Here is a 43,068-nt window from a genome sequence, read left to right as displayed (position 1 = left end):
GCCGCCGCCGAGCTGCCGCCCGCCGCCCGCGCCATCGCCGACAATGCCGCCGCCATCGTGGCCGCCATCCGTGCCCGCGCGCCCGGCCTGCGCATCACGCTGGACCCGGTGGAGTTCCGTGGCCTGCATTATCACGTGGGCGTCGCCTTCACGCTCTATGGCCCCGGCAATACCGGGGAACTGGCGCGCGGCGGCCGCTACATGAGCGGGGAGGAGCCTGCCACCGGCATGACGCTCTACCCCGATGTGGTCGGCCGGGCCGTGGCGCCGCCCGCGGAGCCGCCCCGCGTCTTCATCCCGCGCGGCGCCGATGCCGCCGCGGCCGCCGCCCTGCGCGCGCAAGGTTTCATCACCCTGGCTGCCCTGTCCGACAGCGACACACCGCAGAGCCTGCGGTGCAGCCACATCCTGCGCGGCACCGTTGCCGCGCCGATCGAGGAGAACGCATAGCCATGGCCAATGTCGCCATCATCGGCGCCCAGTGGGGCGACGAGGGCAAGGGCAAGGTCGTCGACTGGCTGGCCAGCCGGGCCGATATCGTCGTGCGCTTCCAGGGCGGTCACAATGCCGGCCACACGCTGGTGGTGGGCAACCAGACCTACAAGCTGAGCCTGCTGCCCTCCGGCATCGTGCGCGGCAAGCTGGGCATCATCGGCAATGGCGTGGTGCTGGACCCCGATGCGCTGCTCTCCGAGATCGAGAAGGTGCGGGCGCAGGGCCTGGATGTCGGCCCGCACAACCTGCGGATCGCCGAGAACACGCCGCTGATCCTGCCGCTGCACCCCGCCATCGACAAGGCGCGCGAGGCCGCCCGTGGCGAGAGCAAGATCGGCACCACCGGCCGTGGCATCGGCCCGGCCTATGAGGACAAGGTGGCCCGCCGCGCCATCCGCCTCTGCGACCTGGCGGAGCCCGAGACGCTCTCCGCCAAGCTCGACGAGCTGCTGCTGCACCACAACACGCTGCTGAAGGGCCTCGGCGCCGAGACCTTCGAGAAGCAGGACCTGCTGGACCGCCTGCTGGCCCTGGCCCCCAAGCTGCTGCCCTTCTCGGAAGCGGTGTGGGAGCGGCTGGACGAGGCCCGCCACAGCAACAAGCGCGTGATGTTCGAGGGCGCGCAGGCCGTGATGCTGGACGTGGACCACGGCACCTATCCCTTCGTGACCTCCTCCAACACTGTGGCCGGCAATGCCGCCGCCGGTGCCGGCATCGGCCCGCACCAGATCGGCACCGTGCTGGGCATCGCCAAGGCCTATACGACGCGCGTCGGCTCCGGCCCTTTCCCGACCGAGCTGTTCGACGACGTCGGCAAGCGCCTGGGCGAGCGTGGCCGCGAGTTCGGCACCGTCACCGGCCGTCCGCGCCGCTGCGGCTGGTTCGATGCCTGCCTGGTGCGCCAGGCGGTGAAGGTCGGCGGCGTGCAGGGCCTGGCCCTGACCAAGCTCGACGTGCTGGACGGGTTGACCGAGCTGAAGATCTGCACCGGCTACCGCATCGACGGCGAGGTGGTGAAGCGCCTGCCGGCCGCCGCCGGCGCCCAGGCCAAGGCCGAGCCGATCTACGAGGTGCTGGAAGGCTGGTCCCAATCCACCCAGGGCGCGCGGTCCTGGGCCGAACTGCCGGCCAATGCCATCAAGTACGTGAAGCGCATCGAGGAACTGGTGGAAGCGCCGGTGACGCTGCTCTCCACCAGCCCGGAGCGCGACGACACCATCCTGGTCAGCGATCCCTTCGCGGACTGAGGCGCCAAAAAGAGAAGGGGCGCGGCCTTCGCAGGCCGAGCCCCTTTTTTTGTGTCCGCCGTTCCGGTGGATCAGTCCACCGTCAGCCGACGCTCCATGATCTGGGTCTTCATGCTCTTCTGGAGCTTCTCGAAGGCACGGACCTCGATCTGCCGCACGCGCTCGCGGCTGATGTTGTACTGCTGGGACAGCTCCTCCAGCGTGGTGGGCTCGTCCTTCAGCCGGCGCTCGATCAGGATGTGGCGCTCACGCTCATTCAGCGTCTTCAGCGCCTCGCCGAGCAGTTCACGGCGGTTGGACATGTCCTCCCGTTCCGCGATCTCGGTTTCCTGGCTCTCGCTCTCATCCACCAGCCAGTCCTGCCACTCGCCCTCGCTGTCGGCGCGCACCGGCGCGTTCAGCGAGTTGTCCGGCGAGGCCAGGCGACGGTTCATGGACACCACGTCCTGTTCCGGCACCTGCAGCACATGGGCGATCTTTTCCACCTGCTCAGGCTTCAGGTCGCCCTCTTCCAGGGCGGCCATCTGGCCCTTCAGCCGGCGCAGATTGAAGAACAGCTTCTTCTGCGCGGCGGTGGTGCCCATCTTCACCAACGACCAGGAATGCAGGATGTACTCTTGGATCGCGGCGCGGATCCACCACATGGCATAGGTAGCCAGGCGGAAGCCACGGTCGGGATCGAAGCGGCGCACCGCCTGCATCATGCCGACATTGCCTTCGCTGATCAGCTCGCCCACCGGCAGGCCGTAGCCGCGGTAGCCCATGGCGATCTTGGCGACGAGGCGCAGGTGGGAGGTAACAAGACGATGGGCGGCCTGCTGGTCACCGGCCTCCTTCCACGCCTTGGCCAGCCGGAATTCTTCCTCCGGCGTGAGCATGGGAAACTTGCGGATCTCCTGCAGGTAGCGGGAGAGGTTGCCCTCAGGGGCGATCGGAATCATCGAAGACGTAGTGGAAGCCATGGTTGCATCTGCCTCCTGCACCTGCCGGGAGCCCCTGTGACGGCGAGCCCCGGAGCAGGTCATCTGTCCGGGTCGCACCCCGCTGGGCCCTGACGCACCGCACTTGCCCCGCAGTCACGACGGGACGGGTCCGGCGGCCGCGCCATTGGTGTGGCACCCGGCGTTGGCGACTGGGAGAACGATATCAAGGGGCGGAGGGTTTCGCAAGAAAATCCCGACTGTAATAGTCGGGTTACCCGCCGTTACCATCCAGCAATGCGAGCAAGTGCTTGAAATCCTGCGGCAGCGGGGTGGTGAAGCGCAGGTTTTCTCCGGTAACAGGGTGCCGGAAGCCGAGTGACTCCGCATGCAATGCCTGGCGGGGGAAGGCCAGCAATGCATCGCGCGCAGGGGTGGGCAGGGCCTTGGCGCTGCCAGGCACGCGCTTGAGATAGACGGGGTCCCCCACGATGGGATGGCCCAGATGCGCCAGATGCACGCGGATCTGGTGCGTCCGCCCCGTGGCGAGGCGGCAGCGCAGCAGGGCGCAGGCGGTGCCCCAGGCCCGCTCGGTGCTGTAGCGGGTAAGGGCGTCCTTGCCGTTGCGGGTGACCACGGCCATGCGCTTGCGGTCGGTCGGGTGGCGGCCGATCGGCGCATCCACCTCGCCATTCGGTGCGCCGGGCACGCCCCAGGCCAGGGCGAGGTAGGACCGCTCCAGCGCCTCCCGGCTCGCGAAGGTGGCGGAGAGCACCTGATGCGCCCGCTCGGTCTTGGCCACGACCATGACGCCGGACGTGTCCTTGTCCAGCCGGTGCACGATGCCTGGCCGCTTCTCCCCTCCGATGCCCGCCAGCTCATCTCCGGCATGGGCCAGCAGGGCGTTCACCAGCGTGCCGTCCTGGTTGCCGGGGGCAGGGTGGACCACCAGCCCCGGCGGCTTGTCCAGCACGATCAGGTGCCGGTCCTCGAAGAGGATGGTCAGCGGAATGTCCTGCGCCTGCGGGGTTGCCGGCGCGGCGGGCGGCACCTCCACCCTGTAGGTGGCGCCGGCGCGTACCGGTTCGGAAGGGTCGGCCACCGGGGCGCCGTCCCGCAGCACCTGCCCGGCCTCGATCAGCGCCTTGACGCGGGAGCGGGAGAGCGTGCCTATCCCCGCCGCCAGGAAGCGGTCCACCCGCTGCCCCGCGGCCTCGGCGCTGGCGGGCAGGGTGAAGGCTTCCGCCGGCAAGGCAGTTTCCGTGGAGGTGTCAGTGCGCGCGCTCAAGATTCTGGTGTCCGTCATGGGCGTGCTCATCGTGGTAGCCACGGTGGCGCTGGTGTTCCTGGCCATCCAGCGCATGGGGCAGGCCGCAAAAGGGGTGAATGATCGTGTTGTGCCCGGTGCTAGCACGGAACTGGCCCTGCGGCAGCCCGCCGGCAGCCGCATCGCCGGCATCGCCACGCTGGAAGGCCGCTTGGCGGTCTGGGTGGAGCGGCCGGATGGCGGCCGTGTGCTGCTGCTGGACCCGCAGAGCCTGCGCCAGACGGGCGAGGTGCGGCTGGGAGAGTGATGCCGGGTCCTTCTGGCGGGGCGGGTGAAAATTTTCTTCCGTGACAGTCAGAAGGCACCTTGATCGGCGCCGCCAGGGCGGTTAGAAGCCCGCCACGCCCAACGAAGTCCCCTTCGTCTAGAGGCCTAGGACACCGCCCTCTCACGGCGGTAACAGGGGTTCGAATCCCCTAGGGGACGCCATCTCGCCGCTTCGCGGTTCGAGAATAGCGGCAGAAATCCACCACCATTGTCGATGAGTTCCCCTCACTGGGGAACCGGTCTGTTGCCTGCCCCGCATGGGGAGGCTGACACCTTCCCGCTGCCTGCTTATCTTCGAAGCCCGGGCTGTGCTTTGGGCTCATCGCATCGGGTGCTGGCGACCACTTGATCGTTTTGTCGGAAAAGCTTACGACAACTTACGATCACGTGATCGTGAAATCGGCTAAGAAAGGGCCGACCAGGAAGGTACCCGGATGAGCGCCCTGCAATATGCCCCGCCGCTATCGGATCTCGATCTGGCGTGGGAGATCACCAGCCGCGTTCTTCAGGAGGGCGCCGAGGATACGCGGATGCCGGCCCTCTGCCTGATGGCCTGCATCGTCGCCAAGTATCCTCTGGGCGTGCTGCAGGACCTCGCTGAGGACATGCTCTCCACCTTCATCGCCGAAGCCAAGGCAACGGCCGATGAGATCGACCTGATCCGCTACTTCCGCGCCTCCGAGAGCTGATCTCACAACTGTGCGGGATCGCCCGGCCATGCCGGCGCGTCCCTCCCCATCTCCTGCCTGAGCGTGACCTCGGCGTGTTCCCTAGGGAAAGGCGCCGGGCCAGCGGAGAGGAGATATGCGATGCCCGAGAGTGACTGCCCCGCTCCAGGTGCGCGCCCATGAGCGATGCGCGTCTTCTGCACCGCGCAAGCGGCCAGCCGCGCCGCCTGTTATCGCCGCTGCGCCTGCCTGCTGTCCTGACCCGCTGGCTCGACACCCGCGCCCGCGACCTGATGCAGCCGCCGGATGGCCCCGGCTTCGACTTCCGCCAGCCGCCCGGCGAGCCCGCGCTGATCCCGGCGGATTCACTCTCCTGGCGTGTCTTCAAGAACCCGGTCTCGCTCTTCATCGGCGGCGTGACGGCGGTGATCCTGGAACTGGCGGAGCCCGGGGTGCGGAGCGGAGTGTGGGAACATTCCTCCTTCCGGAGCGCGCCGGTGCGGCGGCTACAGCGCACGGGCCTTGCCGCCATGGTCACCGTCTACGGCGCCCGCAGCCAGGCGGAGGCGATGATCGCGGGCGTGGTGCGGGCGCATGACCGTGTCACCGGCCAGACCCCTGCCGGCCAATCCTATCGCGCCAATGATCCGGCCTTGCTGAACTGGGTGCAGGTCACTGCCACCTTCGGCTTCGCGGAAGCCTATCACCGCTACCTCCGGCCATTGGCAGGGGAGGAGATGGACCGGCTCTATGCCGAGGCGCTGCCCGCCGCGCGGCTCTACGGCGCCACCGATGCCCCGGGTTCGGAAGCCGAGCGGCAGGCGCTCTTTGCCGCGATGGCGGAACGGCTGGAGCCTTCGCCCATCGTCTTCGAATTCCTGGACCTGATGCGCCATGCCCCGGCGCTGCCGGCGGCGCTGCGGCCCTTCCAGGCGCTGCTGGTGCGCGCGGCGGTGGAGGCCACGCCGGACTGGGTCCGCGGCCGCCTTGGTCTTGGCCCGGAACTGGGCCTGCGCCCATGGGAGCGCCCGCTGGTGCGGCGGGCCTGCGCGGCGGCGGACCGGCTGCTGCTGCCCTCCGCCGCCCCGGTGCAGGCCTGCCTGCGGCTGGGCCTGCCGGCCGATTACCTCTTCCGCTAGGCGACGCTGTCCAGCGCCGCCGGGGTGCGCAGGTCCTGCTCGAAGCGGTCGCGCCAGCGTTCCAGGCTGTTGCGGCGCATCACCGCCATCATGGCCCCATGGCGCTCCCGCCGCTCCTGCAAGGGCATGGCGAGCGCCCGGGCCAGGGCGGCGGCCATGGCGCGCTCGTCATGCGGGTTCACCAGCAGGGCGGCATCCAACTCCCGCGCCGCGCCCGCGAAGCGGGAGAGCACCAGCACGCCGGGGTCTTCGGGGTCCTGGGCGGCGATGAACTCCTTGGCCACCAGGTTCATGCCATCCCGCAGCGGCGTCACCAGCCCGACGGCGGCGGCGGCATAGAGCGGCATCAGGTCCCGCCGCGCGAAGGAGCGGTTGAGGTAGCGAAGCGGCGTCCAGTCCAGCTCGGCGAAGCGGCCGTTGATGCGCCCGGCCTCGCCCTCCAGCTGCCGCCGGATCTCCTGATAGGCATGCACATCGGAACGGGAGGGCACCGCGATCTGCGCGAATTCTACCTGCCGGTGCCAGCCGGCATTCTCGGCCAGGAAGCGCTCATAGGCGGCGAAGCGCTGCGGCAGGCCCTTGGAATAATCCAGCCGGTCCACGCTCATCACCAGCGCGCGGCCGTTCAGGGAGGCCCGCAGCGCCTGCATCTGCGGGCTGTCGGCGGCGGCCTCGGCTTCCGCGCGCAGCATGTCCACATGCACGCCGATGGGATAGACGCCGGTGCGGATGATGCGGCCGGCCACGGCCAGCACGCCATCGGCGCGCGCCTCGCCGCCCATTTCCCGCAGCACGTAATCCGCGAAGGCCAGGCGGTCCGATTCGGTCTGGAAGCCGATCAGGTCGTACTGGCACATGGCGGCCAGCAACTCGGCATGCGCGGGCACATTCATCATGACCGCGGGGGCGGGGAAGGGCGTGTGCAGGAACAGCCCGATCCGGTTGCGCGCGCCGCGTTCCCGCAGGGCCTCGGCGAGGCAGAGCAGGTGGTAGTCATGCACCCAGACCACGTCCTCGGGTGTCATGAAGGCGCCGATGGCCTCGGCGAAGCGGCCATTGACGCGGCGGTAGCCCTCGAAATCCACCCAATCGAAGCGGGCCAGTTCCGCCTGGTAGTGGAAGACCGGCCACAGCGTGCCATTGGCGAAGCCGCGGTAATAGGTGTCGTAGTCCCGCTGGTTCAGGTCGGTGGTGTAGAGGCTGATGGGGCCGGAGCGCTGCTCGACCACCGGCAGGGGCGGGGTGACCATGTCGGGCACAACCTGCCCGCTCCAGCCGAACCAGCGGCCGCCCTTCTGGCGCAGCGCGTCCATGACACCCGCGGCCAGGCCGCCGGCGGTGGGCTCGCCCTCCGTGATCGGGGCGACGCGGTTGGAGACGACGATGAGGCGGGACATGGGATGCGCCCTGTCGAAGTGATGACGGGGTGATTGGCAGGTGCAATTTGGGCGGAATTGCGCCGGGCTACGGCAATTTTAAAGGCGTGGGCGCCCGGATCAGGTCAGAACCGAGCCTATATTCCGCCATATTCGGTTTCTATGTTGCAATTGGGTACGGGAGCTCTTGAGGGCTGGCCAGAGGGCCGCGCCCATTTCCAGTATCGTCGTAGTTCATGCGACCCGTGACTTCGGCGGGCCGTGGGAAGGAATGTTTCATGCGTATCGCGCAAATCGCTCCGCTGTTCGAGGCCGTTCCGCCGAAGCTTTACGGCGGCACCGAGCGGGTGGTGCATTCGCTGACCGAGGAACTGGTCGCGATGGGCCATGAGGTGACCCTTTTCGCCAGCGGCGACTCGGTCACCAGCGCGAAGCTGGCCGCCATGCGGCCGGAGGCCCTGCGCCTGGACCCGACGGTGAAGGACTGGGTGGCGCATTACATGCGCATGGTGGAAACGGTTGGCCGCCGCGCCGGCGAGTTCGACGTCATCCATTCCCACATCGACTATTTTCCGCTGGGCCTGCTGGACCGCCAGAACACGCCCTTCCTGACCACGCTGCACGGCCGCCTGGACCTGCCCGAGTTCGGCGAGATCTATGGCACCTATGCCCATACGCCTTTTGTCTCGATCTCCGACCACCAGCGGCTGCCGATCCCGCAGCTGAACTGGGCGCGCACCATCCTGCACGGCATGCCGGCTGAGCGCCTGAAGCCGCTGGACGTGAAGCGCGACTATCTTGCCTTCCTGGGCCGCGTCTCGCCGGAAAAGGGGCTGGACCGCGCCATCCGCATCGCCGCCGCCGCCGGCATGAAGCTGAAGGTCGCCGCCAAGGTCGACAATGCGGACAAGGCCTATTTCGACAGCGAGATCAAGCCACTGCTCTCCATCGGCGATGTCGAATTCATTGGCGAGATCAACGACGACCAGAAGCCGGAATTCCTCTCCGGCGCCCACGCGCTGCTCTTCCCGATCCGCTGGCCCGAGCCGTTCGGCCTGGTGATGATCGAGAGCATGGCCTGCGGCACGCCGGTCATCGCCTTCCGCCACGGTTCGGTGCCCGAGGTGATGGAGGACGGCCTGACCGGCTTCATCGTCGAGACCGAGGAAGAGGCGCTGGCCGCCCTGAAGCGCCTGCCGGAACTGGACCGCGCCCGCGTGCGCCAGCGCTTCGACGAGCGCTTCACCGCCCGCCGCATGGCGCAGGACTATGTGGACCTGTACCAGGAGCTGATCGAGGCCAAGAAGTCGCCGCGCCTGCGGGCTGTCGCCGGCGGCAACTGAGGCCAAAGCCTTCCACGATGCGATGGCGGCGGGTGCGGAAAGCGCCTGCCGCCATCGGCGTTTTCAGCCCTTGTCGCGCGCCTGCCAATCCGCCAGCGGAATGCGCGGCACGTTGATGATGTCGGTGGTGCGGGCATAGCCGCCGCCGCCATGCATGCGGCCGATCAGCCCGAGCCTCGGCGTGTCCACGTAGCATTTCGCCGCGTCCAGCACGCAGTCGTCCTGCACATGCGCGGCCAGGATGGTGCCCAGCACCAGGGTATTGCCGCCGAGCGGCACCAGTTGATGCGTCTCGCATTCAAAGGCCACGGGGCTTTCGGCGACGCGGGGCGGCTTGACCAGGCTGCTCGGCACCGGGGTGAGCTTGGCTTCCGCCATCTCATCCACCTCGGGCGGCAGGTCGATGGCGGTGATGTTCATGGCATGCACCGCCGATTCCGGCACCAGGCAGACCACGAACTGCCCGGTGGCCCTGATATTGGCCAGGGTGTCCTTATCCGTATGCGGCCCGCCGATGGAGACGCCCAGCACCGGCGGATTGCTGGAAAAGGCGTTGAAGAAGGAGAAGGGCGCCATGTTGATGCCGCCCTGCGCGTCCTGCGTCACCACCCAGGCGATGGGGCGCGGCACCACTGTCGCCGTCAGCAGCTTGTAGCGGTTGTTGGGCGAGGTGGTGGCGAAGTCGAACATCATGGCGGGCTATCTTTCAGCGGGGAGCGAGGGCCATGGTGGGCAGGGCGGCGGGGCCTGTCCAGCCGCCCGCCGCCACGCCGTCTATGCGCTGACCGGCACGGCCGCCACCGGCTCCCGCCGGATGGCCAGGGAGATGCCGGCCGCCACGAGTCCCGTCACGCCCGCCAGCACGAACATGGTCAGGTAGTCGCCCTGGGTGTCGCGCAGCAGCCCGCCCAGGAAGGCGGCGCTGGCGGCGCCGATCTGGTGGCCAGCGGCGATCCAGCCGAAGACGATGGGGGCATCGCGTTCCCCGAAGGCATCGGTGGCCAGCCGCAGCGTCGGCGGCACGGTGGCGATCCAGTCCAGCCCGTAGAAGACCGCGAAGATGGAAAGGCTGTAGAGCGAGAAATCGGAGTAAGGCAGGTAGATGAGGGACAGGCCGCGCAGCCCGTAATACAGGAACAGCAGCTTGCGCGGGTCGTAGCGGTCGGTCAGCCAGCCGGAGAGGGTGGTGCCGACGAGGTCGAAGATGCCCATCAGCGCCAGCAGCCCGGCCGCCCGCACCTCCGGGATGCCCATGTCGCCGCAGAGCGCGATGAGATGCGTGCCCACCAGCCCGTTGGTGGTGAAGCCGCAGACCCAGAAGGTGGCGAAGAGGTACCAGAAGGCGCGGGTGCGCGCGGCGCGCTTTAGGCTGCCGAAGGTGATCGAGAGCAGCCCGGTGGGCGGCGGCGGCGGCACGAAGCCCGGAGGGGCGCCATAGGGCACCAGCCCCACCGAGGCCGGCTTCTCCGGCACCAGCCACCAGACCAGCGGGATCACGGCGGCCACCACGGCCGACACGGTCAGCACCACCGGGCGCCAGCCACCGGCCTCGGCCAGGGAGGCCAGGATGGGCAGGAAGATCAGGCTGCCCGTGGCGGTGCTGGCGGTCAGCACGCCCATGATCAGGCCGCGATGTGTGGAGAACCAGCGGTTGGTGATGGTGGCGCCCAGCACAATGGCTACCGCGCCGCTGCCGATGCCGGAAAACACGCCCCAGCTCAGGATCAGGTGCCAGGGCTGGGTCATGAAGCTGCTGGCGGCGGTGGAGGCCGCCATCAGCGCCAGGGCGCAGAGCAGCGTGCGGCGCAGCCCGAAGGTGGTCATCAGCGCCGCCGCGAAAGGCCCCACCATGCCGTAGAGGAAGATGCCGATGCCGGCGGAGAGCGCGGTGGTGGCGCGGCCCCAGCCGAAGGCTTCCTCCAGCGGCAGGATCAGCACGCCCGGCGTGGCGCGCAGGCCGGCGGCCGCGAGCAGTGCCAGGAAGATCACGCCCACGACCACGAAGGCGTATTTCTGGCCAAAAGGCCTACGCTGGACTATATGCATGTTACTAACCGGTACGTTGCTGAATCGCAGAGTACGTACCGATCGGTAACATCGTCAAGGCCGATCCGCACACATGAGCACGACCGCCAAGCCCAGCGCCGCCGCCCGCATCCGCCAGACCGCGGCCGAGCTTTTCTACCGGGCCGGCATCAGGGCGGTGGGGGTGGACGAGATCGTCCATCGCGCCGGCGTCACCAAGCCCAGCCTGTACCGCGCCTTTTCCTCCAAGGACGAATTGGCGGCAACCTACCTGCGCGATTACTGCGATGCCTTCTGGGGGCGCTTCGATGCGGCGCGGGCGGCCCATCCTGGCGACCCGCGGGCCCAGATCCTGGCCTTCCTGCGCGGGGTCGGGGAACGCGCGATGCGGGATGGCTATCGTGGCTGCGGCCTGACCAATGCCGCCGTCGAGTACCCCGAGGCCGGTCATCCCGCCCGCCTGGTCAGCGAAGCCCATAAGCGGCAGCTCCGCGCCACGCTCCGCGAGATGGCGGCCGCCATGGGCGCCACCGACCCGGCGGCGCTGGGCGACGGCCTGCTGCTGTTGATGGAGGGTGTCTTTGTTTCCGGTCAGATCTTCGGCGATGGCGGGCCGGCCGGTGCCGCCGCCGCCAATGCCGAAAAGCTGATCGACGCCTGGGTGCCGGTTAGCGGGCGGCCAGGGTGAAGCTGGTATCGAAGGCTTCTGCCACCGAGATGGCGCGGGAGAGCACCCCGAACTGCACGGCCTGATCGCTGGCCTGCTGCAGTTCCGCCACCAGGGCCGCATCCACCGGGACAGCCTTGGTGGCCTGGTTCTCGTAAGCGCGGCGCAGCAGCGGCTCCGGAATGCGGGTGAGAGCCGAGGTGCTGCGGGCGAAGGCGGGGACATTCCCCCGCGCCCAGTCCCAGCCGCGCTGCTGCCGCACCAGGAATTCCTGCAACAGCGGCCGCTTGTCCTTCAGCGTGTCCACATGCACCGAGGTCAGGCTGACGGTAGGCGTTAGCCCTGTGCCGTCGCGCAGCACGCGGGCGCCGAAGCTTTCCACCTCAATGGCCACATAAGGTTCCCAGATCGCCCAGGCATCGACTGAGCCGGAGCGGAAGGCCAGCGCCGCATCCATCGGCCCAAGCGCCGCCTGTGTCACCTCGGCGGGGTCGATGCCGGCATCCTTCAGCGCCGCGCGGACGAGGTACTGGCCCCAGCCGCCGCGGTTGGCGGCCACCTTGCGGCCGCGCAGGTCCGCCAGGCTGCGGATCGGGCTGTCGCCGGGCACCAGGATGGCCTGGCTGCGCGCCTCGGCCCGCGTGGCGCCGACGGCGCGGATCGGCGCCCCATTGGCATAGACGCCGAGGAAGGCGAGGTCGCCCTGGCTGCCCACATCCAGAGCGCCGGCATTCAGGGCCTCCAGCAAGGGTGCGGCGGCGGGGAACTCGCTCCACTCGATGCGGAAGGGCAGGTCGCGCGCCTGCCCGGAAGCCTCCAGCAGGGAGCGGATGCCGCCTTTCTGGTTGCCCACGCGCAGCACGGGCAGGGATTGCGCGCGCAGGATGGCGGGGGCGGCGAGAATTCCGGCGGCGGCCAGTAGCGTGGCGCGGCGCCGGATCACGATATCGGTCATGGCAAGGCCTCTTGTCGGCAGAACGGAAGGAGAGGTCGGTTCAGTGCCGCCGACATCGTCTGCGTCCCGTTTTCCAGGGCCGGATGAAAATGCGGATCGGATCGGACATGGGCCGCTTCCTGTCACCAAGCCGGTGACAGGATTAACGATTCCGATACGCCGGTAAATAGTTTAATCGGTAATTTATAGTGAAATAAGATAATCCACTATGTTGTGGCCGGATAAGGCGGTGCCTCGCCGCGCAACAGCACGGCATCGACATTGTCCAGGGCACGGAAGCCCATGGCATCGCGCGTCTCCACCGTGGCACTGCCCAGATGGGGTAACAGCACGACATTGGGGGCGCTGTGGTAGCCTTCGAAGATCCGTGGCTCGCCGTCGAAGACATCGAGCCCGGCCGCGCGCAGATGCCCGCTTTCCAGCGCCGCGCAGAGCGCCGAGTCATCCACCGTGGAGCCGCGCCCGGTATTCACCACGATGGCGCCGGGGCGCAGCAGGGCGATGCGCCGCGCGTCCAGCCAATGCCGCGTGGCCGCGCCGCCGGGGATATGCATGGACAGCACGTCGATGGCGCCGAGGAAGCTCTCGTCGCTGTCGTGATAGGTGGCACCCTGCGCCTCAGCCTCCGGCAATGGGCGGCGGTTGCGGTAATGGATCTCCATGCCGAAGCCACGCGCCATGCGCGCCAGGGCCTGTCCGATGCGGCCCATGCCGAGGATGCCCAGCACCTTGCCTTCCAGCGTCACGCCCATGAGCTGCGTCGGCGCCCAGCCGGTCCATTGGCGGGCCCGCACCATCCGCTCGGCCTCGCCACCGCGGCGGGCGGCGGAAAGGATCAGCAGCATGGCGATTTCGGCGGTGGCGACGCTCAGCACGTCCGGCGTATTCGCCACCGGGATGCCGCGCGCCGCCGCCGCCCCTAGGTCGATATGGTCCGTGCCGGCGCTGAAGGTGGCGATGATCCGCACGCTCTCCGGCAATGCCGCGATGGTCTCGGCATTCAGCGCATCCCCGGCGGCGCAGAGGATGCCGGCGGGCTCGGCCTGCCGTGCGGCGGCAACGATCTCAGGCCCCGTCATCGGCGTATCGGCGGCATTGGGGATGGTGGCGTAGTCGCGGGCGGCGCGGGCTTCCACCGCCGGGGGAAAATGGCGGGTCAGCAGCAGCAGCGGCTTGGACATCGGTGTTCGGCCTCCCTGGCATGGCGCGGTTCGGTGGCCAGCTTGCGGGCGGGCGCCGCCGCCGCCAAGGGGGGTGGGCTTGCCTTCACCCCGCGTTGCGTTCACCGTCCGCGCGGAATCGCACGGCTGTGCTTGCGGGAGAAAAGCAGATGGATCTTGGTCTCAAGGGGCGTCGCGCCCTGGTGATGGGTGGCTCGAAGGGCCTGGGCCGCTCGGTGGCCGATGCGCTGGCCGCCGAGGGCGTGGCCATTGCCGTCTCGGGCCGCGAACAGGCGAGCCTGGACAAGGTGGCGGCCGAGCTGAAGGCGCTGGGTGCTTCCAAGGCTGTCGGCATCCCCGCCGATGTCGCCTATGGCGAGCAGATGGACGCGCTGGTGGACAAGGCCGCGGCCGAGCTGGGCGGCATCGACATTGTGGTGCTCAACCACGGTGGCCCGCCGCAGTGCACGGCCGCCGACATCAAGCAGGAAGACCTGACCACCTGGTTCCAGCGCATCGTGCTCTCCCCCATCCGAGTTGCGACGCGGGTGCTGCCGGCCATGCGGGCGCAGAAGTGGGGCCGCGTCATCGCCATCGGTTCCTCCGGCATGGTGCAGCCGCTGCCGAACCTGGCGCTGTCCAACACCCTGCGCGCCGCCATCGTGGGCTGGAACAAGACCCTGGCCGCCGAAGTGGCGGGCGAGGGCGTGACCTGCAATATCCTGGCCCCCGGCGCCATCCGCACCAACCGCAGCATCGAGCTGGCGGCCGGCGCGGCGCAGAAGGCCGGCAAGACGGCCGAGGACATCATCGAGGCCCGCAGCAAGACCATCCCGGCCGGCCGCTATGGCGAGCCCGCCGAGTTCGGCCCCATGGGCGCCTTCCTGGCCTCCGACCGCGCCGCCTATACGACCGGCCGCATCCACCTGATCGATGGCGGGGTTGTTGGCTGTGTCTGAGACTCTCCGCAGCAACCTGACGCCGGACATGGATCTGGCGTCGCGGTTGTTCGATGAGCTGCGTGCCAACAGCACCGACGGCCTGGGCGTCACCCGTGACGCCTATGGCGCCGGGGAGCGGATGGCGCATGACCTGGCGCGGCGGGAAGCCGAGGCGCTGGGGCTGGACGTGCAGGCCGACCCGGTCGGCAACCTCTACATGACGCTGCCCGGCACCGACCGGGCGGCGAAGAAGGTGCTGCTGGGCAGCCACCTGGATTCGGTGAAGGAAGGCGGCAATTTCGACGGCGCCGCCGGCGTGCTGGCGGGGCTGGCCGCCGTGGCCGGGCTGAAGCGCGCCGGCTTCCGCCCCAGCCGCGACATCACCGTCATGGCGACGCGGGCGGAAGAGGCGGGGGCCTGGTTCCCCACCTCCTATCCCGGCAGCCGTGGCGCGCTGGGCATGCTGAAGGCCGCCGAGCTGGAGGTGAAGCGGCAGGACACCGGCCGCAGCCTCGCCGACCACATGCGGGAAGAGGGCTTCGACCCCGATTTCGCCGTGCGTGGCGAGAAGGTGGTGACGCCGGACAACACCGCCGCCTTCCTCGAAGTGCATATCGAACAGGGCCCGGTGCTGGACGCCGAGGAAATCCCTGTGGCGGTTGTCACCGGCATCCCCGGTTCCCGCCGCCTGCGGCAGGGGCGGGTGCTGGGCGAATACAACCATTCTGGTGGCACCCCGCGCCGCTACCGCCGTGACGCCGCCATCGCCCTGGCGGAACTGGCGCTGGGCCTGGACGAGGAATGGGCGCTGCTGGAAGCGCATGGCCACAAGCTGGTCTGCACCTTCTGCACCATGGCCACCACCGAGGAAGCCGGCTTCACCAAGATCGCGGGCGAGGCCACCTTCATGCTGGACGTGCGCAGCGTGAACCCGGCCAGCGTCGATGCCATCTTCGCGCGGCTCGCCGTGCTGGTGCCGGAGATCGAGGCGCGGCGCGGCGTGACGTTCGACCTGGGTCCGGAGACGGGCTCCACCGCCTCTCCCATGGATGCCGGGGTGCGGGCCGGGCTGGCGCGCGCGGCGGAAGCCATCGGCGTGCGGCACACGGAGATGGCTTCCGGCGGCGGGCATGACGCGGCGGCCTTCGCGGCGGCGGGTATCCCGGCCGGCATGCTCTTCGTGCGCAACCAGAATGGCAGCCACAACCCGCATGAGGCGATGCGGATGGAGGATTTCTCCGCCGCCTGCGCCGTGGTCACCCGCTGGCTGGCGGATGTGGCCGGTTGAAGCCTGAAGTCTACATCGACGCCGATGCCTGCCCGGTGCGGGACGAGGTGTTCCGCGTCGCGGAGCGCCTCGGCCTCATCGTGCATGTGGTCAGCAACGGGGCGCGCGGCATCCGCCTGCCGGAGGTGGACTGGGTGAAGCGCGTCATCGTGTCCGAAGGCGCCGATATCGCGGATGACTGGATCGCCGAGCATATCGCCGAGCATGATGTCTGCGTCACCGCCGATATCCCGCTCGCTTCCCGCTGCCTGGCCAAGGGCGCGCGGGCGCTGAAGCATAACGGCACGGTCTGGACCACCGACAATATCGGCGGCGCCCTGGCCGGGCGGGCGGTGGCGGAGCACCTGCGCTCCACCGGCGCCACCACGCGCGGCCCGGCGCCGATGCAGGGTTCCGACAAGTCCCGTTTCCTCTCGGCCCTGGAAACGGAATTGCAGGCGGCGATCCGCGCCAAGGAATCGCCGCCGGTGTCGCTCTGGCGGCCGATCGAGTGGTGAAGGCCGCTCCCTAGCCCAGCAGCTCGATATACCGGGCGGCGGAGCGGGCCACGATCTCCGGCCCATCCGCCAGGACCTCCTGCCCCTTGAAGGCGCCGTAGATGCGGCTGTAGCGCCAGGGTGCCAGCCGCGCCGCCACGCGGCGGATCTCGGTGGCGGGCAGGGGCATCATGTTGGGGTAGCTCCACATGAAGGAAACGCGGCGCGCGCCTGGCGCCACCTGCACAATGTCGCCCGGCAGCAGCGCGCCCGCGCCATCCTCGGTGCCAGCCCAGTGCAGCACGGTGCCGCCGGCGAAATGCCCGCCGGCGCGGATCAGCGTAACGCCGGGCAGGATTTCCAGCGTCTCGCCGTCCCAGAAGTGGATGGCGGGATCGGGACGCATCACCCATTCACGGTCGGCGGCATGCAGGTGGACCGTGGCGCCGAAGGCAGCGGCCCAGTCCTGCATCGTGGTGTAGTAATGCGGGTGGGAGATGGCGATGGCCCTCACCCCGCCCAGGCCACGCACCAGTTCCTTTGTCGCGTCATCCAGCAACGCGATGCAGTCCCACAGGATATTCCCGGCGGGCGTGCGCAGCAGGAAGGCGCGCTGGTTGATGGCGAAGGCGGGCATGGTCTGCACGCTCAGCAGGCCGGGCTCGTGCTGGCGCCAGGCATTCACATGCCCCTCGGCCAATGCCTCACGCGAGATCCAGGCCTGGCCGCTGGCGGGAACATATTGCCGCTCATCCTCGCAGATGGGGCAATGGGCGGGGGGGTGCGGCGCATCCGGGTAGGAGGTGCCGCAGGCCTTGCAAAGAAAGATCGTCATCCGCTCCTCCTTTCCCCGCCGGTTTGGCTGGTCAGCCGGGGATCAGTTCGATCCGCTGCATCTCCATCGCATCTACCGCGTCGCGCGAATACAGCAGCGGCACATAGGCGCCGCGCGACCAGCTCGGCGCCAGGTCCGCATAGTGCGGGGAGCGCGGGTCGCCCGACTGGCCCGGCGCATTGATGGCGATGCTCTTGTCCCACTCGCCGACATCCATCACCAGCCGCACGGAGGCGCCGTACATGGCGCGGAAGTCGCTGGGGCGGTAGCCCGTATGCATCGGCGTCGAGGCGCTGCCACCCACCGGCAACGGCCCGACATCCAGATGCGCGGGCGCATCCGGCAGGCCGGAAAGCGCATGCTGGAAATAACCGTGGTGCAGCTTGCCCCATTCCCAGCCGGAGGGGGAGGCGCCCATCCGCTTCTCGCAATCACGGAAGGCATCGGTCAGGCAGCTTGCCAGCAGCGCATCGCGCCCCGCCGCCGGGTCGGTGCCGAAGCGGTTGTCGGGCTGCTCCAGCACGCGCAGCAGCACTTCATTGTCCTGCGGCAGCAGCAGCGGGCGCAGCGAGGCATCGGGCACCAGCGCCTCCAGCATCCGCGGCTTCAGGAACTTCGCCAGGAAGACCTCGAAGAGCGCGGCGGCGGCGCTGTTGGCGCGCAACTGGTGGTCCCATTCCTCCAGCAGTGTCAGCGCCGCCCAGAGTTCCGGCGCCGCACCGCTGCGCGGCAGGCGCAGCAGCAGCGCGCAAAGCCGCCGCGCGGGGATGGACAGAACATCCGTCTGCAGCGCCGCCGAATCCTCCACGCGGTGCAGCGGCTGCTCGTTGATGCCGATCCGCCCCAGCACCTCGCGGATGCGGCGGGCGCGGGAAGCCTCGGTCCACTCGAAGCCGAACATCTTCTGCTCGTGCGGCCAATCCGCCGGCAGGTTCTGCTCATTGGCGGAGGCGACGAAGCCTTCCGGCGGATTGACGATGGTGGGGTATTCCGCCGGGTCCAGCAGGCCGGACCATTCGTAGCGGCCATCGCCCGGCATGGGCAGCAGGCCATCCCAGTTGGGGCGCTGCGGCGCGTAGCCGGCGGGCATCCAGGCGATGGTGCCGGAGGTATCGGCGTAGACCTGGTTGACCGAGGGCGTGCCCCAGCCGCGCATCGCCTCCTGGTAATCCTCCAGCGTCGTGGCGCGCATGCCGGTGAGGCTGCGCAGGTAAGGCGCGGAGCCCGGCAGCGACCAGACGGTGCGGACGGCGACGGCGCGGCCCGGCGCCTCGGCGATGATGGGGCCGTGGCGGGTGAAGCGCAGCGGCAGGCTCTGCGTCTCATGCCCCTTCACGGTGAATTCGGCCATTTCCTCGATCATCGGCTCATAGCCGTCGCCGTAGCGATAGCTGCTGCCATCGCCGATGGTCTCGTAGACCATGACATCTTCCTGGTCGGCACCATGGATGGTCAGGGCAAAGGCCGCCGTGCCGTTATGGCCGATGGAGATGCCCGGCACCGCCGGCTCGCCGGCGCCGATGGCGTTGAAGCCCGGCGCTTCCAGATGGACGATGTAGCGCAGGCCCGGCGCTGCATGGGCGCGGTGCGGGTCGCTGGCCAGGATGGGGCGGCCACTTTCGGTGCGGCTGCCATGCACGGCCCAGTTGTTGGAGCCTTCCATCTCGGCCTTGCGCATCACTTCGCCGCTATCCGCCACCTGGGCCCAGCGGCGCCAGTCCTCCAGCGGCGCAGCGAGGCGCTCCGGGCTGAAGGTCACCGCCGCGGTGGCGAGCTTGAAGATATCGAGGCAGGCGGTTTCCAGGCTGCCGAGGTCCAGGTCTTCCGGCCGGGTCGGCTCGCGCATCGGCTCGATATCCTTGCGCAGCAGGTCGGTGGCGAGGTCGGCGCGCGCCAGCACGGCGGCGCGGATGACTTCGGAGAGCGCGTTGCGCGTCAGGGTATGGGTGCGGATGCGCACCACGTCGTCGGCGGCCCAATGCGCGGGCTTCGTGCCCATCTGCGTGAACTCGGGCGGCAGGCGCCCGGGCTCCCGCTCGCAAAGATCGACATAGGCATTGATGCCGGCGGCGAAGGCGCCGCAGATGACGCGCGCATCCGGCGCATAGGCGGCGAATTCGGCGTCCATATCGCCGCGATACAGGAAGAGCCGCGCGGCGCGGTCCTGCGCCAGGTAGCCGGGGCCGAAGTCGGCCGCCAGCAGCCCCAGGCCGCGCTTGCGCCAGAGGTCGATCTGCCACAGCCGGTCCCGCGCCGCGTTGAAGCCCTGGATGAACCAGAGGTCGGCCTCGGATTCCGCGCGCAGGTGCGGCACGCCCCAGCGGTCCACCACGATGCTGGCGGGGGCCTTCAGCCCTTCCAGCGTGATCGTTTCCCGCGTGGCGGTGGGGGGCGTGGCGTCGGTCATGGGGCAGGCTTCCCGCTCTCTGTAGCGGCGGCAGGCTAGGGGGCAGGGGAGAGATGCGCAATCCGCGCAAGGCGGCCTGATCGTAGCGGGATGGCTGGATCAACCGGCATACCCGATGCATGATCCGCGCCTCCTGTGTGACCTGAGGACTGCCTGCCATGGCGCTGCGCTGCGACATCATCATCCGCGATGCCACGATCTTCGATGGAACCGGCGCGCCCCGGCGCCTCGGCGATGTCGGCGTCACCGGCGACCGTATCGTGGCGGTCGGCGACCTCGGCGGCGCCAGCGCGGACCGCGAGATCATCGCCACCGGCAAGGCCCTCGCGCCCGGCTTCATCGACGCGCATACGCATGACGACCGCGCGGTGCTCTGCGGCCCGGCCTGCACGCTCTGCAAGATCAGCCAGGGCGTGACGACCGTGGTGGTGGGCAATTGCGGCATCAGCCTCGCGCCCATGCGCCATACCACCAAGCGGCCGCCGGCGCCGCTGGACCTGCTGGGCGATGAGCAGTGGTGGACCTTCGACAGCTTCGGCGACTATGCCGATGCGCTGAAGAAGCAGGGCAGCGAGGTGAACACCTATGCCCTGGTCGGACACCAGACGCTGCGGGTGGAGGCGATGGAGGGCGACGTGCACCGCCCGGCCAAGGATAGCGAGATCCACCGCATGCACGCGCGGCTGAAGCAGTCCCTGGCCGAGGGCGCCTCGGGCTTCTCCACCGGCCTTTATTATCCGCTGAACAAGGCGGCGACGACCGAGGAGGTGATCGCGGTCGGTGAGGCGCTGAAGACCACCAACGGCCTCTACACCAGCCACATGCGCGACGAGGCCGACCATGTCCTGGCCTCGATCGAGGAGACGCTGCGCATCGGCACGCGGCTGGGCCTGCCGGTCCATATCAGCCATCACAAGTGCTCGATGCCGGAGAATTACGGCCGCAGCGTGCAGACCCTGGCGCTGATCGAGGCCGCCGCTTCCATGCAGGAAGTGGCCTTCGACATGTATCCCTATCCCGCCGGCTCCACCGTGCTGATGCCGGAGAAGGTGCGGGCGGATACCCGCGTGCTGATCAGCTGGTCCGTGCCTTACCCGGAAATGGCGGGGCGCGACCTGTCCGAGATCGCGCGCGGCTGGAACACCGACATGCGCGGCGCGGCCGAGCGGCTGCTGCCCGCCGGCGCCGTGACCTTCCAGATGGACGAGGAGGATGTGCGCCGCATCATGCGCCATCCGCTTTCCATGATCGGCTCTGACGGCCTGCCGCATGACGCCAAGCCGCATCCGCGCCTCTGGGGCACCTTTCCGCGCGTGCTGGGCTTCTATTCTCGCCAGCTTGGCCTCTTCGACATGGAGACGGCGGTGCACAAGATGACCGGCCGCTGCGCCCAGGTCTTCGGCATGGTGGACCGTGGCGTGATCCGCGAGGGCGCCTATGCCGATCTCGTGCTGTTCGACCCCAACACCGTCATCGACAACGCCACCTTCGAGAACCCGGTGCAGATGAGCCTGGGCATTGAGCAGGTCTGGGCCAATGGCGTGGTTTCCTTCGCCGAGGGCAAGGCGACGGGCGCCAAGCCCGGCCGGCTGGTGACGCGCGGCCGCTGAGCAGGACTTCATCTGCGCTTCATCCCCTGTCAGGCTGAAGCATGGCAGGATGGGCGGCATGGACAGCACCGCCCGCCATATCCTGGAACTCTCCCGCCGTAGCCTGTTGCGCGGCGGGCTTGGCATGGCGGCCCTGGCCGCCTTGCAGCCGCCCTCCGCCCGCCACGCCCTGGCCGCGCCGGCCCTGCCGCGCGACCCCTTCACCCTGGGCGTGGCCTCCGGCGATCCCTGGCCCGATGGCATGGTGCTCTGGACCCGGCTGGCGCCGGAGCCGCTGGCGGGCGGAGGCATGCCACGCGTCGCCATCCCGGTGCGCTGGGAGGTGGCGGAAGACCCCGGCTTCACCACCCTCGCCGCGACGGGCGAGGAACTGGCGCGGCCCGAGCTGGCCCATGCCGTGCACGCCGAGGTTGGTGGGCTGCGACCCGGCCGCCCGTATTTCTACCGCTTCCGCCTGGGGGAATGGCTTTCGCCCACCGGGCGCACCCGCACCGCGCCGGCTGTGGATGCCGCCCCGGCGCGGCTGCGCTTCGTCAATGCGGGCTGCCAGAACTACCAGCACGGGCTCTACACCGCTTGGCGCCATGTGGCGGAGGAAGAGGACCTCGACTTCGTCTTCCACTACGGCGACTACATCTATGAATCCGGCCGCAGCGCCAGCGCCATCCGCCCGCATAACGGGCCAGAGCCACTGTCGCTGGACGAGTACCGCGCCCGCTACGCGCTGTATAAGCTCGACCCGGATCTCGCGGCGGCGCATGCGGCACATCCCTTCCTGCCCTCCTTCGACGACCACGAGGTGCAGAACAACTGGGCCGGTCCCTTCAGCCAGGACGATGGCGGCAACCCCAACCGCCCCGCCGTGCCGCCGGAGGTCTTCGCCCTGCGCAAGCAGGCCGCGTTCCAGGCGTGGTACGAGCACATGCCGCTGCGCCGCGCCCAATTGCCGCGCGGGCCGGAGATCAAGGCCTACCGTGCCCTGCGCTATGGCCGGCTGCTGGATATCGCGGTGCTGGACACCCGCTCCTTCCGCACCGACCAGTCTTGTGGCGATGGGGTGAAGCCCATCTGCGCCGCGCAGCAGGACCCCGCTGCACAGATGATTGGCCCGGCGCAGCAGTCCTGGCTGGCCAATGGCCTGGGCCGCAGCGAGGCCCGCTGGCAATTGCTGGCGCAGCAGGTGCCGATGCTGCGGCTGGATTCCGGCCGGGATGCCGAGCCGCGCCTGGCGATGGACAAGTGGGACGGCTACCCCGCCGCCCGGCGCCGCGTGCTGGAAGCGCTGCAAGGCGTGCCAAATCTGGTGGTGGTCTCGGGCGACATGCACATGGCCCTGGCCGGCACCCTGCACCTCGATCACGACCGGGAGGACAGCCTGGCCACGGGCACCGAGTTCACCGCCACCTCCATTTCCTCCGGCGGCGATGGGTCCGAGGCACGGCCTTCCAGCGCGCGGGTGCTGGCGCGTAATCCGCATCTCGCCTTCATCAACAACCGGCGCGGCTACACCCTGCATGAGGTGTCGCCGGAGAGCTTCACCGCCACCTTCCGGGCCGTGGCGCAGGTCTCCACCTCTGGCGCGGCGCGAGAGGACCGGGGGCGCTTCGTGGTGGAAGATGGGCGCCCGGGGCCGCAACCGGCCTGAAGGAAGGGGTTCCGGCCGGCTTGGCCCTGAGCTAGAGAAGGCGGAGGAAACGGCAGAGACACTGTCCCATTGCCTGACGGAACCCCCTGCGTGACCAAGGCCACCCCCGCTTCAGGCGGCGATGGCTTCGTGCCGTCCTTCCGTGCCGGGTTGGCGGCGGCGCTGCTGACGGTGGCGATGTGGACCACCTGGATCATCGGTAGCCGCTTCGCCATGGCCGGCGCGCAGCCGCTAAGCCCGGCGCTGCTGGCGCTGGTACGCTTCGGCACCGCCGCGCTGCTGCTGGCGCCCTGGTGGTGGCGCATCCGGCTGGTCCCGCGCCGGGCGCCGAAGCTGGCGCTGCTGGGGCTGCTTTTCGCCGGGCTGCCCTACCAGTTCCTGGTGCTCTACGGGTTGCACTTCGCCCCGGCGGCGGAGGCCGGGCCGCTGCTGACCGGCACCCTGCCGATGTTCATCGCCCTGCTTTCCGCCCTGGTGTTCCGGGAAAGGATCGGCGGCATCCGGGCGGCGGGCGTGGTGCTGATCACGGCCGGGGTGCTGGCCATCACCGGCTCCGGCCTGCTGGACCTCGCCGGTGGCGGCTGGCGTGGGCATCTGCTGATCCTCTGCGCCGCGCTCTCCTGGTCGGTCTATACGGTCTTCTTCCGCCGCAGCGGCCTGACGGGCACCGAGGCGGCGGCCTTTGTCGGCTTCTGGTCTGTGGTGCTGCTGCTGCCCCTCGCCGCCGGGGAGATCCGGGCGGCTTATCAGGCCACGCCCACGCCCGTGCTGCTGCGGCAGGTGCTGGTGCAGGGGGTCATGGCCGGGGTGGTGGCGCTGATCACCTTCACCACGGCGGTGCGGCACCTGGGCGCTGCCCGCACCTCCGCCATCACGGCCCTGACGCCTGCCGCTGTGGTGGCGGTGGCGGTGCTGCTGCTGGGGGAGGTGCCGGGCTGGCCGGAACTGCTGGGCTGCGCCCTGATCATCGCCGGGGTGGTGGCCGCCAGCGGCGCCCTGGCTCCGCGCCGCCAGCCGGGTTGAGGCACAGGCGGCGCCGGGCCGCAAGGCTGCCCCGCGCCATAATTGCGCATGTGCGGTAGCCCTTCGGCCCGCCATCGGTCTATCGTGACAACCACTATGGTTTGAACGAGGAAACCTGAGGTCATGACGGTGCGCGGGTGGCAGCCCGGGAGCTGGCGCGAAATGCCGATCCGGCAGGTGCCAGATTATCCGGACACGGTGAAGCTGAAGGCGATGGAGGCGAAGCTCGCCGGCTTTCCGCCTTTGGTGTTTGCCGGTGAAGCCCGGCGCCTGAAGAAGGCCATGGCCGCGGCGGGGCAGGGCAATGCCTTCATCCTGCAGGGCGGCGACTGCGCAGAGAGCTTCTCTGACTTCAAGGCCAATGTGATCCGCGACACCTTCCGGGTGCTGCTGCAGATGGCCGTGGTGCTGACCTTCGGCGGCGGGCTGCCGGTGGTGAAGCTGGGCCGCATGGCCGGCCAGTTCGCCAAGCCCCGCTCCTCGGATACCGAGACGCAGGATGGCGTGACGCTGCCCTCCTATCGCGGCGACATCATCAACGGCCCGGAATTCTCCGCCGAGGCACGGCTGCCCGAGCCGTCGCGGATGGAATTCGCCTATATGCAGTCGGCCGGCACGCTGAACCTGCTGCGCGCCTTCGCCACCGGCGGCTATGCCGACCTGCATCAGGTGCATCGCTGGAACCTGGGCTTCGTCGCCCGCTCCCCGCTGGCGGAGCGTTACCAGGACCTGGCCGCCCGCATCGACGAGACGCTGCGCTTCATGGCCGCCTGCGGCATGAGCGAGGCGCCGCAGGTGCGCGAGACCGAGTTCTACACCAGCCACGAGGCGCTGCTGCTCCCCTATGAGGAAGCGCTGACCCGCGTGGATTCCACCACCGGCGACTGGTACGCCTGCTCCGCCCACTTCCTCTGGATCGGCGACCGCACGCGGCAGCCGGATGGCGCGCATGTGGAGTTCCTGCGCGGCGTGAAGAACCCGCTGGGCCTGAAGGTCGGCCCGACCACGGATGCTTCCGAGCTGGTGCGGCTGACCGAGGTCCTGAACCCGACCAACGAGCCGGGCCGCCTGACGCTGATCACCCGCATGGGGGCCCAGAAGGTGGCGGAAAAGCTGCCGCCGCTGCTGCGCGCGGTGCGCGATGCCGGGCGCGAGGTGGTCTGGATCTGCGACCCCATGCACGGCAACACGCATACCGCCGGCAGCTACAAGACCCGCTCCTTCGATAGCATCCTGGCCGAGGTGCGCGGCTTCTTTGACGCGCATGGCGAGGCCGGCACCTGGCCCGGCGGCGTGCATGTCGAGATGACGGGCAATGACGTCACCGAATGCCTCGGCGGCGCGCATGGGCTGAAGGAGGCGGACCTGGCCGCCAACTACGCCACCCAGTGCGACCCGCGCCTGAACGCCGAGCAGGCGCTGGAGCTGGCCTTCCTGGTGGCGGAGGAGCTGAAGGCCCGCCGCCCGGAGGGTAGCCAGTTCCCCTTGATCGCCGCCCAGTGATGGGAGCGATGCCCCCGCTGCCGGTGGAAGCGGATATCGCCAGTCACACGGACGTCTATTTCAACCGGACCAAGCAGATCGTGGCGCGCTTCGGCGATTGCCGCGTCACCTATGCGGTGTTTCTGCGCCGTCCGGTTGTCTCGGCGCCCCGGCTGGTGATGGAATGGCTTGCCACCATCGCCGCCGAGCGTGGCACGCAGATCGATGTCGAGCTGATGCACAAGGAAGGCGAGTGGGTAGGGGCGGGCGACCCGATCCTCTACATCACCGGCGCCTTCACCCAGCTCGCGGATCTGGAGACGCTTTATCTCCAGAAGCTGGGCCCGGCCTGCGTCGCGGCGCATAACGCCTATCAGATGTGCCTGGAACTGCCAGGCGCCGCCTTCCTGGCCATGGAGGCCCGGCACTGCGCCGGCGCCGAGATGCAGGAAATGATGGGCTATGCCGCCGCCGTCGGTTCCGCCGCCGCCAAGCGGGAAGGAGCCAAGGGCTTCATCGGCAATGCCACCGATGTCACCTCGCACTGGTTCGGCAATGCGCGGGGCTTCGGCACCATGCCGCATGCGCTGATCGGCTACGCCGGCAGCACGCTGCGCGCCGCCGAGATGTTCCACGAGACCTACCCGGAGGACAACCTCACCGTCCTCGTGGATTATTTCGGGCGGGAGGTCACGGACGGCCTGGAAGTCGCCCGCCACTTCAAGGATCTCGCGGCGGCGGGGCGGCTTTCGGTGCGGCTGGACACCCATGGCGGCCGCTTCCTGGAAGGGCTCGACCCGGCGGAATCCTATGCGGTGCTGGAGCGGCATGCCCCTGGCGCCATCCGCCGCTACCGCTCGGAGACGGAGCTGCGCCACCTGGTCGGCACCGGTGTCTCCGCCGCTGCCGTCTGGCGGATGCGGGAGGCGCTGGACGAGGCGGGCTTTCCCAAGGTCGGCATCGTCGCCTCCTCCGGCTTCGGGGTGTCGAAGTGCCGGGTGATGAACGAGGCGCGGGCGCCGATCGACGTGGTCGGCACCGGCAGCTTCATCCCCAATACCTGGAGCGAGACCTATGCCACCGCCGATATCGTCGACTACGACGGGCAGGCGCGGGTGAAGCTCGGCCGCGAGTTCCTGCTGCGCAAGAACGGCGCCCGCAAGCGCGGCAATTGAGCTCCCGGCGGGGAGGATGGCTTGACGCCACCCGCCCCCGCCGGGAGGCTGCCGGCCATGCGTATCCATATTCAGAATCCCGAGGGCGAGGCCCTCTTCGCCATCACGCCGGCCCAGTGGCAGGCGGCCCTGGCTCGCCACCCCGATTTCGCCGGCACCGAGGTCAGCTTCGCCGATGACGAGGCCGGCCGGCTGGCCGCGCTGCCCCAGGCCGATGTGCTGGTCACCTGGACCAAGCTGCTGGCGCGCGACTTCAAGCCCGGCACGCTGCCCGCCGCCGCGCCGAAGCTGAAGGTGGTTTTCTGCACCTCCGCCGGCGTGGACCGCCTGATGCCCTTCGATTGGCTGCCGCAGGACGTGGCGCTGCTGAACAACAGCGGCACCCATGCCGCCAAGGCTGGCGAATTCGGCCTGATGGCGCTGCTGATGCTGGCCAACCACATCCCCACCTTCGCGCAGGACCAGGTGAAGCAGGTCTGGGCGCCGCGCTTCGGTCCGGTGCTGGCAGGGCGGACGGTTTGTGTTGTGGGCCTGGGCTCGCTGGGCGGCGCCATCGCGGAGCGTGCGTCGCAGTTCGGCATGACCGTCATCGGCGTGCGCGGCAAGCCGGCGCCGCACCCGGCCTGCGCCCGCGTGGTCGGCCAGGATGCGCTGGACGAGGTGCTGCCGGAAGCCGAGTTCCTGGTGCTGGCCTGCCCGCTGACGCCGGAAACGCGCGGGCTGATGGATGCGCGCCGCTTCGCCCTGCTGCCGCGCGGCGCCAAGGTCTTCAACATCGCCCGCGGGCCGGTGTGGGAAGAGGATGCGCTTTGCGACGCGCTGGAATCCGGCCATCTGGCCAGCGCCATCACCGATGTGGCGTCGCAGGAGCCGCTGCCGGCGGGCCACCGGCTCTGGACCGCGCCCAACCTGCTGATCACGCCGCATATGTCGGCGGATGACCCGATGACCTACAACGACAACAGCCTGGACGTGCTGTTCCGCAACCTGCGCGCCATGCGGGACGGCCAGCCGATGCCGCAGCGGATAGACACGCGGCGGGGGTACTGAACCCCCGCCGGGCCACGCCGCCTTACTTGCCGGCGGCGTTGGCCTTGGCGATGGGGGGCACGAACTGCTGCTCGGTGTCCCAGGGGAAGAGGATCCAGGTGTCCTGGCTCACCTCGGTCACGAAGGTATCGACCAGCGGCTTGCCGGCCGGCTTGGCATAGACCGTGGCGTAATGCGCCTTCGGCAGCAGCTTGCGCACCACCTTCAGGGTGGTGCCGGTGTCCACCAGGTCGTCCAGCACCAGCCAGCCCTCGCCGTCGCCGGCGGCGGTGGGGGGCTTGGCCACCACGGGCTCGCCCTTCACTTCCTCATCATAGGTGATGATGGAGGTGCTCTCGATCATCCGGCAATCCAGCTCGCGCGCCACGATGGCGGCCGGGATCAGCCCGCCACGCGTGATGGCGACGATGCCCTTCAGCGGGCCCTTTTCCACCAGCCGCCAGGCCAGAGCCTTGCCGTCCCGGTGAAGTTGGTCCCAGGAGACGGTGTAGTAACGAGGCTGGACCATATTCAGAACATCCTGCCGCCGTTGGGTACGGCGATATCGGGGCGAATAAGAACCACCCCGCCATCGGCATCCGGCAGGCCCAGGGTCAGGACCTGGCTCTCGAAGCCGGCGATCTTGCGGGGTGGGAGGTTGACGACGCAGAGCACCTGCCGGCCGATGAGCTTGTGCGGCACGTAATGCACCGTGATCTGCGCGGAGGAGCGCCTGATGCCGATCTCCGGCCCCAGGTCGATATCCAGCGCCAGGGCGGGCTTGCGCGCGCCCTCCAGCGGCTGGGCATCGACCACGGTGCCGACGCGGATGTCGAGGCGGTCGAAATCCTGGATCGTCGCGGTGCTGCTCATGCTGTTCCGGATAGCGCGTCCCCGCCCGGGGAGGAAGAGGTATGGGCAAAGGGATGACGAAGGTGGCCAGGGTGGATGGACGTGGCGGCCCTCCCGTGTCAGCGTCCTGCCCCGAACGGTCCCGCCTTACCCCCGAGAGAGTCTCTAGATGCGCGATTTCCACTCCCCCGGCCGCAGCCCCGTCCTCGCCACCCGCGGCATGGCCGCGACGTCCATGCCTGCGGCGACACTGACGGCCATCGATATTCTGCGCGCCGGCGGCAATGCGCTGGATGCCGCCATCGCTGCCGCCGCCGTGCTGGCGGTGGTGGAGCCGCAATCGACGGGCATCGGGGGCGACTGCTTCTGCCTCTACGCGCCGGCGGGCCAGGGCAAGGTGGTGGCCATGAACGGCTCCGGCCGCGCGCCTGCCGGTGCGACGCCGGAGCGGCTGCGCGCCGATGGGCTCTCGGCCATGGATGCGACCTCGGCCCATTCCGTCACGGTGCCGGGTGCCATCTCTGCCTGGGCCAAGCTGAATGCCGCCTATGGCCGCACGCCGATGGACCGCATCCTGGCCCCGGCCATCCGGCTGGCCGAGGAAGGCCATCCGGTGCATTCGCGCGTGGCCTCGGACTGGGAGGCGGCGGCGCCCAAGCTGCGCAAGCGCGAGGCAACGGCACGGCACTTCCTGAAGAACGGCCAGCCGCTGCAGATCGGCGACATGTTCCGCCAGCCGGCCCTGGCCCGCACGCTGCGCGCCATCGCCAATGAAGGCGCCCGCGCCTTCTATGAGGGCGAGATCGCGGCCGACATGGTGGCGACGCTGCGCGAGGCCGGCGGCAGCCATACGGAGGAGGATTTCGCCAAGGGGCTGGACGCGGCCGAATTCGTCGAGCCGATCCAGGCGCGCTGGAAGGGCCTGGACATCTTCCAGTGCCCGCCCAACGGCTCCGGTGTGCTGGTGCTTTCGATGCTCGGCGTGCTGGGCGGGATGGAGACGCCCTCGGGCAGCCCGCTCTCGGCCACTCGGCTGCACCGGCACGTGGAAGTGGCGCGGCTGGCCTACCGGGACCGCGATGCCTTCCTGGCCGACCCCTCCCAGGCCGATGTGCCGGTGGCGAAGCTGACCTCGGACGAATACACCGCCCAGCTGCGCGCCATTATCGACGATACCCGCGCCATGCGGGAACTGCCGCCGGCCGGGCTGGCCGAGCTGCTGCCGGTGCACCGCGACACCGTCTATCTCTGCGTGGTGGATGAGGAGGGCAATGTCTGCTCCTTCATCAACTCGCTCTTCGAGAGCTTCGGCTCCGGCATCCTGGCCGAGCGGAGCGGCGTGATGCTGCACAACCGCGGCTTCGGCTTCCGGCTGCAGGAAGGCCACCCGAACTGCATCGCGCCCAACAAGCGCCCGATGCACACCATCATCCCCGGCATGGTGATGAAGAACGGCCAGCCGCTGATGCCCTACGGCGTCATGGGCGGCCACTTCCAGCCGATGGGCCAGACGCTGTTCCTGTCCAACCACTTCGAATACGGGCTGGACGTGCAGGCGGCGCTCGATCTGCCGCGCCTCTTCCCCTATGCCGGCAAGCTGCAGGTGGAGCGCGGCATCCCCGCTTCCGTCATCGACCAGTTCAGCCGCATGGGCCATGTGCCGGAGCTGATCGACAAGCCGCACGGCGGCGGCCAGGCCATCCTGATCGACCGCGAGCGCGGTGTGCTGGTGGGTGGTTCCGACCCCCGGAAGGACGGCTGCGCGCTGGGCTACTGAGCCCGGCGCCGAATCCCCCGAGACCATTGAGGACTTGCCTTGCATGACTGAGCCCTGCGACCTCTCCGCCGTGCAGGCGCGGCAGATGATCGGCACCAAGAAGCTTTCGCCGGTCGAGCTGCTCGAATCCTGCATCAAGCGCGTGGGTGAGGTGAACCACGCCGTCAACGCCATGGTGGCGATGGACGAGGAGGGCGCCCGCGCCAGTGCGAAGGAGGCCGAGGCCGCCGTGATGCGTGGCGACCTGCTGGGCGCGCTGCACGGCCTGCCGCTGGGCATCAAGGACCTGGATTCCACGGCGGGGCTGGCTACCACCTTCGGCAGCCCGATGTTCAAGGACAATGTGCCCGACAAGGACGACCACCATGTGGCCGACCTGCGGGATGCCGGCGGCGTCATCCTGGGCAAGACCAACACGCCGGAATTCGGCGCGGGGGCCAATACCCGCAACGCCGTCTATGGCGCCACGGGCAATCCCTTCGACCCGACGCGCTCGGCGGCGGGTTCCTCCGGCGGTTCGGGCGTGGCGCTGGCGGTGGGCATGGTGCCGCTGGCCACCGGCTCGGATACCGGTGGCTCCTTGCGCAACCCGGCGGCCTTCAACGGCATCGTCGGCTTCCGCCCCAGCCCGGGGCTGGTGCCCAACAGCCGGCGCGCGCTGGGCTGGTCCGGCCTTTCCGTGCTCGGCCCCATGGCGCGCAACACCGCCGACCTGGCGCTGATGCTCTCCGCCATGGCGGGGGACGAGGGCGTGGACCCGCTGGCCTATACGCTGCCGGATGTCGATGTGCGGCGCGGCATGACCTGGGATGCGGCGGTGGACCTTGCCGGCCTCCGCGTCGCCGTCACGCCGGATTTCGGCTTCGCGCCGACCGACCGGCATATCCGCGAGGTCTTCGCTTCCCGCGCCGCCGCGCTCGCGCCGTTGTTTGCCTCGGCGGAGGAGCGGACGCCAGATTGCTCGGGCGCCGACGAAGCCTTCGCCATCCTGCGCGCCGTGTCCTTCCTGGCCGGCTTCAACGATCGGGTGAAGAAGGACCCCAACTGCGTCGGCCCGAATGTCCGGGCCAATGTAGAGGAAGGCTGGGGCTATTCCGCCGCCGATGTGGCGCGCGCCAGCGTGTTGCAGACGCAGATGTACCGCCGCTGGCAGGAGTTCTTCGACAGCGGCGTGGACGTGATCCTGGCGCCTGCCATGACCATCTCGCCCCGCCCCTGGAGCGAGCTGTATCCGGCCGAGATCGACGGCGTGCCGACCAAGAGCTACTTCCACTGGCTGGCCACGGCCTATGCGGCAACGCTGGTGGGCCACCCGGCCATCAGCCTGCCGCTGGGCCTGGACAAGGCCGGCATGCCCTTCGGCCTGCAGATCGTCGGCCCGCGCGGCGGCGATGCGCTGGTGATCGCCGTGGCGGCGGCCATCGAGGCGGCGGTGGAAGGCGATGCCACCCTGGCCCGGCCGGTGCCGGACCTGGCGAAGCTGCGCGCGGCCCCGCCGATCTCTGGCATGCCGGGCTTCCTCAGCTTCGACTGAGTGCGGGCTGCGCGCCGAGCCCATCGGCGCGCAGTGGCTGCCAGACCGAGACTTCTCGCGGCGCTGCCAGGATCTCCGGCAGCGCCGCGTGCCATTCGGCGCGGTAGGGACGGTGGATCTCCACCTCCACCACCTGCTGGTGATCCGCCCAGGTTTCATAGAGCATGAAGCGGCAGGGGTCCTGCGGGTCCTGGTGCAGCACGGCATTCCGGAAGCCGGCCTCCGCCCGCATGGCATCCAGCACGCCGTTCAACAGCGTGTTGAAGCGGTCCAGTTGCTCGGGCCGCACGGTGAAGCGGATTTCATAGACGACGCTCATGGCCTTTGGGCCTCCATGCTCAGGGCTTGCCGGGTGGCGTCATCGGCCGGGTAGAAGCATTCCAGCGCCAGTTCCGCCAGGGTGATGTCGACCGGCGTGCCGAAGACGGTGGTGGTGGAGAGGAAGCTCAGCGCCCGCGACTGCTCCGGCAGCCGGATACGCAACGGCACCGCGATGCCGCCTGCCGCCACCGCTGGCGTGCCTGCCGGGCAAGGATAGGCGGCGAGTTCGGCCTGCAGCGCCGCCAGCACCGGGTCGCCGGAACGCTCCACCTGCATCCGCAGCCGTTCCAGCAGATGCGCGCGCCATTCCGGCAGGTTCTCGATGCGCGAGGCCAGCCCCTCCGGGTGCAGGCTCAGGCGCAGCACGTTGACGGGCGGTTCCAGCAGCCGGGCGGCGGCGCCCTGCATCATGGGTGCCAGGGCGGCATTGGCGGCCAGGAGGTGCCAGTGCCGGTCCACCGCCAGCGCAGGGAAAGGCTCGTGCCCCTTCAGGATGGCCTCCACCGCCCCGCGCGCCGCCGCCATGTCCGGCGCCTGCAAGGGGCGCTCGGGGTAATGCGGCGCGAAGCCGCCCGCCATCAGCAGCAGGTTGCGCTGGCGCAGTGGCATGTCGAGATGCTCGGCCAGCCGCAGCAGCATCTCCCGGCTGGCCGAGGCGCGGCCGGTTTCCACATAGCTCAGGTGCCGGGTGGAGACTTCGGCATCCAGGGCCAGGTCCATCTGGCTGCGCTTGCGGCGCTGGCGCCATTCCCGCAGCAGATGGCCGGCTGGTGGAAGGGTGGGGGCGGTCGTGGTGGACATGCCGGCAGTCTAGCCATCAGGCGCGGCGCGGCCATGACCTCCGAGGTTATCGCGCCGATGCGGCGGAAGTTCTCAGATGCGGCTGCCGGGCGCCTGGCCCGGCCAGCAAGGAGAGACGCCATGCACGACCCCAAGGCCATTGCCGCAGCCTATCTCAACGCCTGGAACGAAGCCGACCCGGCACGGCGGCAGGCATTGCTGGCACAGGGATGGAGCGAGGATGCGCGCTATGCCGACCCGCTGATGCAGGCGGAGGGACGCGCGCATATCGCGCAGATGATCGAGACGGCGCGGGGCAGCTTCCCCGGCCATGGCTTCACGCTGGAAGGCTCGCCAGATGGGCACGGGCCCTTCCTGCGCTTCTCCTGGGCGCTGGCGCCACGGGATGGCGCGCCGGTGGCGCGGGGCTTCGATGTGCTGCGGCTGGATGGTGAAGGCCGCATCCAGGAGGTGATCGGCTTCCTGGATGCGATCTGAGGGCGGGTGGGGGAGGTGGCGCTTAGCGCCCCTTCTCCTTCCGCCAGGCCTCGAAGGTGGCAAGGTTGCTTTCGTCGGTCGGCGGATAGAGGCCCAGGATGCTCTGGCCACCGCCCACCTTCTCCTGCACGAAATCCTCGAAGGCGGTCATGTCCACCGCCTCCGCCGCGATCTCATCGGCCAGATGCGCGGGGATGACGATGACGCCATCGGCATCGCCCACGATCACGTCGCCCGGGAACACCGGCGCATCGCCGCAGCCGATCGGCACATTGATGTCGATCGCCTGGTGCAGCGTCAGGTTGGTGGGGGCGGAAGGGCGGGTGTGGAAGGCCGCGATGTCCATGGCGGCGATGTCCGCGGAGTCACGGAAGCCGCCATCGGTCACCACGCCTGCCACGCCGCGCACCATCAGCCGCGTCACCAGGATGCCACCGGCGGAAGCCGCGCGCGGGTCCTTGCGGCTGTCCATCACCATCACCGCGCCGGGCGGGCATTCCTCCACCGCCTTGCGCTGCGGGTGGCCGCGGTCGCGGAAGACGGAAAGCTGGTTCAGGTCCTCGCGCGCCGGCATGTAGCGCAGCGTGAAGGCCTCGCCCACCATGGTCTCCGGCTTGGCCTTGCCGCCGACGGGCTGCACACCCTGGATCATCTGGTTGCGGAAGCCGCGCTTGTAGAGCGCGGTGGCGAGCGTCGCGGTGCTGACGGTCTTCAGCTTGGCGCGCGTATCGGGGTTCAAGGCCATGTTCGGTGCCTCAGTAGATTACGGGTTCATCGACCGGGCGGCCGAAATCGGTCTTCAGGAAGTCGAAGTCGCAGCCCTCGTTGGCCTGCTGGATATGCTTGGTGAACATCCAGCCATAGCCACGGCCGAAGCGTTCCTCCGGCGCCTTCCATTCGGCGCGGCGCTTGGCCAGCTCCTCCTCGGACACCAGCATGTTGATGCTGCGGGCATCCACGTCCATCTCGACGATGTCGCCGGTGCGCAGCAGCGCCAGCGGGCCGCCGATCCAGCTTTCCGGCGAGATGTGCAGCACGCAGGCGCCATAGGAGGTGCCGGACATGCGCGCATCGGACATGCGCATCATGTCGCGGTAGCCTTCCTTCAGCAGCTTCTTCGGCATGGGCAGCATGCCCCATTCCGGCATGCCCGGGCCGCCCTGCGGGCCGGCGTTGCGCAGCACCATCACGGTGTCCGGCGTGAAGGGGTAGTTCTCGTCGTCCACCGCCTTCTTCATGCTCGGGTAGTCATCAAAGACCACGGCGGGGCCTGAATGCTTCAGGAAGCGCTGGTCCATGGCGGCCGGCTTGATGACGCAGCCGTCCGGCGCCAGGTTGCCCTTCAGCACGGCGAGGGAGCCTTCGCCGTAGATGGGGTTGTCCGTGGTGCGGATGACGTCGTCGTTATGGACCTTGGCGCCAGCGATGTTCTCGCCCAGCGTCTTTCCAGTGCAGGTCAGGCAGGAAAGATCAAGATGTTCCGTGATCCGGTTCATCAGCGCCTTGATGCCGCCGGCGTAGTAGAAATCCTCCATCAGATAGGCATTGCCGGAAGGCCGGACATTGCCGATGACGGGGACCTTACGGCTGTAGCGCTCGAAATCCTCCAGCCCGATATCCTGGCCCGCGCGGCGCGCCATGGCGATCAGGTGGATGATGGCATTGGTGGAACAGCCCATCGCCATGGCGACCGCGATGGCATTCTCGAAGGCCGGGCGCGTCTGGATCTTTTGCGGCGTCAGGTCTTCCCAGACCATGTCCACGATGCGGCGGCCGCTCTCGCTCGCCAGGCGGATATGCCCGGCATCGGCCGCCAGCATGGAGGAACCGCCCGGCAGCACCATGCCCACCGCTTCCGCGATGGCCGTCATGGTCGAGGCCGTGCCCATGGTCATGCAGGTGCCGTAGGAGCGCGCGATGCCGCCCTCGACCGCTAGCCAGTCCTGGTCCGTGATCTTGCCGGCGCGCAGCTCATCCCAGTATTTCCAGGAATCCGAGCCGGAACCGAGGAACTTGCCCTGCCAGTTGCCGCGCAGCATGGGGCCGGCGGGCAGGAAGATGGCCGGGATATTCATGCTGGTGGCGCCCAGCAGCAGGCCCGGCGTGGTCTTGTCGCAGCCGCCCATCAGCACCGCGCCATCCACGGGGTGGGAGCGCAGCAGCTCCTCCGTCTCCATGGCCAGCATGTTGCGGTACATCATGGTGGTCGGCTTGACGAAACTCTCGGAAACCGAGATCGCCGGCAGTTCCACCGGGAAGCCGCCGGCCATCAGGATGCCGCGCTTCACATCCTCCACCCGCTGTTTGAAATGCGAGTGGCAGGGGTTGAGGTCGGACCAGGTGTTGATGATCGCGATGACGGGCTTGCCGGTCCATTCCTCCGGGCTGTAGCCCATCTGCATGGCGCGGGAGCGGTGGCCGAAGGAGCGGAGATCCGCGGGGCCGAACCAGCGGCGGCTGCGCAGCTCCTCGACGGTCTTCACTTTCGGCAGGGGCGATTCAGTCATGACGGCAGGGCTTCCGTTCAGACGGGGGTGAGGGCAGGGCGGCCGGCGCAGATGGCGGCCACGTTGTCGAGCGCCAGCATCGCCATGGCATCGCGCGTCTCCTGCGTGGCGCTGGCGATATGCGGCGTCAGGAAGACATTCGGCAATTCGGCGAAGCGCGTGTCGTAGTCAGGCTCCTTGCGGAAGACATCGAGCCCGGCGGCGAAGAGATGGCCGCTCTTCAGCGCCTCGATCAGCGCATCCTCATCCACCAGCGCGCCGCGCGCGGTGTTCACGAAGACGGCGCCCTTGGGCAGCAGCGCGAAGGCCTCCCGCGTCATCAGCGTGCCGCCGCCGGCGGGCAGGTGCAGCGAGAGGATCTGGCAATGCGGCAGCATCGCGTCCATCGACTCGAAATACTCGGCGCCCTTCTCCAGCTCGGCCGGCAGGCGGCTGCGGTTGTGGTAGAGGACGCGCATGCCGAAGCCGCGGGCACGGTCCGCCATGGCGCGGCCGATGCGGCCCATGCCGACGATGCCCAGCGTCTTGCCACTCGGCTTCATGCTCAGCCATTCGCCAAAGCCCATCTTCACGCCCCAGCCCTGGCGCATCAGCACGTCGTATTCATGGGCACGGCGGCAGGCGGCCAGCAGCAGCATGAAGGCGAGGTCGGCGGTGCAATCCGTCAGCACATCCGGCGTATTGGTCACGATGATGCCGCGCGCCTTCACGGCCGCGGCGTCCATGTGGTCGTAACCGACGCTGGTATTGGCGATGATCTTCACATGATCCGGCAGCCGCGCGGCCGCGGCGGCATCCAGCTTCACGGAAGCGCCGATCACCATGGCCACCGCCTTGTGGCGCGCGGCGGCCTCGATGGCCTCATCCGTGCTCAGGTCGTGGTCGGCCACCAGGGTATCGAAGTCGCGGCGGGCCCGCTCCTCAGCGGCGGGCGTGACCTTGCGGGCGAGGAGGACGCGCGGGAGCGGGCTCACCGGGCAGGCACCAGAAGTTCGATGGAAAAGCGCGATGCGGCCATGGCCATACTCCCCTGAACAAGTGGCTCTCGCCTGCGGCGCGGCCGGTTCATGGAGTCCTAGACCCGCTCCAGTCGTCAGACAAGTATCCGATATTTCGGATTTCGGGGATTTGCGTTAGAAGTCACCCATGTCCGCCTCTCGCCCTTCCGCCGAGACCCTGCTGGCGCCGATCGGTCCCCGGCTGTCGGCGGGCGAAATCGCCTTTGGCAATCTGCGGCAGGCCATCGTCTCCCTGGCTTTGCCGCCGGGCATGCCGCTGTCCCGCGCGCAACTGGCGGCGCAGCTCGGTGTCAGCCAGACCCCGGTGCGGGAGGCACTGACTCGCCTGCAGGACGAAGGGCTGGTGACGGTGGTGCCCAGCGCCTCCACCCATGTGGCGCACATCGACCTGGACAATGCGCGGCAGGCGCATTTCCTGCGCATGGCGGTGGAGCTGGAGGTCGGGCAGCGCCTGGCCGCCGGGCCGCCGGCAGAACTCGGCGCGCGGCTGGAAGCGCATCTGGCGGAACAGGAAAGCCTGCTGGGGCAGGAAGGCTTCGCCCAGGCGGACGACGCCTTCCACGCCCTGCTCTATGAGGCAGCGGAGATCCCGGGCCTCTGGGCCCTGGTACGCAGCCGCAGCGGCCACCTGGACCGGCTGCGGCGCCTGAACCTGCCCAGCCCCGGCAAGATGGAAACCGTGCTGGCTGAGCACCGCAACATCGCCCGTGCCATCCTGGCGGGCGACGGGCGGGCGGTGGAGGCGGCGTTGCGGCAGCATTTCTCCGCCACCTTCGCCCGCATCCCGGCGGTGCGGGCTGAATACCCGGATTACTTCGCGCCAGGCTGAGCTGCGCCTTACTCGGTGAAGCCCAGCGCCAGCCCGAAGCTATCCGCCGCCGAGACCATCAGGCGGCCGGCTTCTTCCCGCACCGGCACGCCGCCGGCCTGCAGCGCCGCCCGTGCCTGCGCCAGGGAGGATGTCCGCAGCACCAGCCCGACCATGGCATCCCGCCCATCGGCCGGCAGCGGCGGCAGGGCATCGCCCAGGTGGCGGCGGGCGGCATCCGGCGTCAGGATCAGCAGCCGTCCACGATCGGCCTGCAAGGCCACGCCGCCATCCACGGTGCTGAAGGCCGCATCGCCATAGAGCTTGCGATAGGGCGCGGCGGCGCGCTCCGGCTCCGCCGTGGCCACAATGAACTCGGCGATGCCGGTGACGCCATTGGCATGCTTCTGCCACTCCGGGCGCCAGACCAGTTCCGGCGTGAAATGGTGGCAGAAGAAGACCCGGCCATTGAAGGCCACCTCAGGCGCCAGATGCGTCACGCGGAAGCTGGCATCGCGCGTGCCTTCCGGCAGCTCCACCGGGCGGCTGAATTCGCGGGAGGGCTCGGCCGGCACGCCCCGCGCGACGATGGCGTCGCGGAAGCCGGCGTCGGGACCGGGCTTGAAGACCAGCCCGCCCAGGCCCTTCGGCATGTTCCAGAGCACGGAATCCTTGGTAATCCGCGCCGGCTCGTAGCCCAGCAGCTCCAGGTAATCGGTGCCGAAGATGGCGAGGTGGTTGGAGGAGCCCAGCGTGTGGTGCCCCCGCTCCGTCAGGTGAAAGCCAAGCCGGGCATAGGTTTCGGCCGAGGCATCGAGTTGGTCTTCCACATAGACCACGACATGGTCGAAGCGGGGGGCGGGAATGGCGCTCAAGCGAGGCTCTCCTGTGGTTGGACCGGCGCCAGCTTGCCATCGGCCAGCCGCAGCACCCGGTCGTGGAATTCGGCAACCGCCGGCCGATGCGCGATGGACAGGATGGCGGCCTGCGGCAACTCCCGCCGCAGGGTGGTATAGAGCGTCCGTTCGGCGGCCGGGTCCAGGCTTGCCGTGGCTTCATCCAGGAAGAGCCAGCGCGGCTTCACCAGCAGGGCGCGCGCCACGGCCAGCCGCTGCTGCTCGCCGCCGGACAGGCGGCGTTCCCAGGCATCGGACTCCTCCAGCCGGGGCACCAGGGCATCCAGCCCGGCCTTTTCCAGCGCGGCCGCGACCTCGGCATTGCTGTGCTGGCCAGGGTCGTGCGGGTAGCAGACGGCGCGCTTCAGCGTGCCCAGCGGCATATAGGGGCGCTGCGGCAGGAAGAGCACCTGGCCCTCCGGCTGCTGGATATGCCCGCTGCCGAAGGGCCAGATGCCGGAGAGGGCGCGGAAGAGGGTGGACTTGCCGCTGCCCGATGCGCCGGTGATCAGCACGGCCTCGCCGGGTGCGACGCGCAGGCTGGCATCCTCGGTCAGCACCCGGCCATTGGGCAGGGCGAGGCGCAGGCCCTCGGCGGTGAGCGCATCGCCGGTGCCGGGGGTAACACGCGGGCCTTCCTCCCCGGCGGCGCGGGCGGCGGCCATGGCCAGGTGGAAGCCGGTCAGGCGGTCCACGGTGGCGCGCCATGCTGCCAGCTCGTCATAAGCCGTGACGGCCCAGGACATGGCGCCCTGCACCTCGCCGAAGGCGCGCGTGGTCTGCACCAGCGCGCCCAGCGCCACCTTTCCCGCGAAGTAGGCGGGTGCTGCGACGATGAAGGGAAAGATCACCGCCACCTGCCCGAAGCCGGCGGTGAAGAAGGTGAGCTGCTTGGTGGCCGTCATGATGGCCCACCAGTTGTGCATCACCGCCGCGAAGCGTTCGCGCAGCCCCGCTTCCTCCTGCGGCTCGCCGCCATGCAGGGCGATGCCTTCCATGTTCTCCCGCACGCGCACCAGCGAGAAACGGAAATCGGCTTCCACGCGCTGCTGGTTGAAGTTCAGCCCGATCAGCTTGCGGCCGATCAGATGCGCCAGCCAGGTGCCCACCGCCGAATAGATCAGTGCCACCCAGACCAGGTAGCCCGGGATATTGATGCCGAAGACCGACATGGGCCCCGACAGGCCCCAGAGCACGACAATAAAGGAGACCAGCGTCACCACCGCGCTCATCAGCCCCAGCCCGAGATTGAGGGTGGAGCTGACGTAGAGGCGGGTATCGTCCGAGATGCGCTGGTCCGGGTTGTCGGCGCCGCCCTCGGTCAGGCCCATGCGGTAATAGGCGTGGCGGTCCAGCCAGTCGTGCATCATGTGGCCGACCAGCCACCGCCGCCAGCGGATCTGCAGCGCCTGGTTGAGGTAGAGCTGGTAGACCGCCACCACGATGAACAGCGCCGCCACGATGGAGAAGCCCGGCATGAAATCGCCGTCCTCCTGCCGGTGGCCCCAGAGCAAGAGCTGGCTGAAGGCCGTGAAGTCCTTGTTCTGCAGCGCGTCGTAGAAGGAGGCCTGCCAGTAGGTCAGCAGCACGTTCATGCCGACCATGGCCAGGTTCAGCAGGATGATGACGGCGAGCAAGCCGCGCGCCTTCCACTTCTCCTCGCTGTTCCAGTAGGGCCGCGCCAGTGCCCAGGCGTCACGCAGGAAAGGCAGAAGGCTGCGCATCGGGTTCAGCCCTCGGTGGAAGGTTCGGAGGAAGGCTCCCTCGCGGCGCGCAGGCGGATGACGCCGCGCACCTGATCCGCCGGCACCGGCTTGCCTTTGCGCAGGATCTCGATGCGCCCTTCCGCCTGCAGGCCGAGCGCCGCCTTGCGTACGCGCGGCATCAGGGGGCGCCAGACATCCTCGGCGCCTGGCGTGCCGGCGGGCGGGGCGAAGGCGCGGGCGACCTCGCTGGGGCAGATCGACTTGCCGGGCTCCTGGGCCTCGGTGCGGCGCAGGATCTCGGCGGCGAGGTCGGCATTGCTGGGGCTGGTCATGTGATGCGGCTCATGCTTGGCAGGGTGGTGCGGTTGGGCGGCGGTTCAAGGCTTCTCAGGCCCGGCGGGTTGCGGCAAGGCGGCTGAAGCTGACCAGGGAAGCGAAGCCGGCGATAGCGGCCGCCAGGGCCAGCGCCAGGGAGGCGCCATTCTGCCCGCCCAGCAGCGGCCCCAGGGCCAGGCCAGCCAGGGCGGCGCCCAAGGTCTGCCCCAGCAGCCGCGATGTCGAAAGCATGCCGCTGGCGCCGCCACTGCGCTCGCGCGGGGCGGAGGAAAGCAGGACGCGGTTGTTGGGGCTCTGGAAGAGGCCGAAGCCGGCGCCGCAGAGCGCCATGCGCCAGCCGATCTGCACAAAGGAGGGCTCGGGCGGCAGCGTCGCCATCAGCACCAGGCCAAGCGCCATGGCAGCCAGCCCGATGCCGCCCAGCAGCCCGGGGTTGATGTGGTCCGCGAGCCGTCCGGAGAGCGGCGCCACCACGATCAGCACCAGCGGCCAGGGCGTGATCAGCAGCCCGGTCTGCACCGCCGTCAGCCCGAAATCGTGCTGGAAGAGGAAGGGTATCACCACCAGGGCCAGCATCTGCGCCATGAAGGAGGAGATGGAGGTGGCGACCGAAAGGGCAAAGACCGGAATCCGCAGCAGGTCCACTGGCAGCAACGGCGCGGTGCGCCCGGCCTGCCGCCGCACCAGCAGCGTGCCACAGGCCAGGAAGCCGAGGATGAAGAGGGCCAGGAGCCACCAGGGCTGGCCGCGCGTGAACTGCTCCACACCCACGGTCAGCAGGCCGAAGGTGGCGGCGGAGAGCAGGGCGCTGGCGGCATCGAAGCGGCGGTTGCTGCGGAGCGTGTAGGGCAGGAAGCGCGTGAGGATCAGCGCCAGCAGGCCCAGCGGCAGGTTGATCGCGAAGATCCAGGGCCAATGGGCCACGCCCAGGACGGCGGCGCCGATCGGCGGCCCGGCGACGGAGGCCGTGGCAACCACCAGCGCGTTGATGCCGATGCCGCGCCCCAGCATCTTCTGCGGAAAGATGAAGCGCAGCAGCGCGGTGTTCACGCTCATCAACCCCGCCGCGCCAAAACCCTGCGCGATGCGGGAGATGATCAGCATCTCCAGCGAGGAGGAAAGGGCACAGGCCAGGGAGGAAGCGGTGAAGACCGCCAGCCCAGCGCGGTAGACCCGCTCATGCCCGAATTTCTCGCCGAGCGAGGCGAAGGGCAGCAGGGACATGATGGTGGCGATCTGATAGGCGTTGACCACCAGCACGACATCGGCCGGGGAGACCTGCAGGTCCGCCGCGATGGCCGGCAAGGCGACATTGGCGACCGAGCTGTCCATCACCGCCAGGGTGATGGAAACGGCGATGGCAGCCATCGCCCATAGGCGGCGCGACGGCGGCAGGCCATCCGTTTCCTGGGTCATCCAGTCATTCCTCAGGCAATGCGGGGATCGGGTTGCTTCCCATCCGGACCTTGCCCGCGGAGCGGCGTGGCTGCCAAGGCAGCCCAGCCCCGCGCCAGACGCATCGCGGCGCTAGGCGAAAGCGCGCTCGATTCGCGGGCCCGGCGCATTCAGCGCGATCTCGCGGATGATCTTGCGGCGCACCGCGCCCTCGAAGGCCCTGAAGCCCTCGGCCACCATCAGGAAGCTGCCGGGACCGCCGATCACCTCGTCATGGTAATAGTCATCGAGCGAAGGCTGCAGATTGGCGAATTGCGGTGGCAGCGGCGTGCGGTCCAGCACAGCGAGGCCGTTGAGCACGATGCCACGCTCCAGCGCCTCGGCCCGCGCCGCCTTCAGGGGGCGGCCGGAATTGTTGATGCCGTCGCCCGAGATATCGACCACCTGCCGCGTGCCCTCGTAGCCCTGGCCAAAGAGCTGGCTGGCGTAGTCGATGGCGCCGGAGATGGAGGTATAGAGAAATGCCTGTCGCGGCGCGGCGTCCAGCGCATCGGCGAAGCGATGGGCGGCGGCGGCGCCGTCGATGCGTGTCCAGGGCACCAGCAGGTTCTGCATGTCCCAGTCGGACCAGGTGAAGAAGCAGACGGCGATGGCGCCGATGGCCCCATTGGCGATGCCCTCCGCCAGCCGCGAGTCGCGGAAGGCCTTGGCATAGCCGTTGAACTGAAGCTCCTGCTCCTCCGGGTCCATGGAGCGGCTGACGTCAACCGCGAGCACCAGCTCCACGTCCACCGGTTCCATGGCATTGGCGCGGCGCGCCGGCAGCAGGGCAGGGGCTGCGAGCAGCCCGGCGGCCGCCCGTATGATACCGCGGCGGCCCTGATTGAAACCCGACATCGGTCCCTCCAGTCGGAAACCGTTCGACTGCTTTCCTCAAAGGGACACTAGGTCATACCTATTGTGCAACGCAACATGCGGCTTTGGCGGGTCTGAACTGACGAGAACGTGAAGCAAAAAAAGGGCGCCTTGCGGCGCCCCGAGTTCTCCGATGGATCGATAGCCGGGACGGGGCTGGCCCCGTCCCGTATCCCGCCCTGCTTAGCGCAGGACGATTTCGACGCGGCGGTTCTGCGGCTCAC

At 69.1% G+C, this 43,068-nt stretch carries 41 protein-coding genes and 1 tRNA gene; 21 read left to right on the top strand and 21 right to left on the bottom strand.

The features are described from left to right. Together IBL25_RS08530 and IBL25_RS08525 are read left to right on the top strand one after the other, a co-directional pair. Positions 1 to 450, top strand: a 450-nt coding sequence (locus IBL25_RS08530; protein WP_187778131.1) for an ATP phosphoribosyltransferase regulatory subunit, incomplete at its 5' end; no start/stop codon positions are given. A 2-nt stretch (positions 451 to 452) separates the two neighbouring features. After that, positions 453 to 1,742, top strand: a complete 1,290-nt coding sequence (locus IBL25_RS08525; RefSeq protein ID WP_187778130.1) for an adenylosuccinate synthase — start codon at positions 453 to 455, stop codon at positions 1,740 to 1,742. 71 nt (positions 1,743 to 1,813) lie between these two features. Here IBL25_RS08525 and rpoH read toward each other — a convergent pair whose 3' ends face one another. After that, positions 1,814 to 2,704, bottom strand: a complete 891-nt coding sequence (gene rpoH / locus IBL25_RS08520; protein ID WP_187778129.1) for an RNA polymerase sigma factor RpoH — start codon at positions 2,702 to 2,704, stop codon at positions 1,814 to 1,816. Positions 2,705 to 2,936: 232 nt separating this feature from the next. Beyond that, on the bottom strand, positions 2,937 to 3,968 hold the full coding sequence (locus IBL25_RS08515) for an RluA family pseudouridine synthase (protein WP_187778128.1): 1,032 nt from the start codon (positions 3,966 to 3,968) through the stop codon (positions 2,937 to 2,939). Between IBL25_RS08515 and IBL25_RS08510 the strand changes: the two genes are divergently transcribed. The 4 genes from IBL25_RS08510 (at position 3,937) to IBL25_RS08495 (ending at position 6,063) form a co-directional block, all read left to right on the top strand. Continuing rightward, positions 3,937 to 4,236, top strand: a complete 300-nt coding sequence (locus IBL25_RS08510; protein WP_367615579.1) for a DUF6476 family protein — start codon at positions 3,937 to 3,939, stop codon at positions 4,234 to 4,236. The two genes, IBL25_RS08515 and IBL25_RS08510, sit on opposite strands and share 32 nt — an antisense overlap. Before the next feature lie 106 nt (positions 4,237 to 4,342). Further along, positions 4,343 to 4,418, top strand: a tRNA-Glu gene (locus IBL25_RS08505). Positions 4,419 to 4,690: 272 nt separating this feature from the next. Further along, positions 4,691 to 4,945, top strand: a complete 255-nt coding sequence (locus IBL25_RS08500) for a hypothetical protein (protein ID WP_187778126.1) — start codon at positions 4,691 to 4,693, stop codon at positions 4,943 to 4,945. 158 nt (positions 4,946 to 5,103) lie between these two features. Further along, positions 5,104 to 6,063: an oxygenase MpaB family protein gene (locus IBL25_RS08495; RefSeq protein WP_202986722.1), complete on the top strand. Its 960-nt coding sequence runs from the start codon at positions 5,104 to 5,106 to the stop codon at positions 6,061 to 6,063. On the opposite strand, the gene otsA is transcribed toward IBL25_RS08495, so the two are convergent. Further along, positions 6,060 to 7,460: an alpha,alpha-trehalose-phosphate synthase (UDP-forming) gene (otsA, locus tag IBL25_RS08490; RefSeq protein WP_187778125.1), complete on the bottom strand. Its 1,401-nt coding sequence runs from the start codon at positions 7,458 to 7,460 to the stop codon at positions 6,060 to 6,062. The genes IBL25_RS08495 and otsA overlap by 4 nt on opposite strands. A 257-nt stretch (positions 7,461 to 7,717) precedes the next feature. On the opposite strand from otsA, the gene IBL25_RS08485 reads away from it, so the two are divergent. Then, positions 7,718 to 8,782, top strand: a complete 1,065-nt coding sequence (locus IBL25_RS08485) for a glycosyltransferase family 4 protein (RefSeq protein WP_187778124.1) — start codon at positions 7,718 to 7,720, stop codon at positions 8,780 to 8,782. Positions 8,783 to 8,845: 63 nt separating this feature from the next. Here the strand turns inward: IBL25_RS08485 and IBL25_RS08480 are convergent, their stop codons facing one another. Both IBL25_RS08480 and IBL25_RS08475 read right to left on the bottom strand, forming a co-directional pair. Next, entirely contained in the window at positions 8,846 to 9,475 is a 630-nt protein-coding gene (locus tag IBL25_RS08480) for a flavin reductase family protein (RefSeq protein WP_187778123.1), read from the bottom strand. 81 nt (positions 9,476 to 9,556) lie between these two features. Beyond that, the gene (locus IBL25_RS08475) at positions 9,557 to 10,828 is read right to left on the bottom strand and encodes an MFS transporter (RefSeq protein WP_187778122.1); all 1,272 of its coding nucleotides are present in this window, start codon (positions 10,826 to 10,828) and stop codon (positions 9,557 to 9,559) included. A gap of 73 nt (positions 10,829 to 10,901) precedes the next feature. Here IBL25_RS08475 and IBL25_RS08470 point away from each other — a divergent pair, with 73 nt between their 5' ends. After that, positions 10,902 to 11,495, top strand: coding sequence for a TetR/AcrR family transcriptional regulator (locus IBL25_RS08470; protein WP_187778121.1), 594 nt, complete (start codon positions 10,902 to 10,904; stop codon positions 11,493 to 11,495). Here IBL25_RS08470 and IBL25_RS08465 read toward each other — a convergent pair. After that, the gene (locus IBL25_RS08465; protein ID WP_187778120.1) at positions 11,476 to 12,429 is read right to left on the bottom strand and encodes an ABC transporter substrate-binding protein; all 954 of its coding nucleotides are present in this window, start codon (positions 12,427 to 12,429) and stop codon (positions 11,476 to 11,478) included. The genes IBL25_RS08470 and IBL25_RS08465 overlap by 20 nt on opposite strands. A 206-nt stretch (positions 12,430 to 12,635) precedes the next feature. Beyond that, positions 12,636 to 13,610: a 2-hydroxyacid dehydrogenase gene (locus tag IBL25_RS08460; protein ID WP_187778119.1), complete on the bottom strand. Its 975-nt coding sequence runs from the start codon at positions 13,608 to 13,610 to the stop codon at positions 12,636 to 12,638. Positions 13,611 to 13,759: 149 nt separating this feature from the next. Between IBL25_RS08460 and IBL25_RS08455 the strand changes: the two genes are divergently transcribed. From IBL25_RS08455 to IBL25_RS08445, 3 genes are read left to right on the top strand one after another with little or no spacing between them, the layout of a single operon-like run. Further along, a complete protein-coding gene (locus IBL25_RS08455; RefSeq protein ID WP_187778118.1) occupies positions 13,760 to 14,548 on the top strand; it encodes an SDR family oxidoreductase in 789 nt (262 codons plus the stop codon). Next, a complete protein-coding gene (locus tag IBL25_RS08450) occupies positions 14,541 to 15,818 on the top strand; it encodes a hydantoinase/carbamoylase family amidase (RefSeq protein WP_367615578.1) in 1,278 nt (425 codons plus the stop codon). Before IBL25_RS08455 ends, IBL25_RS08450 begins: the two co-directional genes overlap by 8 nt. After that, the gene (locus IBL25_RS08445) at positions 15,815 to 16,315 is read left to right on the top strand and encodes a YaiI/YqxD family protein (protein WP_120636956.1); all 501 of its coding nucleotides are present in this window, start codon (positions 15,815 to 15,817) and stop codon (positions 16,313 to 16,315) included. Before IBL25_RS08450 ends, IBL25_RS08445 begins: the two co-directional genes overlap by 4 nt. A 10-nt stretch (positions 16,316 to 16,325) precedes the next feature. Here IBL25_RS08445 and IBL25_RS08440 read toward each other — a convergent pair whose 3' ends face one another. Both IBL25_RS08440 and IBL25_RS08435 read right to left on the bottom strand, forming a co-directional pair. Further along, positions 16,326 to 17,129, bottom strand: coding sequence for an MBL fold metallo-hydrolase (locus IBL25_RS08440; RefSeq protein WP_187778116.1), 804 nt, complete (start codon positions 17,127 to 17,129; stop codon positions 16,326 to 16,328). A gap of 31 nt (positions 17,130 to 17,160) precedes the next feature. After that, positions 17,161 to 19,536, bottom strand: coding sequence for a penicillin acylase family protein (locus IBL25_RS08435; protein ID WP_187778115.1), 2,376 nt, complete (start codon positions 19,534 to 19,536; stop codon positions 17,161 to 17,163). Positions 19,537 to 19,694: 158 nt separating this feature from the next. On the opposite strand from IBL25_RS08435, the gene IBL25_RS08430 reads away from it, so the two are divergent. The 6 genes from IBL25_RS08430 to IBL25_RS08405 all read left to right on the top strand — a co-directional run bounded on the left by IBL25_RS08430 (position 19,695) and on the right by IBL25_RS08405 (position 27,521). After that, entirely contained in the window at positions 19,695 to 21,146 is a 1,452-nt protein-coding gene (locus IBL25_RS08430; protein ID WP_187778114.1) for an N-acyl-D-amino-acid deacylase family protein, read from the top strand. A gap of 58 nt (positions 21,147 to 21,204) precedes the next feature. Then, positions 21,205 to 22,791 carry an alkaline phosphatase D family protein gene (locus IBL25_RS08425; RefSeq protein WP_187778113.1) on the top strand — a complete coding sequence of 529 codons (1,587 nt, stop codon included), beginning with the start codon at positions 21,205 to 21,207 and terminating at the stop codon, positions 22,789 to 22,791. Between the two features lie 90 nt (positions 22,792 to 22,881). Continuing rightward, positions 22,882 to 23,814 (top strand): DMT family transporter, encoded by a 933-nt coding sequence (locus IBL25_RS08420; RefSeq protein ID WP_187778112.1) that lies wholly within the window; start codon positions 22,882 to 22,884, stop codon positions 23,812 to 23,814. Between the two features lie 123 nt (positions 23,815 to 23,937). After that, positions 23,938 to 25,317 carry a class II 3-deoxy-7-phosphoheptulonate synthase gene (locus tag IBL25_RS08415; protein WP_187778111.1) on the top strand — a complete coding sequence of 460 codons (1,380 nt, stop codon included), beginning with the start codon at positions 23,938 to 23,940 and terminating at the stop codon, positions 25,315 to 25,317. Positions 25,318 to 25,325: 8 nt separating this feature from the next. After that, positions 25,326 to 26,471, top strand: coding sequence for a beta/alpha barrel domain-containing protein (locus IBL25_RS08410; RefSeq protein WP_238940289.1), 1,146 nt, complete (start codon positions 25,326 to 25,328; stop codon positions 26,469 to 26,471). Positions 26,472 to 26,528: 57 nt separating this feature from the next. Continuing rightward, positions 26,529 to 27,521, top strand: a complete 993-nt coding sequence (locus tag IBL25_RS08405) for a D-2-hydroxyacid dehydrogenase (protein ID WP_187778109.1) — start codon at positions 26,529 to 26,531, stop codon at positions 27,519 to 27,521. Between the two features lie 22 nt (positions 27,522 to 27,543). On the opposite strand, the gene gpt is transcribed toward IBL25_RS08405, so the two are convergent. Together gpt and IBL25_RS08395 are read right to left on the bottom strand one after the other, a co-directional pair. Further along, positions 27,544 to 28,029, bottom strand: a complete 486-nt coding sequence (gpt, locus tag IBL25_RS08400; protein WP_187778108.1) for a xanthine phosphoribosyltransferase — start codon at positions 28,027 to 28,029, stop codon at positions 27,544 to 27,546. A gap of 2 nt (positions 28,030 to 28,031) precedes the next feature. Then, a complete protein-coding gene (locus tag IBL25_RS08395) occupies positions 28,032 to 28,373 on the bottom strand; it encodes a tRNA-binding protein (RefSeq protein WP_187778107.1) in 342 nt (113 codons plus the stop codon). Positions 28,374 to 28,521: 148 nt separating this feature from the next. On the opposite strand from IBL25_RS08395, the gene ggt reads away from it, so the two are divergent. Then, positions 28,522 to 30,129 carry a gamma-glutamyltransferase gene (gene ggt / locus IBL25_RS08390; protein ID WP_187778106.1) on the top strand — a complete coding sequence of 536 codons (1,608 nt, stop codon included), beginning with the start codon at positions 28,522 to 28,524 and terminating at the stop codon, positions 30,127 to 30,129. 43 nt (positions 30,130 to 30,172) lie between these two features. Further along, a complete protein-coding gene (locus tag IBL25_RS08385; protein ID WP_187778105.1) occupies positions 30,173 to 31,663 on the top strand; it encodes an amidase in 1,491 nt (496 codons plus the stop codon). Here the strand turns inward: IBL25_RS08385 and IBL25_RS08380 are convergent. Together IBL25_RS08380 and IBL25_RS08375 are read right to left on the bottom strand one after the other, a co-directional pair. After that, positions 31,650 to 31,982: a putative quinol monooxygenase gene (locus IBL25_RS08380; RefSeq protein ID WP_187778104.1), complete on the bottom strand. Its 333-nt coding sequence runs from the start codon at positions 31,980 to 31,982 to the stop codon at positions 31,650 to 31,652. The two genes, IBL25_RS08385 and IBL25_RS08380, sit on opposite strands and share 14 nt — an antisense overlap. Then, entirely contained in the window at positions 31,979 to 32,785 is an 807-nt protein-coding gene (locus IBL25_RS08375; protein ID WP_187778103.1) for a helix-turn-helix domain-containing protein, read from the bottom strand. The genes IBL25_RS08380 and IBL25_RS08375 overlap by 4 nt, the downstream gene beginning before the upstream one ends. Before the next feature lie 120 nt (positions 32,786 to 32,905). On the opposite strand from IBL25_RS08375, the gene IBL25_RS08370 reads away from it, so the two are divergent. Continuing rightward, positions 32,906 to 33,262 carry a nuclear transport factor 2 family protein gene (locus tag IBL25_RS08370; protein WP_187778102.1) on the top strand — a complete coding sequence of 119 codons (357 nt, stop codon included), beginning with the start codon at positions 32,906 to 32,908 and terminating at the stop codon, positions 33,260 to 33,262. 22 nt (positions 33,263 to 33,284) lie between these two features. Here IBL25_RS08370 and IBL25_RS08365 read toward each other — a convergent pair whose 3' ends face one another. The 3 genes from IBL25_RS08365 to IBL25_RS08355 are packed head-to-tail and all read right to left on the bottom strand — an operon-like array spanning position 33,285 to position 36,743. Next, positions 33,285 to 34,007: a ribonuclease activity regulator RraA gene (locus IBL25_RS08365; protein WP_187778101.1), complete on the bottom strand. Its 723-nt coding sequence runs from the start codon at positions 34,005 to 34,007 to the stop codon at positions 33,285 to 33,287. Between the two features lie 10 nt (positions 34,008 to 34,017). Further along, positions 34,018 to 35,769: an L-arabinonate dehydratase gene (araD, locus tag IBL25_RS08360; protein WP_187778100.1), complete on the bottom strand. Its 1,752-nt coding sequence runs from the start codon at positions 35,767 to 35,769 to the stop codon at positions 34,018 to 34,020. Positions 35,770 to 35,786: 17 nt separating this feature from the next. Beyond that, positions 35,787 to 36,743 (bottom strand): 2-hydroxyacid dehydrogenase, encoded by a 957-nt coding sequence (locus IBL25_RS08355; RefSeq protein ID WP_187778099.1) that lies wholly within the window; start codon positions 36,741 to 36,743, stop codon positions 35,787 to 35,789. A 172-nt stretch (positions 36,744 to 36,915) separates the two neighbouring features. Here IBL25_RS08355 and IBL25_RS08350 point away from each other — a divergent pair, with 172 nt between their 5' ends. Continuing rightward, positions 36,916 to 37,617 carry a GntR family transcriptional regulator gene (locus tag IBL25_RS08350; RefSeq protein ID WP_187778098.1) on the top strand — a complete coding sequence of 234 codons (702 nt, stop codon included), beginning with the start codon at positions 36,916 to 36,918 and terminating at the stop codon, positions 37,615 to 37,617. A gap of 8 nt (positions 37,618 to 37,625) precedes the next feature. Here IBL25_RS08350 and IBL25_RS08345 read toward each other — a convergent pair whose 3' ends face one another. The 5 genes from IBL25_RS08345 to IBL25_RS08325 form a co-directional block, all read right to left on the bottom strand. Further along, entirely contained in the window at positions 37,626 to 38,471 is an 846-nt protein-coding gene (locus IBL25_RS08345) for a VOC family protein (protein ID WP_187778097.1), read from the bottom strand. Continuing rightward, a complete protein-coding gene (locus IBL25_RS08340; RefSeq protein ID WP_187778096.1) occupies positions 38,468 to 40,216 on the bottom strand; it encodes an ABC transporter ATP-binding protein/permease in 1,749 nt (582 codons plus the stop codon). Before IBL25_RS08340 ends, IBL25_RS08345 begins: the two co-directional genes overlap by 4 nt. A 5-nt stretch (positions 40,217 to 40,221) precedes the next feature. Next, positions 40,222 to 40,530, bottom strand: coding sequence for a DUF3253 domain-containing protein (locus IBL25_RS08335; RefSeq protein ID WP_187778095.1), 309 nt, complete (start codon positions 40,528 to 40,530; stop codon positions 40,222 to 40,224). A gap of 55 nt (positions 40,531 to 40,585) precedes the next feature. Beyond that, on the bottom strand, positions 40,586 to 41,950 hold the full coding sequence (locus IBL25_RS08330; RefSeq protein WP_187778094.1) for an MFS transporter: 1,365 nt from the start codon (positions 41,948 to 41,950) through the stop codon (positions 40,586 to 40,588). A 111-nt stretch (positions 41,951 to 42,061) separates the two neighbouring features. Further along, a complete protein-coding gene (locus tag IBL25_RS08325; RefSeq protein WP_187778093.1) occupies positions 42,062 to 42,826 on the bottom strand; it encodes a DUF1194 domain-containing protein in 765 nt (254 codons plus the stop codon). Positions 42,827 to 43,068: the final 242 nt, after the last annotated feature.

Origin of the sequence: Pseudoroseomonas ludipueritiae (assembly GCF_014490445.1) — a bacterium.
Classification (GTDB): Bacteria; Pseudomonadota; Alphaproteobacteria; order Acetobacterales; family Acetobacteraceae; genus Pseudoroseomonas; species Pseudoroseomonas ludipueritiae.
The sequence above is the reverse complement of the archived record's forward strand: the minus strand, read 5'-3'. Positions and strand labels throughout refer to the sequence as shown.

Excerpts from the sequence above, each read along its gene's own strand:
- IBL25_RS08500 (WP_187778126.1), top strand. The coding sequence starts at position 4,691 with ATGAGCGCCCTGCAATATGCCCCGCCGCTATCGGATCTCGATCTGGCG.
- IBL25_RS08455 (WP_187778118.1), top strand. The coding sequence starts at position 13,760 with ATGGATCTTGGTCTCAAGGGGCGTCGCGCCCTGGTGATGGGTGGCTCG.
- IBL25_RS08380 (WP_187778104.1), bottom strand. The coding sequence starts at position 31,982 with ATGAGCGTCGTCTATGAAATCCGCTTCACCGTGCGGCCCGAGCAACTG.
- IBL25_RS08435 (WP_187778115.1), bottom strand. The coding sequence starts at position 19,536 with ATGACCGACGCCACGCCCCCCACCGCCACGCGGGAAACGATCACGCTG.
- IBL25_RS08430 (WP_187778114.1), top strand. The coding sequence starts at position 19,695 with ATGGCGCTGCGCTGCGACATCATCATCCGCGATGCCACGATCTTCGAT.
- IBL25_RS08480 (WP_187778123.1), bottom strand. The coding sequence starts at position 9,475 with ATGATGTTCGACTTCGCCACCACCTCGCCCAACAACCGCTACAAGCTG.
- IBL25_RS08335 (WP_187778095.1), bottom strand. The coding sequence starts at position 40,530 with ATGACCAGCCCCAGCAATGCCGACCTCGCCGCCGAGATCCTGCGCCGC.
- IBL25_RS08460 (WP_187778119.1), bottom strand. The coding sequence starts at position 13,610 with ATGTCCAAGCCGCTGCTGCTGCTGACCCGCCATTTTCCCCCGGCGGTG.
- IBL25_RS08375 (WP_187778103.1), bottom strand. The coding sequence starts at position 32,785 with ATGTCCACCACGACCGCCCCCACCCTTCCACCAGCCGGCCATCTGCTG.
- IBL25_RS08495 (WP_202986722.1), top strand. The coding sequence starts at position 5,104 with ATGAGCGATGCGCGTCTTCTGCACCGCGCAAGCGGCCAGCCGCGCCGC.
- IBL25_RS08325 (WP_187778093.1), bottom strand. The coding sequence starts at position 42,826 with ATGTCGGGTTTCAATCAGGGCCGCCGCGGTATCATACGGGCGGCCGCC.
- IBL25_RS08330 (WP_187778094.1), bottom strand. The coding sequence starts at position 41,950 with ATGACCCAGGAAACGGATGGCCTGCCGCCGTCGCGCCGCCTATGGGCG.
- IBL25_RS08405 (WP_187778109.1), top strand. The coding sequence starts at position 26,529 with ATGCGTATCCATATTCAGAATCCCGAGGGCGAGGCCCTCTTCGCCATC.
- IBL25_RS08415 (WP_187778111.1), top strand. The coding sequence starts at position 23,938 with ATGACGGTGCGCGGGTGGCAGCCCGGGAGCTGGCGCGAAATGCCGATC.
- IBL25_RS08440 (WP_187778116.1), bottom strand. The coding sequence starts at position 17,129 with ATGACGATCTTTCTTTGCAAGGCCTGCGGCACCTCCTACCCGGATGCG.
- araD (WP_187778100.1), bottom strand. The coding sequence starts at position 35,769 with ATGACTGAATCGCCCCTGCCGAAAGTGAAGACCGTCGAGGAGCTGCGC.
- rpoH (WP_187778129.1), bottom strand. The coding sequence starts at position 2,704 with ATGGCTTCCACTACGTCTTCGATGATTCCGATCGCCCCTGAGGGCAAC.
- IBL25_RS08395 (WP_187778107.1), bottom strand. The coding sequence starts at position 28,373 with ATGAGCAGCACCGCGACGATCCAGGATTTCGACCGCCTCGACATCCGC.
- gpt (WP_187778108.1), bottom strand. The coding sequence starts at position 28,029 with ATGGTCCAGCCTCGTTACTACACCGTCTCCTGGGACCAACTTCACCGG.
- IBL25_RS08470 (WP_187778121.1), top strand. The coding sequence starts at position 10,902 with ATGAGCACGACCGCCAAGCCCAGCGCCGCCGCCCGCATCCGCCAGACC.
- IBL25_RS08465 (WP_187778120.1), bottom strand. The coding sequence starts at position 12,429 with ATGACCGATATCGTGATCCGGCGCCGCGCCACGCTACTGGCCGCCGCC.
- IBL25_RS08365 (WP_187778101.1), bottom strand. The coding sequence starts at position 34,007 with ATGGCCTTGAACCCCGATACGCGCGCCAAGCTGAAGACCGTCAGCACC.
- IBL25_RS08525 (WP_187778130.1), top strand. The coding sequence starts at position 453 with ATGGCCAATGTCGCCATCATCGGCGCCCAGTGGGGCGACGAGGGCAAG.
- IBL25_RS08515 (WP_187778128.1), bottom strand. The coding sequence starts at position 3,968 with ATGACGGACACCAGAATCTTGAGCGCGCGCACTGACACCTCCACGGAA.
- IBL25_RS08370 (WP_187778102.1), top strand. The coding sequence starts at position 32,906 with ATGCACGACCCCAAGGCCATTGCCGCAGCCTATCTCAACGCCTGGAAC.
- IBL25_RS08385 (WP_187778105.1), top strand. The coding sequence starts at position 30,173 with ATGACTGAGCCCTGCGACCTCTCCGCCGTGCAGGCGCGGCAGATGATC.
- otsA (WP_187778125.1), bottom strand. The coding sequence starts at position 7,460 with ATGTCCCGCCTCATCGTCGTCTCCAACCGCGTCGCCCCGATCACGGAG.
- IBL25_RS08340 (WP_187778096.1), bottom strand. The coding sequence starts at position 40,216 with ATGCGCAGCCTTCTGCCTTTCCTGCGTGACGCCTGGGCACTGGCGCGG.
- IBL25_RS08425 (WP_187778113.1), top strand. The coding sequence starts at position 21,205 with ATGGACAGCACCGCCCGCCATATCCTGGAACTCTCCCGCCGTAGCCTG.
- ggt (WP_187778106.1), top strand. The coding sequence starts at position 28,522 with ATGCGCGATTTCCACTCCCCCGGCCGCAGCCCCGTCCTCGCCACCCGC.
- IBL25_RS08350 (WP_187778098.1), top strand. The coding sequence starts at position 36,916 with ATGTCCGCCTCTCGCCCTTCCGCCGAGACCCTGCTGGCGCCGATCGGT.
- IBL25_RS08475 (WP_187778122.1), bottom strand. The coding sequence starts at position 10,828 with ATGCATATAGTCCAGCGTAGGCCTTTTGGCCAGAAATACGCCTTCGTG.
- IBL25_RS08410 (WP_238940289.1), top strand. The coding sequence starts at position 25,326 with ATGCCCCCGCTGCCGGTGGAAGCGGATATCGCCAGTCACACGGACGTC.
- IBL25_RS08485 (WP_187778124.1), top strand. The coding sequence starts at position 7,718 with ATGCGTATCGCGCAAATCGCTCCGCTGTTCGAGGCCGTTCCGCCGAAG.